Origin of the sequence: Aliiruegeria sabulilitoris (assembly GCF_001558155.1) — a bacterium.
Lineage (GTDB): Bacteria > Pseudomonadota > Alphaproteobacteria > Rhodobacterales > Rhodobacteraceae > Tropicimonas > Tropicimonas sabulilitoris.
The window spans coordinates 225,269-281,332 of sequence record NZ_LOAS01000003.1 but is presented as its reverse complement, the minus strand read 5'-3'; the positions used below and the strand labels follow the sequence as shown (position 1 = coordinate 281,332).

General features: G+C 64.3%; 53 protein-coding genes and 1 tRNA gene (2 of these 54 only partly in view). 28 read left to right on the top strand and 26 right to left on the bottom strand.

Annotated features, from left to right (window positions below; genetic code table 11):
• From AX756_RS05755 to purC, 6 genes are all read right to left on the bottom strand, one after another.
• A protein-coding gene (locus tag AX756_RS05755; RefSeq protein WP_068309491.1) for a sigma-54-dependent transcriptional regulator crosses the window boundary here: on the bottom strand, positions 1-506 show its 5' portion. It extends 826 nt beyond the left edge of the window; 506 of the gene's 1,332 nt are visible here — the first part of the coding sequence; it begins with the start codon at positions 504-506; its stop codon lies beyond the left edge, outside the window.
• Positions 507-537: 31 nt separating this feature from the next.
• On the bottom strand, positions 538-2,295 hold the full coding sequence (locus tag AX756_RS05750) for an ATP-binding protein (protein ID WP_068309490.1): 1,758 nt from the start codon (positions 2,293-2,295) through the stop codon (positions 538-540).
• Between the two features lie 231 nt (positions 2,296-2,526).
• The gene (purQ, locus tag AX756_RS05745) at positions 2,527-3,195 is read right to left on the bottom strand and encodes a phosphoribosylformylglycinamidine synthase subunit PurQ (RefSeq protein WP_068309489.1); all 669 of its coding nucleotides are present in this window, start codon (positions 3,193-3,195) and stop codon (positions 2,527-2,529) included.
• Between the two features lie 14 nt (positions 3,196-3,209).
• Positions 3,210-4,250 carry a zinc-dependent alcohol dehydrogenase family protein gene (locus tag AX756_RS05740; protein ID WP_068309488.1) on the bottom strand — a complete coding sequence of 347 codons (1,041 nt, stop codon included), beginning with the start codon at positions 4,248-4,250 and terminating at the stop codon, positions 3,210-3,212.
• Positions 4,250-4,489 carry a phosphoribosylformylglycinamidine synthase subunit PurS gene (gene purS, locus AX756_RS05735; RefSeq protein ID WP_068309487.1) on the bottom strand — a complete coding sequence of 80 codons (240 nt, stop codon included), beginning with the start codon at positions 4,487-4,489 and terminating at the stop codon, positions 4,250-4,252. The genes AX756_RS05740 and purS overlap by 1 nt, the downstream gene beginning before the upstream one ends.
• A 68-nt stretch (positions 4,490-4,557) precedes the next feature.
• Positions 4,558-5,319, bottom strand: a complete 762-nt coding sequence (gene purC / locus AX756_RS05730) for a phosphoribosylaminoimidazolesuccinocarboxamide synthase (protein ID WP_068309486.1) — start codon at positions 5,317-5,319, stop codon at positions 4,558-4,560.
• A 191-nt stretch (positions 5,320-5,510) separates the two neighbouring features.
• Here purC and AX756_RS05725 point away from each other — a divergent pair, with 191 nt between their 5' ends.
• The 3 genes from AX756_RS05725 to bmt all read left to right on the top strand — a co-directional run bounded on the left by AX756_RS05725 (position 5,511) and on the right by bmt (position 8,214).
• On the top strand, positions 5,511-6,593 hold the full coding sequence (locus AX756_RS05725; protein WP_068309485.1) for a hypothetical protein: 1,083 nt from the start codon (positions 5,511-5,513) through the stop codon (positions 6,591-6,593).
• 98 nt (positions 6,594-6,691) lie between these two features.
• Positions 6,692-7,021, top strand: coding sequence for a DUF1476 domain-containing protein (locus AX756_RS05720; protein ID WP_068309484.1), 330 nt, complete (start codon positions 6,692-6,694; stop codon positions 7,019-7,021).
• Between the two features lie 182 nt (positions 7,022-7,203).
• Positions 7,204-8,214, top strand: a complete 1,011-nt coding sequence (gene bmt / locus AX756_RS05715; RefSeq protein WP_068309483.1) for a betaine--homocysteine S-methyltransferase — start codon at positions 7,204-7,206, stop codon at positions 8,212-8,214.
• Between the two features lie 62 nt (positions 8,215-8,276).
• Here bmt and AX756_RS05710 read toward each other — a convergent pair whose 3' ends face one another.
• Positions 8,277-9,365 (bottom strand): PA0069 family radical SAM protein, encoded by a 1,089-nt coding sequence (locus AX756_RS05710; protein WP_068309575.1) that lies wholly within the window; start codon positions 9,363-9,365, stop codon positions 8,277-8,279.
• A gap of 175 nt (positions 9,366-9,540) precedes the next feature.
• On the opposite strand from AX756_RS05710, the gene AX756_RS05705 reads away from it, so the two are divergent.
• The 3 genes from AX756_RS05705 to AX756_RS05695 are packed head-to-tail and all read left to right on the top strand — an operon-like array spanning position 9,541 to position 11,127.
• Positions 9,541-10,245 (top strand): corrinoid protein, encoded by a 705-nt coding sequence (locus AX756_RS05705; RefSeq protein ID WP_068309482.1) that lies wholly within the window; start codon positions 9,541-9,543, stop codon positions 10,243-10,245.
• A 43-nt stretch (positions 10,246-10,288) separates the two neighbouring features.
• Positions 10,289-10,474 (top strand): hypothetical protein, encoded by a 186-nt coding sequence (locus AX756_RS05700; RefSeq protein ID WP_068309481.1) that lies wholly within the window; start codon positions 10,289-10,291, stop codon positions 10,472-10,474.
• Positions 10,471-11,127 (top strand): DUF1638 domain-containing protein, encoded by a 657-nt coding sequence (locus tag AX756_RS05695; RefSeq protein ID WP_068309480.1) that lies wholly within the window; start codon positions 10,471-10,473, stop codon positions 11,125-11,127. The genes AX756_RS05700 and AX756_RS05695 overlap by 4 nt, the downstream gene beginning before the upstream one ends.
• 1 nt (position 11,128) lies before the next feature.
• On the opposite strand, the gene AX756_RS05690 is transcribed toward AX756_RS05695, so the two are convergent.
• Together AX756_RS05690 and AX756_RS05685 are read right to left on the bottom strand one after the other, a co-directional pair.
• Complete coding sequence (locus AX756_RS05690; RefSeq protein WP_082738953.1) at positions 11,129-11,593, bottom strand: GNAT family N-acetyltransferase; 465 nt, start codon at positions 11,591-11,593, stop codon at positions 11,129-11,131.
• Positions 11,590-12,018, bottom strand: a complete 429-nt coding sequence (locus tag AX756_RS05685) for a SufE family protein (RefSeq protein ID WP_068309479.1) — start codon at positions 12,016-12,018, stop codon at positions 11,590-11,592. Before AX756_RS05685 ends, AX756_RS05690 begins: the two co-directional genes overlap by 4 nt.
• A 140-nt stretch (positions 12,019-12,158) precedes the next feature.
• Between AX756_RS05685 and AX756_RS05680 the strand changes: the two genes are divergently transcribed.
• Complete coding sequence (locus AX756_RS05680) at positions 12,159-12,635, top strand: hypothetical protein (RefSeq protein ID WP_068309478.1); 477 nt, start codon at positions 12,159-12,161, stop codon at positions 12,633-12,635.
• Positions 12,636-12,706: 71 nt separating this feature from the next.
• Here AX756_RS05680 and rnd read toward each other — a convergent pair whose 3' ends face one another.
• From rnd to purM, 3 genes are all read right to left on the bottom strand, one after another.
• The gene (rnd, locus tag AX756_RS05675; RefSeq protein ID WP_068309477.1) at positions 12,707-13,867 is read right to left on the bottom strand and encodes a ribonuclease D; all 1,161 of its coding nucleotides are present in this window, start codon (positions 13,865-13,867) and stop codon (positions 12,707-12,709) included.
• 85 nt (positions 13,868-13,952) lie between these two features.
• Positions 13,953-14,546, bottom strand: a complete 594-nt coding sequence (purN, locus tag AX756_RS05670; protein WP_082738952.1) for a phosphoribosylglycinamide formyltransferase — start codon at positions 14,544-14,546, stop codon at positions 13,953-13,955.
• On the bottom strand, positions 14,543-15,589 hold the full coding sequence (gene purM, locus AX756_RS05665; RefSeq protein WP_068309476.1) for a phosphoribosylformylglycinamidine cyclo-ligase: 1,047 nt from the start codon (positions 15,587-15,589) through the stop codon (positions 14,543-14,545). Before purM ends, purN begins: the two co-directional genes overlap by 4 nt.
• Positions 15,590-15,756: 167 nt before the next feature.
• On the opposite strand from purM, the gene AX756_RS05660 reads away from it, so the two are divergent.
• Positions 15,757-15,830: transfer RNA gene (locus tag AX756_RS05660), tRNA-Ile, on the top strand.
• A gap of 676 nt (positions 15,831-16,506) precedes the next feature.
• Here AX756_RS05660 and AX756_RS05655 read toward each other — a convergent pair.
• Positions 16,507-16,917, bottom strand: coding sequence for a hypothetical protein (locus AX756_RS05655; protein ID WP_231700986.1), 411 nt, complete (start codon positions 16,915-16,917; stop codon positions 16,507-16,509).
• Positions 16,918-17,073: 156 nt separating this feature from the next.
• Positions 17,074-20,007: an isoleucine--tRNA ligase gene (gene ileS, locus AX756_RS05650; RefSeq protein ID WP_068309475.1), complete on the bottom strand. Its 2,934-nt coding sequence runs from the start codon at positions 20,005-20,007 to the stop codon at positions 17,074-17,076.
• A 368-nt stretch (positions 20,008-20,375) separates the two neighbouring features.
• On the opposite strand from ileS, the gene AX756_RS05645 reads away from it, so the two are divergent.
• A complete protein-coding gene (locus AX756_RS05645; RefSeq protein WP_068309474.1) occupies positions 20,376-20,831 on the top strand; it encodes a hypothetical protein in 456 nt (151 codons plus the stop codon).
• Positions 20,832-20,941: 110 nt separating this feature from the next.
• On the opposite strand, the gene AX756_RS05640 is transcribed toward AX756_RS05645, so the two are convergent.
• From AX756_RS05640 to hisI, 3 genes are all read right to left on the bottom strand, one after another.
• Positions 20,942-21,271: a TfoX/Sxy family DNA transformation protein gene (locus AX756_RS05640; protein WP_068309473.1), complete on the bottom strand. Its 330-nt coding sequence runs from the start codon at positions 21,269-21,271 to the stop codon at positions 20,942-20,944.
• Between the two features lie 351 nt (positions 21,272-21,622).
• Entirely contained in the window at positions 21,623-22,699 is a 1,077-nt protein-coding gene (locus AX756_RS05635; protein WP_068309472.1) for an AbrB family transcriptional regulator, read from the bottom strand.
• A gap of 102 nt (positions 22,700-22,801) precedes the next feature.
• Positions 22,802-23,161 (bottom strand): phosphoribosyl-AMP cyclohydrolase, encoded by a 360-nt coding sequence (hisI, locus tag AX756_RS05630; RefSeq protein WP_068309471.1) that lies wholly within the window; start codon positions 23,159-23,161, stop codon positions 22,802-22,804.
• Between the two features lie 69 nt (positions 23,162-23,230).
• Here hisI and AX756_RS05625 point away from each other — a divergent pair, with 69 nt between their 5' ends.
• The 5 genes from AX756_RS05625 (at position 23,231) to AX756_RS05605 (ending at position 29,063) form a co-directional block, all read left to right on the top strand.
• On the top strand, positions 23,231-23,677 hold the full coding sequence (locus AX756_RS05625) for an iron-sulfur cluster assembly scaffold protein (RefSeq protein WP_068309470.1): 447 nt from the start codon (positions 23,231-23,233) through the stop codon (positions 23,675-23,677).
• A 248-nt stretch (positions 23,678-23,925) separates the two neighbouring features.
• Positions 23,926-24,462: a ubiquinone anaerobic biosynthesis accessory factor UbiT gene (gene ubiT / locus AX756_RS05620; RefSeq protein WP_082738951.1), complete on the top strand. Its 537-nt coding sequence runs from the start codon at positions 23,926-23,928 to the stop codon at positions 24,460-24,462.
• The gene (gene ubiU, locus AX756_RS05615; RefSeq protein ID WP_068309469.1) at positions 24,449-25,459 is read left to right on the top strand and encodes a ubiquinone anaerobic biosynthesis protein UbiU; all 1,011 of its coding nucleotides are present in this window, start codon (positions 24,449-24,451) and stop codon (positions 25,457-25,459) included. The genes ubiT and ubiU overlap by 14 nt, the downstream gene beginning before the upstream one ends.
• A gap of 4 nt (positions 25,460-25,463) precedes the next feature.
• Positions 25,464-26,387: a ubiquinone anaerobic biosynthesis protein UbiV gene (gene ubiV, locus AX756_RS05610; protein WP_068309468.1), complete on the top strand. Its 924-nt coding sequence runs from the start codon at positions 25,464-25,466 to the stop codon at positions 26,385-26,387.
• Positions 26,388-26,516: 129 nt separating this feature from the next.
• Positions 26,517-29,063: a cation-translocating P-type ATPase gene (locus tag AX756_RS05605; RefSeq protein ID WP_068309467.1), complete on the top strand. Its 2,547-nt coding sequence runs from the start codon at positions 26,517-26,519 to the stop codon at positions 29,061-29,063.
• 207 nt (positions 29,064-29,270) lie between these two features.
• Here the strand turns inward: AX756_RS05605 and AX756_RS05600 are convergent, their stop codons facing one another.
• The 4 genes from AX756_RS05600 to acsA are packed head-to-tail and all read right to left on the bottom strand — an operon-like array spanning position 29,271 to position 34,446.
• The gene (locus tag AX756_RS05600; RefSeq protein WP_068309466.1) at positions 29,271-29,519 is read right to left on the bottom strand and encodes an acyl carrier protein; all 249 of its coding nucleotides are present in this window, start codon (positions 29,517-29,519) and stop codon (positions 29,271-29,273) included.
• Positions 29,516-30,709, bottom strand: coding sequence for a dihydrolipoamide acetyltransferase family protein (locus AX756_RS05595; protein ID WP_068309465.1), 1,194 nt, complete (start codon positions 30,707-30,709; stop codon positions 29,516-29,518). Before AX756_RS05595 ends, AX756_RS05600 begins: the two co-directional genes overlap by 4 nt.
• Positions 30,710-30,712: 3 nt before the next feature.
• Positions 30,713-32,707 carry a pyruvate dehydrogenase (acetyl-transferring) E1 component subunit alpha gene (pdhA, locus tag AX756_RS25010; protein WP_231700985.1) on the bottom strand — a complete coding sequence of 665 codons (1,995 nt, stop codon included), beginning with the start codon at positions 32,705-32,707 and terminating at the stop codon, positions 30,713-30,715.
• Complete coding sequence (acsA, locus tag AX756_RS05585) at positions 32,704-34,446, bottom strand: acetate--CoA ligase (RefSeq protein WP_068309464.1); 1,743 nt, start codon at positions 34,444-34,446, stop codon at positions 32,704-32,706. Before acsA ends, pdhA begins: the two co-directional genes overlap by 4 nt.
• 153 nt (positions 34,447-34,599) lie before the next feature.
• On the opposite strand from acsA, the gene AX756_RS05580 reads away from it, so the two are divergent.
• From AX756_RS05580 to AX756_RS05545, 8 genes are all read left to right on the top strand, one after another.
• Complete coding sequence (locus tag AX756_RS05580) at positions 34,600-35,682, top strand: 4Fe-4S dicluster domain-containing protein (RefSeq protein WP_068309463.1); 1,083 nt, start codon at positions 34,600-34,602, stop codon at positions 35,680-35,682.
• A 3-nt stretch (positions 35,683-35,685) separates the two neighbouring features.
• Positions 35,686-36,156: a cyclic nucleotide-binding domain-containing protein gene (locus tag AX756_RS05575; RefSeq protein ID WP_068309462.1), complete on the top strand. Its 471-nt coding sequence runs from the start codon at positions 35,686-35,688 to the stop codon at positions 36,154-36,156.
• Positions 36,149-36,997 (top strand): FAD/NAD(P)-binding protein, encoded by an 849-nt coding sequence (locus AX756_RS05570; RefSeq protein ID WP_068309461.1) that lies wholly within the window; start codon positions 36,149-36,151, stop codon positions 36,995-36,997. Before AX756_RS05575 ends, AX756_RS05570 begins: the two co-directional genes overlap by 8 nt.
• Position 36,998: 1 nt before the next feature.
• A complete protein-coding gene (locus AX756_RS05565) occupies positions 36,999-37,766 on the top strand; it encodes an NADH-quinone oxidoreductase subunit B family protein (RefSeq protein ID WP_068309460.1) in 768 nt (255 codons plus the stop codon).
• Entirely contained in the window at positions 37,759-39,048 is a 1,290-nt protein-coding gene (locus AX756_RS05560; RefSeq protein WP_068309459.1) for a Ni/Fe hydrogenase subunit alpha, read from the top strand. Before AX756_RS05565 ends, AX756_RS05560 begins: the two co-directional genes overlap by 8 nt.
• Positions 39,041-39,481: a hydrogenase maturation protease gene (locus AX756_RS05555; RefSeq protein ID WP_068309458.1), complete on the top strand. Its 441-nt coding sequence runs from the start codon at positions 39,041-39,043 to the stop codon at positions 39,479-39,481. Before AX756_RS05560 ends, AX756_RS05555 begins: the two co-directional genes overlap by 8 nt.
• Before the next feature lie 118 nt (positions 39,482-39,599).
• Positions 39,600-41,984, top strand: a complete 2,385-nt coding sequence (gene ppsA / locus AX756_RS05550; RefSeq protein WP_068309457.1) for a phosphoenolpyruvate synthase — start codon at positions 39,600-39,602, stop codon at positions 41,982-41,984.
• Between the two features lie 145 nt (positions 41,985-42,129).
• The gene (locus tag AX756_RS05545) at positions 42,130-44,043 is read left to right on the top strand and encodes a heavy metal translocating P-type ATPase (protein ID WP_068309456.1); all 1,914 of its coding nucleotides are present in this window, start codon (positions 42,130-42,132) and stop codon (positions 44,041-44,043) included.
• 188 nt (positions 44,044-44,231) lie between these two features.
• On the opposite strand, the gene AX756_RS05540 is transcribed toward AX756_RS05545, so the two are convergent.
• From AX756_RS05540 to AX756_RS05530, 3 genes are read right to left on the bottom strand one after another with little or no spacing between them, the layout of a single operon-like run.
• The gene (locus tag AX756_RS05540) at positions 44,232-45,023 is read right to left on the bottom strand and encodes an SDR family oxidoreductase (RefSeq protein ID WP_068309455.1); all 792 of its coding nucleotides are present in this window, start codon (positions 45,021-45,023) and stop codon (positions 44,232-44,234) included.
• A 40-nt stretch (positions 45,024-45,063) separates the two neighbouring features.
• A complete protein-coding gene (locus tag AX756_RS05535) occupies positions 45,064-48,225 on the bottom strand; it encodes an efflux RND transporter permease subunit (protein ID WP_068309454.1) in 3,162 nt (1,053 codons plus the stop codon).
• A 4-nt stretch (positions 48,226-48,229) separates the two neighbouring features.
• A complete protein-coding gene (locus AX756_RS05530) occupies positions 48,230-49,384 on the bottom strand; it encodes an efflux RND transporter periplasmic adaptor subunit (protein ID WP_068309453.1) in 1,155 nt (384 codons plus the stop codon).
• 364 nt (positions 49,385-49,748) lie between these two features.
• On the opposite strand from AX756_RS05530, the gene AX756_RS05525 reads away from it, so the two are divergent.
• On the top strand, positions 49,749-50,009 hold the full coding sequence (locus AX756_RS05525; protein WP_156461398.1) for a hypothetical protein: 261 nt from the start codon (positions 49,749-49,751) through the stop codon (positions 50,007-50,009).
• A 96-nt stretch (positions 50,010-50,105) separates the two neighbouring features.
• On the opposite strand, the gene AX756_RS05520 is transcribed toward AX756_RS05525, so the two are convergent.
• On the bottom strand, positions 50,106-50,825 hold the full coding sequence (locus tag AX756_RS05520) for an RlmE family RNA methyltransferase (protein WP_068309451.1): 720 nt from the start codon (positions 50,823-50,825) through the stop codon (positions 50,106-50,108).
• A gap of 133 nt (positions 50,826-50,958) precedes the next feature.
• Positions 50,959-52,071: a Ppx/GppA phosphatase family protein gene (locus tag AX756_RS05515; RefSeq protein ID WP_068309450.1), complete on the bottom strand. Its 1,113-nt coding sequence runs from the start codon at positions 52,069-52,071 to the stop codon at positions 50,959-50,961.
• A 255-nt stretch (positions 52,072-52,326) separates the two neighbouring features.
• Between AX756_RS05515 and AX756_RS05510 the strand changes: the two genes are divergently transcribed.
• The 5 genes from AX756_RS05510 to serS all read left to right on the top strand — a co-directional run.
• The gene (locus tag AX756_RS05510; RefSeq protein WP_068309449.1) at positions 52,327-52,623 is read left to right on the top strand and encodes a virulence factor; all 297 of its coding nucleotides are present in this window, start codon (positions 52,327-52,329) and stop codon (positions 52,621-52,623) included.
• Positions 52,624-52,649: 26 nt separating this feature from the next.
• Positions 52,650-53,576: a methylenetetrahydrofolate reductase gene (locus AX756_RS05505; protein WP_068309448.1), complete on the top strand. Its 927-nt coding sequence runs from the start codon at positions 52,650-52,652 to the stop codon at positions 53,574-53,576.
• An 8-nt stretch (positions 53,577-53,584) separates the two neighbouring features.
• Positions 53,585-54,244 (top strand): HAD family hydrolase, encoded by a 660-nt coding sequence (locus AX756_RS05500; protein ID WP_068309447.1) that lies wholly within the window; start codon positions 53,585-53,587, stop codon positions 54,242-54,244.
• Positions 54,241-55,221 (top strand): methyltetrahydrofolate cobalamin methyltransferase, encoded by a 981-nt coding sequence (locus AX756_RS05495; protein WP_068309446.1) that lies wholly within the window; start codon positions 54,241-54,243, stop codon positions 55,219-55,221. The genes AX756_RS05500 and AX756_RS05495 overlap by 4 nt, the downstream gene beginning before the upstream one ends.
• A gap of 195 nt (positions 55,222-55,416) precedes the next feature.
• On the top strand, positions 55,417-56,064 hold the 5' portion of the coding sequence (gene serS / locus AX756_RS05490) for a serine--tRNA ligase (RefSeq protein WP_068309445.1). The gene runs 645 nt beyond the window's last position; the window shows 648 of its 1,293 coding nt (coding positions 1-648); its start codon is at positions 55,417-55,419; the stop codon falls past the right edge of the window.

Genomic DNA, 56,064 nt, shown 5'->3' with positions numbered 1-56,064 from the left:
TGCCCATCGGCCTGGCCCAGATCGAGAATGTCCTCTCGCAGCCGCTCCATCGCCGGGCTGGCACCGATCAGCTTGTCCATGATCTGCGTGCCGCCGGACAGATCGCGCCGGAGCGCCCGCGCATCGAGCGCCAACCGGCGTTTCTGCGTGGCCTTCTTGGCCAACTCCGTCATCTGATCCGGGTTGAAAGGCTTCTCTAGAAAGTCGAACGCGCCAACCCGCATCGCCTCGACAGCCATGGGAACATCGCCATGCCCGGTGATGATGATCACCGGCAGCGCCGAGTCCTGGCTCATCAGCCGCTTGAGAAAGGCCATCCCGTCCATGCCCGGCATCCGGACATCGGAAACGACGACGCCGGGATAATCCGGCCCGATCCGCTTGAGCGCCTCTTCGGCGGTGGCAAAGGTTTCCGTGTCGAAGCCGGAGAGAGCGAGCCACTGGCTGATCGACTGGCGCATGTCCTGCTCGTCATCGACAATCGCGATCTTCATTGCCTTGGCCATGGTGCCACCTCTCTGGTCACGTTTACACGCATTACTCCGCCGCTTCCTGTTTTGCCTTCAGGATCGGCAGCTGCACTTCAAAAACGGCACCGCCATCCGGCCCGTTCCAGGCGGTCAGACGACCACCGAAATCGTTGATGATCCCCGAGGAGATCGCCAGCCCCAGCCCGACTCCGTCTCCGGGCTGTTTCGTTGTGTAGAAGGGTTCGAAGAGCGATTCCAGATCCACGATACCATGACCGTTGTCATGCACGCTCAGGATCGCGTTCTCGCCCGCCGACAGGATCAGCTCGATCTGCGGCTCCTCGGCGTCCTTGGTCGCGTCGATGGCGTTGCGGAACAGGTTGATGAAGACCTGTTCCAGCCGAAGCCTGTCGCACATCACCATGACCGGCTGGGCCGGCATCGTCCGGCTGATAGCAATGCGACGGCTCTTGAGTTGCGGCTCCATCATCGCCAGCCCCTCGGACACGGCCTCGCGCATGTCCAGAGGCTCGAAAGCCTCCTCCCCCTTGCGGGCATAAGATTTGAGCTGCCGCGTGATCGCCCCCATCCGTCCGATCAGGTCGTCGATCCGCTGGAAGGAACTCAGCGCCTCCTCGGTCCGCTTGCGCTGCAACAGAAGCCGCGCCCCGGCCAGGTAGGTCTTCATCGCCGCGAGCGGCTGGTTCAATTCGTGGCTGACCGAGGCCGACATCTCGCCGAGCGCCGCCAACTTGGAGCTTTGCGCCAGCGTCTGCTCGGCCACTTCCAGGTTCTTCTCGGCCCGCTCCCGCTCGGCGATCTCGCGCTGCAGCCGCTGGTTGAGCACCCGCAACTCCGCCGATTCCCGCTGGAACAGGCGCGAGCGCGATTGCGCCTTGCGGCTCATGAAATAGAAGGCCGCCGCCAGCAGCAGGGCAAAGCCCATGATCTCCAGCGCCAGAACCCCGTTCACCCGCTCGCGCACCGAGGCATAGGTTGTGAAACCGACAATCCGCCAGCCCTGGAACGGAATCCGCGCCTCCGAACGCATCACCGCCTCGCCAAGGATATAGGCATCCGGCATGGTCAGCGACCAATCGGTGGTGGCATGCAGCGCCCGCGCAATGGCCGAGGGTGCCGACTGCGCCGTCAACGCCTCCTCCACCGTGCGCCCGCGCCAGCGCGGTTCGGTCGCCAGGATGATGGACCCCTCGCTATCGGTCACCAACACGGCATCCGCGATCCCCGCCCAGGAGCTCTCGAATTTCCGCAGGTCGACCTCGACCACGATCACACCCACCACCTCGCGTTCCGAGGTTATCCGCCGCGAATAGGTGAACTCCTTCACCCCCGTCTCCATCTCGACCAGCGAGAACACGGTGTCATTGGAGCGGATCGCATCAATGAAATAGGCCGAGGAGCGATGCTGCGACCCAAGCTTGCTACGATCCGTCGCCGCCACGACCCGACCATCGGCATCCAGCATCATCAGCGACGCGGCCCCGATCTCGTCCCGGAACGAGATCAGGCGCTGCGAGCTTTGGGTGAAATCTCCCGAATTCAGCGCCCCGATCAGCGCCGGGTCCTGCGCGAGCAGGAGCGGCACCACCGATGTCCTCTGTAACTCACTGATAACGTTGCCAGAATATAGAGCAAGCCTCAGCTCCGCTCGGTTCCGGGTTGTCTCCGTGAACCGGTCGCTCAACCAAAGGTTGGTCACATAGAGCGTCACCCCCGCTGCCACGAGGATCAGCACCACAACGACACGCAGCCGCCATGGCGTGTTTTCCTCGACCGGCTCAGGAAGGTTCGGGGTTATGGACATGCACGAAACTTAGGCGATAAGGGACCGAAACCCAAGGGAATAGCGCAGTCGGATCATGCTCCGCACCAAGGCCGCCGCGCCGAAACGAACCGGCGCGCCGCCGGCCCGTCACCCGTGTCGAACCGACACGCGAAGGAATGGCTAGCCTTTCTTCTGACCCCAAATATCCTGGGGAGAGCGCCCGCCAGAGCGCGTAGGGGGCACAGCCCCCCGGGAACAGACGAAAACACCTCAGGCGCCGACCAGCGTTTCGGTGAGCGCGGTGAACATTGCCAGCCCGTCGGTGCCGCCATGCATGGCGTCGATGGCACGCTCCGGATGCGGCATCATCCCCAGCACGCGCCGGTTGGCCGACAAGACGCCGGCAATATCGCCGGCCGAACCGTTGGGATTGTCGATATAGCGGAACGCCACCCGCCCGTCGCCATCGAGGCGGGCAATGGTCTCGGCATCGGCCTGGAAATTGCCGTCGTGATGCGCGATCGGAATGGTGATCTCGGCGCACCCGCCATAGCCCGACGTGTAGGGCGACTGATTGTTCTCCACCCGTAGCCCGACCGGCTTGCAGACGAAATGCAGATTGGCGTTGCGCATCAGCGCGCCCGGAAGCAATCCGGTCTCAAGTAGCACCTGGAAGCCGTTGCAAATGCCCAGAACATGGCCGCCACGTTCGGCAAACGCCTTCACTTCCCGACAGATCGGCGCATTGGCGGCAATCGCACCACAACGCAGGTAGTCGCCAAAGGAAAAGCCCCCCGGCAGGCCGATCACGTCCAGCCCGTCCGGCAGGTTGGTATCGCGGTGCCACACGCGGTGAACCTCGAAACCGGCAGTTTCGAAGGCAACGGCGAGGTCGCGGTCGCAATTGGATCCGGGAAAGGTAACGACAGCAGCGCGCATGTGGATCGGGCTCCTCAGCTCAGGAAATCGGTGATGACGGCAACGCCCGGCGGCGTCGGGCCGTCAAAGGCGGCAAGTTCGGCGGAGGCGTCCGACAGGCGGACGCGACGAGAGATCAGCGGCGACAGATCCAGCTGCGAGGCCTCCAGCAGGCTCAAAAGACTCGGGTAGCGCCAGGCGGGCATGCCACGGGTGCCAAAGACGGCAAGCTGTCCGGAGTATACGGCATCCATCGGGATCGGCATATTCGCATGCGCCCCGGTCGGCATGCCGACCTGCACCATACGCCCCATTTTCCCAAGCGATTTCAGAGCGCTTACGGTGGTTTCTTCAATGCCGAGCGCCTCGATGGCGACATCGGCCCCACCGCCGGTCAGATCCCGCACAGCCGCGGCCGCATCGGTCGAAGCCGCGTTTACGCCCGCCTCGGCGCCGAGACGCATGGCGTAGTCGAGCTTCTCCTGAACCACATCGACAACGATGACCTTTGCCCCGAGCGCCTTGCCGAGCATCGTCACCGAGAGCCCGACACCGCCGGCACCGAAGACGGCGAGCCACTCGCCCGGCGCGAGCGCCGCGCGGCCCGTCAGCGCGTGCCAGGCGGTCGTGACCCGGCACCCCATGGCGGCGGCCAGCGCCGGCTCCATCCAGGGCGGCAGCGCGGTCAGGTTGGTATCGGCGAAGGGCACCGCGACCAACTCGGCATAGGCGCCATCCTGCGTGAAGCCGGGAAGCACCTGGTCAGGACAGATCGTCTGCCGGCCACTGGAACAGGCCGGGCAATGGCCGCAAGCTAGGATGAAGGGCGCGATCACGCGATCGCCGGCTTTCCACTGCGAGACGCCCTGCCCCACGGCGACCACCTCGCCGCAATATTCATGGCCGGGGATCTGCGGCAACGCGACCGGGTCCGATCCGGTCCAGACATGCCAGTCCGACCGGCAGATGCCGCAGGCAAGCACCCTGAGCACCACGCCCCCCTCGGGCGGCGTGGGATCAGGGCGTGCGCCGATCTCGAGCGGCGCGCGATAGCCTGTCAGCAAGGCCGCCCGCATCAGGCGATCTCGATGGAATAGCTCTCGATCACCGTATTGGCGAGCAGCTTCTCGCACATCTCCTTGACCGAGGCCTCGGCGGCCGCCGGATCGGTCTCGGCGAGGTCCAGTTCGATCACCTTGCCCTGGCGCACGGCATCGACGCCCCCGAAGCCCAGCGAGCCGAGCGCGGATTTCACCGCCTCGCCCTGCGGGTCCAGAACGCCGGTTTTCAGCATGACGGTAACCTTGGCCTTCATTTCTGCTCGTCCTTCAGTCTTCTGCCTGTCTTGCGTGGCTGCGCCCCTCCGATGAGGAGCACAGGCTTTCAGTTGATCAGCGTGGGCTTGCCCATCGGGGTGGCGTTGTTCGGCAGAACGCCAAGACGCTTGGCCACCTCGGTATAGGCATCGGCGAGGTTGCCGAGGTCGCGCCGGAACACGTCCTTGTCGAGCTTCTGACCGGTTTCCATATCCCACAGGCGGCAGGAATCGGGGCTGATCTCGTCGGCCACGACCAGGCGCATGAAATCGCCGTCCCAGATTCGTCCGATCTCGATCTTGAAATCGACCAGCTTGATTCCGACGCCCATCATGATGCCCGAGATGAAATCGTTCACCCGGAGCGCCAGCGCGACCATGTCGTCCATGTCCTGCTGGGTGGCCCAGCCAAAGGCGATGATATGCTCCTCGGTGACCAGCGGGTCGCCGAGCGCATCGTCCTTGTAATAGAATTCCACGATCGGGCGCGGCAGCGGCGTGCCTTCCGCAATGCCCAGACGCTTGGAGATCGAGCCGGCGGCGACGTTGCGCACGACAACCTCAAGCGGAATAATCTCAACGGAACGAACGAGTTGCTCGCGCATATTGATTCGCTTGATGAAGTGCGTCGGCACCCCGATCTCGTTCAGCCCTTTCATGAAGAACTCGGACAGGCGGTTGTTGAGCACCCCCTTGCCCTCGATCACGTCCTTCTTCTCGGCATTGAAGGCGGTGGTGTCATCCTTGAAGTACTGCACGAGCGTTCCCGGCTCGGGTCCTTCGTAGAGAATCTTGGCCTTGCCCTCGTATATTTTCTTGCGACGTGCCATGGGATCCTTTCATCGGCCATTCGGGGACGTCCCGCGGCCGGTTCCGATTGGCCCTATAGTGCATGGGCTCTCATGTCGCAAGCATGGCGCCTCATGGGGCGCGATCGGTTGACACGCCCGCCGTGGTGACAGACGTTTGAAACGGCCTGCCCGGAAGAGTGACAGGCGATAACAGATGGGGGTGCGGGCAGATGACTGAAGATTTCGCGCTTATCGACTTCGCGCTCACGGCGCGCGCACCGGCCGAGGTGGCCGAAGCCATTGGGTTCCTTCAGGCGGGCGGCCCTGCCGCGCCGGCCACGGCGCCTCCCGCCCGGCGCGGGATTCTCTCCCGGCTGCTGGGGCGCGGCGACACGGCCGGGAAGTCCGCTTCCGGCGGCCCGAAGCTGCGCATCCAACCGGCGGGCACGCTCGACCCGCCGCCGCTCGCCCGGATCGTGCTGGCCGACAAGGGCTTCGCCAGCAATGGCGGGCCGGTGCGCCTCACGGGGCCGCTCGGGGCGGCCGGCCTGACCCTGATCGAGTTTCGGGAAGGTGACGGGGATGTTTCCGCCTTTTGCGAGGCACTGAGCGATGCGCTCGAAGGCGACGAGATCTTCTATTTCCGCCATTCCGGCAGCCGACACCCCGGCGCCCATTTCGCCTTCCATGTTTACCTGGACGGGCGCGTCACACGCCGCGCCATGTCCAGCAGCAAGGATGGCGCCATTCCGGAGGCGCAATGGGAGGGCACCGATAGCGGTATGCCGCATCCGCTGGAAACCGACAGCCTCCCCGCCCCCGGCACCGCCAATTCCGAGATCATGACGCCGGTTCGGCAGGCGATCATCCTCGAGGCTCTCGGACTGGACCCCGACTACTTGTTCGCACAGACGCAGGAATCGGGTCTCGTGACCCTCGAGCTGTCGGAAGATGCCGGTGGCCGACCGCTGTCGGAGGTGAACGCGGTTGTGAACGAGCAACTCAACCCTGCGCCGCCGGCAGCCCAGGCCGAGCTTGAGCTGGACCTGCCGGAACCGAAGACTGCCGCGACGGAGCAGGAACCGAACTGGGAGGAGGAGGTCACGGGCCTTCTCGTGGAAGCTGTCGAATCCGCGCTTCCAGCCGAGGAGCAGGTTGCCTGGCTCGACCAGCTCACCGAGCGCCTCGTGGACGGCGACATCGACGGAGCGCTGGCCGAGGCACACCGGATGATCCGTGCGGGAGATCGCAGCGAACTGGACAAGGCCGCCGCGGCGAGCCGCCTGGCAGAGCTTTTTGGACGCGGGGAGTGACCGGAAATCGCAGGCGCGGGCGGCGGGTCGCACTAGGCAAGCCCCCCGCGACTACATAGATTGGAATCACAACAGATTAGCGGGGGGAGACCGTATCGATGACCACCTTTGACGATCGCGAAGCTGCGTATGAAGCGAAATTCGTTCACGACGCCGAAATGGAATTTCTGGCCCAGGCGTCGCGCAACAAGCATATCGCCTTCTGGGCGGCGGCACTGTTGGGGATGACGGCCGAAGAGGCCGTGCGCTATGCCAAGGACATCATCCGCATCGACTTGGAATCGGGCGGCGAAAAGGCCGTCGTGGCCAAGCTGATGGCGGATCTGAAGGGCGAAAGGTCCGAGGAGCGCGTGCGCCAACTCATGAGCGAGTTCCTCATCGAAGCGCGCGAACGCGCGGCCAAGGGTGAAATCCGCTCGATGCTCTGAGCCTCTTCCCGATGCGGCAAGGCAGGTCTGCCCTCCGAACGCGCCCCATTTCGGGGCGCGTTTTGCATGCGCCTCATGAAGATCATGACTGCAATCAATTTGCGTCCGGCAGCCGTTCGTGAGATGAGCGCACATCCAGCCAAAAACGCCCGGCCCCTTTTTTTACCTGTGGAACAGACAGCATGACCGACGCCCTCTCCAAACTGCTTTCGACACGCGACTGGCTGATGGCCGACGGTGCCACGGGCACGACGCTGTTCAACATGGGGCTGCAATCGGGCGATGCGCCGGAGCTGTGGAATGCCGATCACCCGGACCGGATCCGGGCGCTCTATCAAGGGCCGGTCGATGCGGGGTCGGATATTTTCCTGACCAACACTTTCGGTGGCAATGCCTCGCGGCTGAAGCTGCATGATGCGCAGGGTCGCGTGCGCGAATTGAACCGGCTGGGTGCCGAGCTTGGCCGCGAGGTGGCCGACAAGGCCGGGCGGCCCGTTGTGGTGGCAGGTTCCGTCGGCCCGACCGGAGAGATCATGGCACCGATGGGACCGCTCACCCATGAGCTGGCCGTGGAGATGTTCCACGAGCAAGCCGAAGGGCTGAAAGAGGGCGGCGCGGATGTGCTCTGGGTCGAGACGATCTCGGCGCCGGAGGAATACAAGGCCGCCGCAGAGGCCGCGCGGCTTGCGGGCATGCCCTGGGCCGGCACGATGAGCTTTGACACCGCGGGGCGCACGATGATGGGCCTTACCTCCGCCGACATGGTCACGATGGTGAACAAGCTCGCGCACAAGCCGCTGGCCTTTGGCGCGAATTGCGGCGTGGGCTCCTCTGACCTGCTGCGCACAGTGCTCGGCTTTACCGCGCAGGGGCCCGAGATCCCGGTGATTGCCAAGGGCAATGCGGGCATCCCGAAATACGAGGATGGCCATATCCACTACGACGGCACGCCGGAGCTGATGGCAAAATACGCGGTGATGGCGCGGGATTCCGGCGCGAAGATCATTGGCGGATGTTGCGGTACGACGACGGAGCACCTGAAGGCGATGCGGGCGGCGCTGGAGAATACGCCGGCCGGGCCGCGCCCGACGCTGGAGCAGATCACCGAGACGCTTGGCGGGTTCTCCTCGGCCAGCGACGGCACCGGCGAAGGTGTCCCCGAGCCGCGCACGCGGCGGCGGCGTCGGGGCTGACACGATCCTGAGGATCGTGCCTTCGGCGAGAGTATTTCTTTCAGAAAGACGCCCCAAGGGGCTTAGAACAGACTGAGCTGGTCGCCCTTGGCGGGCGGCACGCGAAAGAGGTCCGTGCGCAAAGGCGGCGGGCGAATGTTCAATTGCAAGCGTTTGACGGAGAGGCGAAAGCGTTGGTGGAGAAACTCGGCATAGGTTCCCTGCCCCGTCATGCGGGTTTGCCAGCTGGAATCGTAGTCCATGCCGCCATGGGTTTCGCGGATGCGGTTCAGCACGCGCGCGGCGCGCAACGGGCGGGCCTGTTCGAGCCATTCGCGGAACAGCCCCGAGACCTCCTGCGGCAGGCGCAGAAGGATCATCATGGCCGCGCTGGCGCCGGCATCGGCGGCGGATTGCAGGATCGGCTCGATCTCGTGGTCGGTGAGCCCCGGAATGACCGGTGCGAGCGAGACCGTGGTCGGGATACCAGCTTGGACGAGCGTTTCTATAACCTTGAGTCGGCGCGCGGGAGACGGAACGCGCGGCTCCATGGAACGGGCCAGCGATGCGTCGAGCGTGGTGAGGGAGATGGCCGCGCGGAGGAGACCTGCGCGCCCCATCTCGCCCAGGATGTCGATATCACGTTCGATCAGCGTGCCCTTGGTGGTGATCGTGAGCGGGTGGCCGAAGGCCTGCAGGACCTCGAAACAGCCGCGTGCGATCCGTTCTTCGCGCTCTATCGGCTGGTAGACATCGGTATTGGTGCCGAAGGCGATCGGTGCGACCTTGTAGCCAGGTTTCGAGATCTCTTTCCGCAGAAGATCCGGCGCGGTCGGTTTCACGGTGAGACGGGTTTCGAAATCGAGCCCCGGCGACAGGCCAAGAAACGCATGCGTCGGGCGGGCAAAACAGTAGATGCAGCCATGCTCGCAGCCCCGATAGGGGTTCACCGAGCGATCGAAACCGATATCAGGCGACTGGTTGCGCGTGATGATCCGGCGTGGCGCTTCGCGCTGCACCTCGGTGCGCAGCGGAGAAGGCACGTCCTCCTCCGCCCAACCATCCGCGAACGCCTCGCGATCATGCGCCTCGAATCGTCCCGGACGGTTGGACAAGGCGGCACGTCCGCGCCTAAGCTCGGGGCGAGGATGGGTCAGGTCCGGCTGCGACATGGCCAAATGATAGAACACAACGAGAACATTCTGCAAGCCTCTCGCGCAAGGAAGCGTTCCCAAGGTCGGTGGCGGCGCGGCGCATGTCGCAATTCGTCGCGTCTGCACATGGGCTTGCATGGAAACGTGAACGAAAGCCCCGGCGCCGCGGCGCCGCTCTGCCAGGAGTCCTGACATGTCCGACGAAGAAGACGACATCATCCTTTCCGAACTCGACAACGAGGAATTGGTGCAGCAGATGCATGACGACCTCTATGACGGTCTCAGGGAAGAGATCGAGGAGGGCGTCAACATCCTGCTGGAACGCGGCTGGCAGCCCTACCAGGTGCTGACCGAGGCGCTGGTTTCCGGCATGACCATTGTCGGCAACGATTTCCGCGATGGCATCCTCTTCGTGCCCGAAGTGCTGCTTGCGGCCAACGCGATGAAGGGCGGGATGGCGATCCTGAAACCGCTTCTGGCCGAGACCGGCGCACCGCGCATGGGCAAGATGGTGATCGGCACGGTGAAGGGCGACATCCACGACATCGGCAAGAACCTTGTCTCCATGATGATGGAGGGCGCCGGGTTCGAGGTAGTCGATCTGGGCATCAACAATTCCGTCGATGCCTACCTGGAGGCGCTGGAAGCCGAAGATGCCGATATTCTCGGCATGTCCGCATTGCTGACGACCACCATGCCCTACATGAAGGTCGTGATCGACACACTGAACGAGAAGGGCAAGCGAGATGACTATATCGTGCTCGTGGGAGGCGCGCCGCTGAACGAGGAATTCGGTCGGGCCATCGGCGCAGACGCCTATTGCCGCGATGCCGCCGTTGCGGTGGAAACGGCCAAGGATTTCATCGCGCGCAAACATAACCAGATGGCCGCGGGCTGACATCGGGCCTGACAATACCTATTTCGGAGGCAAGGAGAGTGCCATGCCCCCGAAAACTTTTATAATTCTTCTCGTTGCCGTCGTGATGCTCGCCGCCGTGACCATCGGTGTGGGAGCAATCTTCTGGAACAGCATCGGGCCCTGGGTCGGGCTCGTTTTCGCGGTGCTGATCGGGTTGAAACTGCTTCAGGCGCGGCACTGGCCGGGGCCAGAAAACGAGGACAAATGACACTCTCCGACCGAGACCTGACGGAAGAGGGCCTGTCGCTCGATGCGGGCGGCGCGGCGCGTCTGCTGGTGATCGGCTGCGGGGCGATTGCCCGCGAGATCCTGGCGCTCAAGGCTGCGAATGGCTGGACGCATATGGACCTAGCCTGCCTGCCGGCAATCCTGCACAACCATCCGGACCGGATCGCGCCGGCTGTCGAGGCGATGATCAAAGAAAAATCAGCGCGTTACGAGGCGATCTTCGTCGCTTATGCCGATTGCGGTACCGGTGGGCTTCTGGAAGAAGTCTGTAAGCGCCACGGCGTGGAGATGATCGCCGGGCCGCATTGCTACAGCTTTTACGAGGGCAATACCCGCTTCGCCGAGCGGGCGGCGGATGAGATCGATAGCTTCTATCTCACCGATTTCCTCGTGCGGCAGTTCGATGCCTTTGTCTGGCGGCCGTTGGGGCTGGACCGCCATCCCGAGTTGATCCACAGCTATTTCGCCCATTATCGGCGGCTGGTCTACCAGGCGCAGGTGGACGATCCGGCGCTGGATGTGAAAGCCGAGGAATGTGCGACGCGGCTGGGGCTGGCCTATGAGCGGCGCAAGACGGGCTACGGGGATCTTGCCACCGCACTCGCGGCAGCAGCCGGGGCGACCGGGACGTAGATCAGACCAGATCGAGTTCCATGAGGATTTTCCGGTCCTCCCCGTCGACGATCTCGCGCAAGGCTCTGAACCCGGCAGCTTCATAGAACCCCAAGGCTGTCAGCGAGGATTGCAGGCGCACGGTCCGCACCGCCCGCCCACGCAAGATCCCGAGACTATGCGCGAACAGGGCCCGACCCACGCCCTTACCCTGCCAGTCGGGATGGACGAAGAAGCTCTTGATCCAATTGGCCTCCAGGCCGGCCGTGCCGATCATCGTCCCGTCTGGCGCCACGGCGACGAGCGTGTCCCGAATTGCCATATTCGCCAGGATGCGCGCCGGGGCATTCACCTCGGCGATGCGTTGCAGGACGTTCTGGGGGTAATCGGCGGCATTGGACCGAAAGAGGGTGGTGATGATCAGCCGGCTGATCTCGTCCACTTCCCCGGGATGCGCGGCGCGAACCAGCGGCCCGGCGTCACTCACGCAACCACGCTCCGCTCCGACAGGTCGCGGATACGTTGAACCATGGCGCGCAAACCATTGGAACGCTGGGAGGAAAGATGTTCGTTCAGCCCGAGCCGGGCCAGTTCGGCCGGTGCATCCACTGCGAGTGCTTCGCGCGCAGTGAGGCCCGAATAGAGCGCCAGCAGGATCGCGATCAGCCCGCGCACGATCATCGCGTCGCTGTCGCCACGAAAGGAAAAGACGGCATCGGCGCCCTGCCCCTCGATCTCCGGCACCAGCCAGACCTGGCTGGCGCAGCCATCGACCTTGGTGGCCGGCACGCGCAGCGATTCCTCCAGCGGCGGCATCGCCTTGCCAAGGTCGATCACATGCCTGTAGCGCTCTTCCCAGTCATCCAGGAACTCGAAGGTCTCGACAATGTCCTCGAATGCGTCCTGTGCCATCAAATGCTCCTTTTCTGGGAATACTACCTAAGGCCGCTGCGTCGCGGCGTCCAGTACGGCAAGGCGTTCAGGCAGGGTTTTCAATCGCGCATGATTTCGCTAAGCCGTTGGGCAGGAATGCGGGCCGACGAGGACGTGAAATGAAAGTGCAGATTGTTGCCGGCCTGGTTGCCGTGCTTGTCCTGACCGGGTGCCAGTCCCGCTACAACCCCACGAACTGGGGATGGTTCAGCGGAAGCCAGTCCGGGACGCTTGAGCCGCGCAAGGGCTACCCGACCGAGGTGGACCCGCGCAATCTGGTGAGCCAGGTGACCTCCATGAAGATCGACAAGGCACCGGGCGGGGCCATCGTTACCGCCGTCGGGCTGCCGCCAACGCAGGGCTACTGGGCGGCCGACCTGCTCTCGACCTACCGGACGGAGACCGGCGATGTCGCCGCCAAGGATGGTGTGATCCAGCTTGAGTTCGTCATCTCGCCGCCGCGCCAGCAGCGCAACGTCGTCAACACGGCGTCCCGCGAGGTTTCCGCAGGGACGTTCCTGAGCGATCAGACGCTTGGCGGCGTGCGCACGATCCGGGTCATCGGCCAGAACAACCAGCGCAGTTCGAACCGCTAGGCCAATTCGCTTCGAAATGGCCTCACCTGTCGCCGCCTTGAAACATGGGTTTCGAGGCCGCAGGTGGTGCCTCAGAGCTCGATCACGCGAACATTCGCCCCATCGGCGGCCAGCGCGATCTTTCCCTCGCAAAGCCGCAGCGCATCGGCGCCAAAGACCTCTTCTCGCCACCCTTTGAGCGCGGCCACGTCGCGCCGGCCGGACGCGATCATGTCCAGATCGGACGAGGTGGCGATCAACTTCTGCGCGACCGAGGAAGATTCCGACTTCGCCTTCAACAACACCCGCAACAGGTCGGCCAGCGCCGGATTGACCTGCAGCTTGTCCCGGCTGGTGTCGGGCTTCGGATAATCCTCGGGTTCGGTGGCCAGACCGGTCGCGATCGCAGCGAGAATGCCGTCGGAAATCGCGCCCTTGCGGGCATCGCGCAGCAGCATCCGGGATTTTCCGAGCTCCTGCACATTGCTCGGCTTGGTCGAGGCCAGTTCCAGCAGCGCGTCGTCTTTGAAGACCCGATTCCGCGGTATGTTCCGCTCTTGCGCATAGATCTCCCGGAAACGCGCCAACTCGCGGACAATGGAGAGAAACTTGCCGGAGTTCGTCCGCGTCTTGACCCGTTTCCAGGCATCCTGCGGCACAACGCAATAGGTTGCCGGATCAGTCAAAACCGATAGTTCCTCACCCAACCAATGGGTTCTGCCGTTCTTTTCAAGTTGCGCCGCAAGAAACTCGTAGATGCCGCGAAGATGCGTCACATCGGCCAGGGCATAGTTTTGCTGCGCCTCCGACAAGGGGCGGCGCGACCAGTCGGTGAAGCGCGAGGATTTGTCGACCGACCCGCGTACAATCTTGCGCACCAGCGTTTCATAGCCGACCTGCTCGCCGAAACCACAAACCATGGCCGCGACCTGCGTATCGAAGAGCGGCTCCGGGAAGACATTGCCCTCGTGAAAGAAGATCTCAAGGTCCTGACGCGCGGCGTGGAACACCTTGACCACGTTCGTGTTCCGGAACAGATCGTAGAGGGGCTCCATCGAGAGCGCGTCGCCGCCTTGGATCGGATCAATCAGCACCGCCTCGCCATCCATGCCAGGAAGCGCCATCTGGATCAGACAGAGCTTGCTGTAATAGGTGCGCTCGCGGAGAAACTCGGTGTCGAGGGTAACATAGGGACCGTCCTTGGCTTGCTCACAGAAAGTGGCAAGCTCGTCGGTCGTGGTCAAAATACGCATGCAAGGCGACTCTTATTTGGTTTGCCGGATCGGCTTCTCTGCCCGTTCCGGCTGTTTTACCGACATTGGCCGCGGTTTGGAAGTGTCACGGAAGTGTCACCAGGGTCCTGTCGCCCGCCGCGTATCGACGCAGAACGGCCGGGTAGAGCTTGTGTTCCATCGCCAGAACCCGCTCGGCGAGCGTCTCGGGCGTGTCGCCCGGCTCCACCGGCACCCGCGCCTGGCCGAGAATCGGGCCGTCATCCAGCTCCGGCGTCACCTCGTGCACCGTGCAGCCATGCTCGGCATCGCCGGCCTCCAGCGCCCGCTTGTGCGTGTGCAGCCCGCGGTATTTCGGCAGCAAGGACGGATGAATATTCAACATACGCCCGGCCCATGGCGTCACGAAACCGGCCGTAAGAACCCGCATGAAACCGGCAAGGCAGATCATGTCAGCGCCATGCGCCGCGATGATCTTCTGCAATTCCGCCTCGAAAGCCGCGCGATCCTTGCCGAAAGGCCGGTGATCGAGCGCCGCTGTCGGCACCCCGCGCGCGGCCGCCTTGGCGAGCCCGCCGGCAGCAGGGTCATTGGATGCGACAAGGCAGGGCTGCGCCGGGTGGCCGGCTTCTTCCATGCTGTCGAGGAGCGAAACCATGTTGGAGCCGCCCCCCGAGATCAGGATGGCGACGCGTTTCACTTCAGCTCTCCGCTGTAGGTGACGCCCGCGCCCGCGATGACCGAACCGATCCGGCTGACGCGCTCGCCCTGCTCTTCCAGCAGTGCGGTGAGCGCCTCGGCGCGGTCGGGATCGACGAAGAGCACCATGCCGATGCCGGAATTGAAGGTCTTGAGCAGCTCGGACATTTCCAGCCCGCCCGCTTGCGCCAGCCACTGGAACACAGGCGGCAGCGTCCAGGACGACAGGTCCACCGCGCAGCCCAGCCCCTCGGGCAGAACGCGCGGCAGGTTCTCGGTCAGCCCGCCGCCGGTGATATGTGCCAGCCCGTGTACGCCGCCCGAGCGGATCGCGGCCAGCGCCTGTTTCACATAGATCCGCGTTGGGGCCAGCAGCGCTTCGCCCAGCGGCATATCGGCAAAGGGCGCCGCGTCGTCCCAGGCAAGCCCCTGAACTTCCACGATCTTGCGCACCAGCGAGTAGCCGTTGGAATGCACACCTGCCGAGGCCAGCCCAAGCAGCACGTCATCCTCGGCCACGCCCGCCGGAAGCGCCGCGCCGCGTTCCATCGCTCCGACCGAGAAACCGGCGAGGTCGAAATCTTCAGATGCATACATGCCCGGCATCTCTGCCGTCTCGCCGCCGATCAGCGCGGAGCCCGATTGCCGGCAGCCATCGGCGATACCTTCGACCACCTGCGCGGCACGCTCCACGTCGAGCGCCCCGCAGGCGAAGTAATCAAGGAAGAAAAGCGGCTCGGCGCCCTGGCAGACGAGATCGTTGACGCACATCGCAACGAGATCGATGCCCACCCCCGATACGTAACCGGTATCGATGGCGATCTTGAGCTTGGTGCCGACACCATCGGTCGCCGCGACCAGAACCGGGTCGTCATACCCGGCGGCCTTCAAATCGAACAACCCGCCGAAACCGCCGAGACCGGCCATGACGCCTGCCCGGTCAGTCGATTTCGCCGCCGGCTTGATTCGCTCGACCAGCGCGTTGCCCGCATCGATATCCACGCCCGCCTGGGCATAGGTCAGCCCGTTTTTTTGTTCCGCCATGTCGATCCCCAGATTCGTCTGCCGCCCGAATAGACCAAGCACGCCGCAAGGTCCACGTGCGGCAAGCGCCCTATAATGCGCCGCAAGCCCACTGAAACTGCTTTTTTGCCCCGAGTACGGCTTCCCCTTGACCCTTCCAGCGACAGGCCCTACCCATGCCGCTGCGCGGGCCTGTAGCTCAATTGGTTAGAGCAGAGCGCTCATAACGCTTTGGTTGCGGGTTCAAGTCCTGCCGGGCCTACGCGAATTACATTTTTTCAATACGTTATGGGTGGTGTCGGAACGAGATAGCAGGTTGAAAAACCGTGAGCATTCTCGGACTCTTTCACACGTATCAAGATGATCTCCCTTCGCTCTTGTCTACCAACTACGTCCGATTCCGTTCCCGATCGCGGGCCACGGGCTGAACATCGCTTTCAGCGACGCGATCCAAACACTGGAACGCCAATGTTTGGAACAGGTTGCGAGCGGAATTGGAGACTTCGGGTCAAGACCTGCAAACCTTGCTCCATGACAGTGGCCGGCAATCTGCGCATTCCGACCATTCCCCGAGCCTTGTGTTTCGCTGGCGCAAATTCTGTTCTGACCTTGGGGAAAGCCCAGAGCGGCTACTGAAAAGCAGTCAGCTTGCTACAACGCGGAGTTCAGCTTGAATGAAGGCAGGGTGACGCTCAATCTCCGCCACTCCCGCCATATCCGCGTGCAAACCATCAGCCTGGTGGTTTTCGGCGTGCTGATTACTGGCAGCTGATAATCACGGTGAGGAGCCTTTGCGCCGTGCTGTGGCTCCTGGTTCAGCACAAGCCCTTCGACACCGACAAGCTGCCCCAACCCGGATGAACCTTTTCCGGGCCAGAGTGCGCGCGGGCAATGCCCCTCCACCGCCGGACACCAATATTGCCTAACCTCGGTCGCCTCTATTGAATCGACAGATCGAGATTATACCCCACCGTCTTGCCCGTATCGCGGTCATTGCCCATCAGATAGACCCGGATCGTGTATTCCCCGTCGTCGGGCAAGGTGACGCGCGCCACATTGCCATCGATCGATCCGTTATAGATCGCCACCCCATCGCTGCCGGGCGGCAGGATGTTGAAATAGATTGTGCCATTTCCGTTGGTGTCGCTCATCATGAGCTCGGCAAAAAGCTCCTGCCCCCCGGACGCGCCGAGGCGATAATCGAAATAGGCGTCACCGGTGATCGTGCCGCTCACCATCGCGCCGAAATCGCCTCTCAGGAAATGCACATCGGCAACCGTCTGGGCACAGGCGGTGCCGGCAAAAGGCAGGCTCACCGCAAGGGCAAGCAGAGCAGCTTTCATTTTCATGGAATTCTCCTCCCAGTTCGAGACCCTCTCAGATGGGAGTATCAGGCGAGACTGCCAATTGCACAAATGCAAATTCCGCCTCAGCCGGTTTCAAAGCCTCGCGAGCCATGAAACCTGCGGGCGCCGTTTTGACGCGACGCCCGCAGTTCGCAGCTATCAGCCCAGGGCGTCCGAACAGCGCTTGCAGGTGCCTTCATGCGCATGGGTGCCGACATCGGGCAGGATCTTCCAGCAGCGCTGGCATTTCTCGCCCTCGGCGCGGGCAAATACGACGCCGACGCCCGGCACCTCGTCCAGCGTGAAAGCGCCCTGCGGGGCAACGCCTTCGGTCAGGGTCAATTGGGAAGCGATGCAGACATCGGCGAAATTCACCGTGCGCAACAGCGTCACCAGCATGGCATCCTCGACGAAAACCTCCGGCGCCGCCTCCAGACTGGAGCCGATCACCTTCTCCCGGCGCTGCACCTCCAGCGCGGCGGTGACAACCCGGCGCACATTGCGCACCCGCTCGACCAGCTCGGCCAGTTCGGGCTTGTGCCAATCGGCCGGCGTCTCGGGAATGTCCTCCAGATGCACCGAGCTGGTCTCGCCCGGGTACCGCTCCAGCCACACCTCTTCCATGGTGAAGACCAGCACCGGCGCAAGCCATGTGGTCAGACGTTGGAAGAGGATATCCAGCACGGTCAGCGCCGCGTGGCGGAACTGGCTGTCATCGGCATCGCAATAGAGCGAGTCCTTGCGGATGTCGAAATAGAAGGCCGACAGGTCCACCGTGGCGAAGTTGAAGACCTTCTGGAAAACGCCTTGGAAATCATAGGCATCGTAGCCCTTGCGAACCTCTTGGTCCAATTCGTACAGACGGTGCAGCACCCAGCGTTCCAGCGGCGGCATATCCTCCGGCTTGACCGGCTCGATCTCGTCGAAATCGCCGAGCGAGCCGAGCAGGAAGCGCATCGTGTTGCGCAAGCGGCGGTAGCTGTCGGCGACGTTTTTCAAGATCTCCGGACCGATCCGCAGGTCGGCGGTATAATCCGACTGCGCCACCCAGAGCCGCAGGATATCGGCGCCGTATTGCTTGATGACCTGCTCGGGCGCGACGGTGTTGCCGAGCGACTTGGACATCTTGTTGCCCTTCTCGTCCAGCGTGAAGCCGTGAGTCAGCACGCCGCGATAGGGGGCGCGACCATTGGTGCCGCAGCTTTGCAGGAGCGAGGAGTGGAACCAACCGCGATGCTGGTCCGTGCCTTCCAGGTAAAGGTCGGCAATGCCGTCCTCGGAGCCGTCCGCGCGGTCCCGCAGCACGAAGGCGTGGGTGGAGCCGGAATCGAACCAAACGTCGAGCACGTCGAAGATCTGCTCGTACTCATCCGGGTTGTATTCATTGCCGAGGAAACGCTCCTTGGCGCCTTCCATGTACCAGACATCGGCGCCATCGGCCTCGAAAGCCTCGACGATGCGGGCATTCACCGCCGGGTCGCGCAGCAGGAAATCCGCATCGTCGGGCAGCGCGCCCTTCTTGACGAAGCAGGTCAGCGGCACGCCCCAGGCACGCTGGCGCGAGAGCACCCAGTCCGGGCGGTTCTCGATCATCGAGTAGAGGCGGTTACGCCCCGTCTCGGGCGTCCATTTCACCGTATCGATGGCGTTGAGCGCGCGTTGGCGGATCGTCTTGCCGAGTGCGTCCTGCCCGTCGCCCACCTCGCGGTCGATGGAGGCGAACCATTGCGGCGTGTTGCGGAAGATCAGCGGTGCCTTGGAGCGCCAGGAATGCGGGTAAGAGTGCTTGATCCGGCCACGCGCGATCAGCGCGCCGACACCGGCCATGGCGTCGATCACCCGCTTGTTGGCGTCCTTTTCCTTGCCCTTGTGATCAAAGATCACCGCGCCGCCGAAAAGCGGCAGATCAGGGCGGAACGTGCCGTCTTCCAGCACGTTATGGGTCATCTTCAGCCCATGCTTGACGCCAAGGATGAAGTCGTCGGCACCGTGGCTGGGCGCGGTATGGACAAAGCCCGTGCCGGCCTCGTCGGTGACGTGGTCCCCGGGCAGCATCGGCACGTCGTAATCCCACGCGCCTTCGCCGCCCTCGATGCCGCGGAACGGATGCGCGCAGACCATCAGGTCGAGTTGCTTGGCGGTGATATCCTCGGTGCGCTCATAGGCATCGACACGGGCGGCTTTCATCACCTCTTCCGCCAGATTGTCGGCCAGCAGGTATTCGTCGCCCACCTTGGCCCAGTTCTCCTCCGAGGCCTCGGTGACCTTGTAGAGGCCGTAGGACAGCTCGGGGTTGAAGGCCACAGCACGGTTGGACGGGATCGTCCAGGGCGTGGTGGTCCAGATGACGACATTCACCCCGCGCTGCGACTGGCGCGCGCCATTGGCGTCGAGCGCACGGATGACCGGGAACTTCACCCAGATCGTGTGGCTCTGGTGGTCGTGATATTCCACCTCCGCCTCGGCCAGCGCGGTCTTCTCGACCACGGACCACATGACGGGCTTCGAGCCCTGGTAGAGCGTGCCGTTCATCAGGAACTTCATGAACTCGCCGGCGATCACCGCCTCGGCGTGGTAATTCATGGTCAGGTAGGGATCGTCCCAGTTGCCAGTCACGCCGAGGCGCTTGAATTCCTCGCGCTGGATATCGACCCATTCCGAGGCAAAGGCGCGGCATTCGCGGCGCAGCTCGACAACCGGCACCTCGTCCTTGTTCTTGCCCTTCTGGCGGTACTGCTCTTCGATCTTCCACTCGATCGGCAGGCCGTGGCAGTCCCAGCCGGGGATGTAGCGGGCGTCCTTGCCCATCATCTGCTGGGAGCGGACAACCATGTCCTTGAGGATCTTGTTGAGCGCGTGGCCGATATGGAGATTGCCATTGGCATAGGGAGGGCCGTCATGCAGCGTGAAGGGCGTGCGCGGGGTCGCGGCGGCCTTCTCGCGCAGCTTTTCATAGATGCCGATCTCGGCCCAGCGGTCCAGCCAGCCGGGCTCGCGCTTGGGCAGGCCCGCGCGCATCGGGAAATCGGTCTGCGGCAGGTTGAGGGTGGACTTGTAGTCGGGGGCGTTGGTTTCAGGCGTGTCGGCGCACATGGCTCGCGTCCTCTGGGTATTCGTCATGTTCGAAGGTTCGGTCGGCGCGGGGGGCCCATACGCCTTGTCCCGGCGGCTCGTCTCTCAGAGCGCCGGGCCGGTAATTCGAATGATGATCGACCATATCAACATCTTGATCGCGGCCTTAGCGCAATCATGCGGGAGGGTCCAGAGGGGCGATATGTCCTTTCGGATGCGTACCGACACGAGGGATGCGGTGGGGCTGTTGCCCCGAGAGGTCGGATGTGGCCCCGGGGCGGTTTCCGAGCCTCCTGTCCCAGTCACAGCGGGTCGGGAGGGCGGGTTGACGTGCATCATAGCGCAGGTTGCAGGATCGCATTACAATTGGGGCTGTCTGGGAGGGTGTCATGAAACCGTTGCTCCTGTTCTCCTGCACGATCATCACAGCGCTTGTCCTGGGGTCCGGTTGCTCGGCTCTGGATGCGCGCGTTGCGTATCACGAGAAGGCCGAGAGAGCCTCCTTCACTGTCCCGATAAAGGGCGAGAAGGGTGCCCCCGGAATTGTCCTGCATTTTGTCATCGGCAATCTCGGTGGCAATCTTGCGATCTGCGGAGCCTATGTGCCCCTTGGCAAGGCCTTGCCCGGCTATGCGTTCGAGGACGCGCTCGGGTCGATGTCGATCAATGTCCGGGGTATTACGGCCGTATCGGCGCTGGACTATTTCCCGAGATACAGCAGCGAAGCAGAGCTGAAGGCGTCGAGCCTCGGCTGCGAGCGCACCGATCGCCCGTGGAAACCAAACTACGCCAGCGCGACGCCAAGTCTGGCCTTGAAGTCGTGGGTGGTACTGGGGAAGAAATAGCGCCGCTTCAATGTCGCGGGCACGGGCATACCGGGTTCCCGTCGCCGGGTGAGGCTGAATTTTGATCCGGCTTTCATGCGCGCCTGCGCTATTTGTTGTTCAGGAAAAGCTCAGCGCCTCAACCCGGTACCGATCTGGTCGAGAACCCGTTCCATCTCCGGCAGACCGCTCTCTCGACTGCTGGCGACGATGGCGTCGAAGCGGCGGCGGAGCGCGTCCTTCTCCTTGCTCTTGCAGTCGTTCCACGGGCGCCCCTGAAGGCCCATCTCGATCACGTAATAGCCGATGAAATGCGGCCGCGTGCCCACCTCCAGCAGGCGGCGATAGGTTTCGTCCGTGCCGAGCGCGCGCAGTTCTTCGGCCGAGCCGATACCGGCACGGGAACAGGCCTCTTCCATCGCGGGGCCGAGGTTGCGGATAGACGATACAGGGGTCGGCATGCGCGGCAGGGTAATCGTCCTGCCTGCCAGGGCAAGTGCCCGGAAATCAGATGCTGGCGAAATCTTTGAATTTGAAACGCGGTTTGCGCCCCAGTTCCGGCGTGGGCTTTGGTTGCTCATGTGCCGGATCGCGGTTTGTGCGCATCTCGGGCAGGCGCTCGGGCTGCGGTTTCGGCGGGGGGCTCTGGAAATCACTCATTGTTCGATACTCTTTGTTGGCGTCCTTCGTCGCAGGTCGTTGGTTCAGCAATGAAAGCAGAAAAAGTTAACGAAAAACAGGAAAACCTCCCCGATAGACAGAATATTTCGGAAACAGGGGGTAATATTGCAATAATGTGATCCCGTCGCGGGCTATTTATCGGGCTTTGAGGCCAATATCAGGCGTTCCCCAATCACGCGAAACAGCAGCGGCATGGTGAAGAGGATGATCACGATGCGGGCAACGTGCATCGTCGAGACATAGGCCACGTCCTGTCCCATCGCGAGCGAGAGCAGCGACATCTCGGTCAACCCGCCGGGCGAATAGGCCAGCACGCCCTGCGGCAGGGTCGTGCCGGTCAGCGGGCCGAGAAGTGCTGCAAACCCGGTCGTGACGCACAGAAGCAAGAGCGTCGCACCGAGCCCGAGCAGCATGTCCCGCCCCATCGTGGCCGGTGTGACACCGGCAAAACGGCCGCCCAGGATCGTGCCGATGGTGATCTGGGCGGCCACGACGAAGATCGACGGCGGAGCGATCGTCACAAGCTCGAGCATATGCGCGGCGGCGGAGACGATCATCGGTCCGAAAAGCTGGGGCGCTGGCAGGCGCATGAGCCTCCCTGCGACCACCCCGATCAATCCGCAGCCAATCAGGATAGCTGCATCCAGAAGCGACAGATCGCCAAGCGCCACCCAGCTTCCCGGCCCGCGCACGGCGCGGATATCGAGCAGCAGGGCAAAGACGAGCGCGATTGTCGAAATGGTGAGGAAGACCCGCAACGCGTGGGCGAGGGCGATACGAGCTTCGTCGCCCCCGGCCTGCCCGCCGAGGATGATCATCTCGTTCAACCCGCCCGGCGCCGCACAGAAAAAGGCGTCGACCGGGCTGTACCCACCGACCCGGCGATAGAAGGCATAGCTGACGCCGATTGCCGCGAGCAAAAAGACCGGCAACAGCAGCAAGGTTCCCATCCAGGATCCGACCTGGCTGAACATGCCGGGATGGAAACTGGAGCCGAGCATCACCCCGATGACGGGAATGACGACAACGCGCAATTCCCCCGGTCCGCGCACCGGCGCGCCGGCCAGCGCCGCCAGGCCGCAGCCGATCATGGGGCCGAGCATCCAGGGCAAGGGCATTCCGATCCGCCGGGCAAGAAGCCCCGACAGGATTCCGATCGCGGCTGCCAACAGGATCTTGGGCCAGAGAGAAGAAGGCGGTAATGTCATGAGCGATATCCGTACCGACCAATTGCCATGGCCGCGACGGGTACTGCAAGCGCCAGTTGCGACCGCCCGCCAAACCAAACCCGTGCCTCCACTGCCGGCGGGTCACGGCATCGGTTCGCTCAGGATGACCTCCTCGCCATCGCGCAGCGCGGTAAAAAAGCAACTGCGCCGGTTGGTGTGACAGGCCGGACCCTCTTGTTCGATCAACACAAGCAGGCAGTCGCGGTCGCAATCCAGCCGCATCTCGATCAGCTTCTGCGTATGTCCCGACGTCTCGCCCTTGACCCAGAAAGACTGCCGCGAGCGGGACCAGTAGGTCACCCTGCCCGTCTCCAGCGTCCGCGAAACGGCCTCGGCATTCATCCAGGCCATCATCAGCACCTCGCCGGTTTCGCCATCCTGGGCGATGGCCGGGATCAGCCCCTGTGCGTCAAAGCGCAGGCTCTTCGGATCAAATCCCATCGTCTTTCCTTTGCAATTCGCTACTGCAGGGTTAAATAGAGGTTTCCCTGCCGGTTTCAGGACACGCACATGGCCAGCGATCTCGACCTCGTCAAGCTCTATTCCGGGCGCATCCTGGCGCTTGCCGCCGACATCCCGCATCTGGGCCGGCTGGACAAGCCATGCGGCACCATGCGCAAGCGCTCGCCGCTTTGCGGCTCGACCGTGACCGTCGACCTGCGCACCGAAAACGGCCGCATTGTCGACTTCGCGCAGGATGTGAAAGCCTGCGCCCTTGGCCAGGCCGCCGCTGCCGTGCTCGGCGCCAATGTGATCGGCCGGACCCGCGACGAGATCGAACATGCCCGCGACCAGCTCTCGGCCATGTTGCGGGAAAACGGCCCCGTGCCGGACGCCCCCTTCGATGACCTTGAAGTGCTGCTGCCGGCGCGCGAATTCACAAATCGCCACGCTTCGATACTGCTCTCCTTCCAGGCAACCGCCGAGGCCATGGCCGAAGCCGAAAAAGCCGCCTGAACGCCTGATCCCCGAACGCCCGGACCGTCTTCCTGAAAACAAAACACCGGGGGGAACGCTCGACAATGCGCGCCGGGCGGTGCCCCCAAGCCCTGCACCACGGTTCAAGCTGGGTTGCAGTCCCGGCTTGCCGGTTGTTCCAACACCGCGACAGGCGTAGAGCCAAGGCATGCCATGCACATGCTGGACGGCAGATCTTGACTTCGGTCAATGAGGCCGCCCGGCTCCCACGATTAGAAGTGCGACCCATGACCAACGCGCTCCCCGATCCGATTGCCCGCCGCCTGCCGCCACTTGCGGAGCTGCCCGTGCCGCTTCTGCCCCTGCAACCGATCCTCTACCGGATCGTGCGCCGCGTGGCCGAAAAGCATCCCGAGCTGTTCGAACGCCTGGGCAAGCACCAGCGCACCAATTTCGTCATCGAGCTGACGGACCTGCCGCTGGCACTGCACCTGCGCCCCTTCCCGCCCTCGCTCATCCTGCGTGCCGTCCGCAAGGACCGCCTGCCAAGACACGAGGCGCATATCGCGGGCGATTTCCGAACCCTGCTCGGGCTGCTCGACGCCGAGGTGGATGGCGACGCGATCTTCTTCTCCCGCGACCTCGTGATCTCGGGCGACACCGAGGCCGTCGTCACCTTGCGCAACGCGCTCGACGATGTCGAGGGCTCGATCGCCGAGGATGTGGCGGAGATGTTCGGAGCCCCGGGCCGCATCGCGCTCGACCGGCTCAATGCGATGGCCGAAAGGGCCGAAACTCAGGAAAATTCCCATGATAACTGGTGACATCGTCGGCGAACTCGTCTGTCCCGCCGGCACGCCGGCCTCGCTGCGCACCGCGGTCGATGCTGGCGCCGATTCCATCTATTGCGGGTTCCAGAACGCCACCAACGCGCGCAATTTCCCGGGGCTGAACTTCACCCCCAAGGAATTGGCCGGCGCGGTGGACTACGCCCATGAGCGCGGCGCCAACGTGCTTCTGGCGCTGAACTCCTACCCGCCCGCGGGCAAGTTCGACCTCTGGCGCGAGGCCGCCGACCTCGGCAACGAACTGGACGTGGACGCCTTCATCGTTGCCGACATGGCCGTGGCCCGTTACATCTCCGAAAAGCACCCCGAGCGCCGGATCCACCTGTCGGTTCAGGCCGCCGCCGCTAGCCCGGACGCGATCAACTACTATGTGCGCGAGTTCGGCGTGAAGCGGGTCGTGCTGCCGCGCATCCTGACCATCCCCGAGATCCACGACATCAAGAGCGAGATCTCGGCCGAGATCGAGACCTTCATCTTCGGCAACCACGGGCTGATGGTCGAGGGGCGCTGCTCGCTCACCAACTACGCCACGGGGCTTTCGACTAACATGGACGGCGTCTGCTCGCCTGCCCACCTCGTCGAATACGTCAAAGACGCGGACGAGAACATGTCGACCCGGCTGGGCGGCTACACGATCGACCGCTTCGGGCCGCAGGAGAACGCGGGCTACCCGACGATCTGCAAGGGGCGTTACTGCAACGAGGTGCAGCCCGACGGCTACTACGCCTTCGAGGAACCGATCTCGCTCAACCTCTCCAAGCTGCTGCCCGACCTGATGGAGGCCGGCGTGACCGCCTTCAAGATCGAGGGCCGCCAGCGCTCCCGCGCCTATGTGCGCAAGGTGGTCTCCGCCTTCCGCGCGGCGGTGGACGATATCCGCGCCGGGCGCGAGCCCCAACTGGCCGATCTGGTCGCCCTGACCGAGGGGCAGAAACAGACCGAAGGCGCCTACAAGACCAAGAAATGGCGGTGAACGCATGAAACCCAGACTGACCCTCGGCCCGATCCAGTACTTCTGGGACGAAGACCGCAAGCGCGATTTCTACGCCCGCATCGCCGACGAAGCCCCGGTGGATACCGTCTATCTCGGCGAGAATGTCTGCTCCAAGCGCCAGCCCTTCTTCGATCAGCATATCGAGGAAATGGCAGAACGGCTGCAGCGGGGCGGCAAGCGTGTCGTCCATTCCGGGCTGGCCGAGGTCATGCTCAAGCGGGAGCGGAAATCTTGCCGCGATATGGCCGAAGCTGACGAGATGGAGATCGAGGTCAACAATGCCGCCGGCCTCTTCCACCTCGCTCCCGGCCAGACGCACCGCGTCGGCCCCTACATGAACGTCTACAGCGAAGAGACCATGGCCTGGATGGCCACCAAGGGCGCAACCCATGTGACGGTGCCCACGGAGCTGCCGGGCAGCTCGGTCAAGGTGATGGCCGCGAAAGCCGCAGAGCTGGGGATCGGGCTGGAGGTGCAGGTCTTCGGCCGCGCCTGTCTGGCGACCTCCGCGCGCTGCTACCACGCCCGCGCCTATGGGCGCACCAAGGATAACTGCCAGTTCGTCTGCGAGGAGCATCTTGACGGAATGGAGCTGAACACGCGCGACGGGCAGGCTTTCCTGCGCGTGAACGGCATCCAGACTCTGTCGCATTCCTATGTGAACCTGTTTGCGGAAGCCCCCGCAATGGCCGCCATGGGCGTCACCGATCTGCGCCTGATGCCGCAGGAGACCGACATGGTCGAAGTCGCCCGCATCTTCGAGGCGATCCTCGATGGCAAGACCGACATGGAAGCTGCCCAGGCCCGGTTCGACGCGCTGAACATGCAGGCTCCCTTGTCGAACGGTTTCTGGCATGGCGAGGCCGGGCATCGCCGCATCACCGCCAAGGCGGCCAGCTTGGCCTGACCGGCCGACGGTCGCGCTCCGCAATCCGGTATGAAACAGCGCGCATCCCGCCGGGTTTGATCCCGGTCAACGCGGGATAATGCGCATCCGCTAGGCTGGTTTCGTTCATCAGAGCGAAGAGGGGCACATATGCCTCACGGCCTCAGCGAACGAGACATCGCCGCGCTTCGCCGCAAGCATGGCTGGAACGAACTGCCGGAGACGCCCCCGCCCTCTCCGCTGGTGATGTTCGCGCGCCAGTTCACCGATCTTCTGGTCCTGCTCCTGATCGGGGCCGCCGCCATATCGCTGCTGGTCGGGGAACTGGCCGACTTCATCGCCATCATCGCGGTCGTGCTGCTGAACGCGATCCTCGGTTTCGTGCAGGAATGGCGGGCGGAAACCACGATGCAGTCGCTGCGGAAGATGCTGTCTCCCACTGCGGTGGTCCTGCGCGACGGCATGCGGCAGTCGATCCCGGCGCGCGAGCTTCTGCCGGGGGACCTGATCGTGCTGGCCGAAGGCGACCGGGTGCCCGCCGATGGCGACCTGTTTCAAGAAGCCGGGCTCATGCTGGATGAAAGCGTGCTGACCGGCGAGTCGGTTCCGGTTTCCCGCAGCGCTGGGGAAGAGGTTGCCTCCGGGACAACCGTGCTGGGTGGGCACGGAGAGGCGACGGTCACCGCTATCGGCCAGCAGACGCGCTTCGGGCGCATCGCCATGCTGGCCTCGAATGTGCGCGATGTGCAGACGCAATTGCAGCGCGAGTTGCACGGGCTGGCCCGCCAACTCGGGCTGATGGCGATTGCCGTGGCGGCCATGGTCATGCTCGCGGCCTACCTGACGGCCCGCCCGCTCATCGAGGTATTCATGCTCGGGCTGTCGCTCGCCGTGGCGATGGTGCCCGAGGGGCTGCCGGCCGTTGTCACGGTAACGCTGGCGCTCGGAGCGGGCGCAATGGCCCGGCAAAAGGCGCTGGTCCGCAACCTGCAGGCGGTCGAGACGCTCGGGGCGGCGAGCGTCATCTGCACCGACAAGACCGGGACGCTCACCGAGAACAAGATGACGGTGCGCAGCATTCGCATGCTTGGCGCCGCCTATGAAGTGACCGGGAACGGCTATGATCCCGCAGGCCATATCGCACGGGATGGCGACAAGATCCGCGCCGAGACCGACTCGATCCTGGCCCGTCTCTGCCATACCGCGCTGATCTGCTCGCACGCGCGACTGCTGCCCGGCGAGGATGGCTGGGAGATGATCGGTGAGCCAACCGAGGGCGCGCTTGTGACAATGGCGGCCAAGGCCTGGGCCGAAGCTGTCGATCCGTCCAGCGTCGCCGCCGAGTTGCCTTTCAGCAGCGAGCGCAAGCGCATGAGCGTGCTGGAGCGTATGACGGACGGGCTGGAACTGCACTGCAAGGGGGCGCCGGAACAGATCCTGTCGATCTGCGACCGCCTCCTGCTGCCCGACGGTCCCAAGCCCATGGGGCAGGACGAACGAAAAGAGATCGCGAAATTGGCGGACAAGATGGCCCGCGACGGCCTGCGCCTGATCGCGCTGGCCTACTGGCCCGATGCGACCGAGCCAATCGAGGAGTCCGGGCTCATCTTCCTCGGACTGGTCGGCATGGAAGATCCGCCGCGCGCAGAGGTACGCGATGCCGTGGCGCTTGCCGCGCGGGCCGGCATTCGCACGCTGATGATAACCGGTGACCACCCGGCAACGGCACAGAGCATCGCGGGCCAACTCGGTATCCCCGCCGACAGGGTTCTGACCAGTGACGACCTCGAAGGCATGGACGAAACGGCGCTTCGCAGCGCGCTGGCGGGACCCGTCGCCTTTGCCCGCGTACGCCCCGCCGACAAGCTGCGCATCGTCGCGGCCCTTCAGGCCGATGGCGCAGTCGTGGCCATGACCGGCGACGGGGTGAACGACGCCCCTGCCCTCAAGAAGGCCGATATCGGCCTGTCCATGGGCATCCGCGGCACCGAGGTTGCCAAGGATGCCTCCGACCTCGTGCTGCTCGACGACAATTACGCCAGCATCGTCCGCGCCGTCCGCGAAGGGCGCCGGCAATTCGAGAATATCCGGAAATTCGTCCGCTACCTGCTCTCGTCGAATACCGGCGAGGTCGTCGCGCTGATGGCCAACCTCGCCATCGGCGGGCCCCTCATTTTCCTGCCGACACAGATCCTGTGGATGAACCTGGTGACGGATGGCGTGACCGCGGTCGCGCTTGGGGTAGAGAAATCGGAACCTGGCCAGATGGAGATGCCGCCGCGCGATCCCCACAAACGGCTGCTTGGCCTGTCAGCGCTTCCCATCATTCTTGCCTTCGGTCTCTATACCGGGGGGAGCAGCCTCTGGATCTTTTATACGTTGTTGGATTTCGGCCCCGAGCTGGCCCGCACCGCCGCCTTTACCGGTATGGTCATCTTTGAGAAAGCAAGCGTCTTTGCCTTCCGCAGCCTGCGCGACCCATGCTGGAAGCTCGGCTGGGGTTCGAACCCAATGCTATGGCTCGCCTTTTCCGCAATGGTCCTGGCACAATTGGCCGCGGTCTATTGGGCGCCTCTGCAGGCGATGTTGCACACCGTTCCCTTGGGCCTCCAGCACTGGGGGATAATCCTGACACTTGCCCTGCCCCTGATCGTTGTGCCGGAAATCGTGAAATCGTTTGGACGGAAGATCGCCTGACAAGGGTGTGGTTGCCGTTCGAGGGCGCGCGCTTCGCGCGCGGGTACGATCCTGGAGATCGTGCCTCCGGCGGGGATATTTCCAAACAGATGATGTCCGGAAAAGATCCAGCTACTCTTTCCTCGAATTTCCATGGTGAGCGCGCGCAAGGGCGCGGGGGCGAAGCCCCCACTTCCATTTCCACGATTGGCTGATTGTGGCTCCCTCTCAGGCCGCCATTCTCCTGCTCAGATAAGAAGCGGCCAGCGCAGGCGTGGCGATCTCCACATACTCCTTCTCGGGAATATCCACTCCGAGGCGCGCATGAATCGCGGCCACGAGGTTCAGAACATCCATCGAATCCAATTCGAGATCGTCCTGGATGTGGTCGTCTTCACCGATCTCGTCGAACTCCAGGTCCGGAGCGACCCTGAGGAGTTCCTCCAGAAAGACGGTTCTTGCTTCATCCTGTGTCATAGGGCCTCCGGGTTTTGCAAAGCCGCTTCGATCTCGGCGAGGAAACGATTGGCCTGACGGCCATCGCTGACGCGGTGATCGGCGGAAAGGGTGAAAGTGGCGAGAAGCCGCGGGACAACCGTGTCCTCCACCACCCATGGCCGGATCTTCGGCGCACCGATGGCCAGAAGCGCCACCTGCGGCGGGAAAATAATGCCTGCCATCGCGTCAGCTCCCTTTTCGCCCAATGCAGAGACGGTCAGCGTTCCGCTGGTCATCTCCGAGGAGCGCAGGCGCATGGCACGGGCACGGGCAACGAGGTCCTTCATCGCCGCCATCAGGTCGGGCAGCGCGAGCGTGTCGGCCTCCGGGATGGCCGGTGCGATCAACCCGCCACCGCGCAGGGCGACGGCAACGCCGAGATTGACCTGTGGCGCGGGCGTGAAGCCCTCCGCGCCGTAATGCCCGTTCATCTCCTTCACCTTGGCCGCCGCAAGCGCCGCGGCCTTCATGAAGAGGGTACCAAGCAGGATACGCTGCGCAGGCGGAACATCGCTATTTCGAGCCGCCAGCCAGTCGGAAGCGGCCTGGATATCGACGCTCTGGGACAGTTGGAAATGCGGGATCTCGCGCTTGGAGCGCTGCATCGCCGCCGCAATGGCCTTGCGCATCTCGGCCATGGCATCGGCCGGCTTCGCGGGTTTGGGCGTTTCACGGCTCGCGGGCGCGGTAGCTTCGACATCAGCGAGAACCACGGCCCCGCCCGGGCCGCTGCCCTTGAGCGCGCCAAGGTCCACGCCACGTTCGGACGCCCGTTGCCGGGCCGCCGGGGAGGCGGCGATGCCGAGCGTGGCGGGCCTTGGTTGCAGGCATTCAGAGGCAGCGGGTGGCACCGTCGCCAATTCGGGCGCAGGCGCGACCGCCTCCGGAACCGTTCCGGTTGTCGGCGCCGCCGGAGCAGACGACGGCGCCTCCCCCTTGGCCAGGATCGTCGCGAGCGGGGCGCCGACGGGCAGCTTGGCGCCTATCTCCGCATCCAGCGACTGAATGATCCCGTCCTCGAAGATCTCGATCTCGATAGCCCCTTTCTGGGTTTCCACGACGGCGACGATGTCCCCGCGCTTCACCACGTCCCCCGGCGCGACAAGCCATTCAACCAGCGTTCCGGCTTCCATGTCGGCGCCAAGGCTTGGCATCTGGAACACGCCCATGGCTCACCTCCCCAGCGTGGCTTTGGCCGCGGCAACGATCTGCGGCACCTGCGGGATGGCGGCCTGCTCCAGATGGGCCGGATAGGGGATCGGCACCTCGGCCGAACAGACCCGGCCAACCGGCGCGTCCATGTACCAGAAGACCTGCTCATGGATGCGCGCCGCGATCTCGGCCGAGAGCGAACCGCTCTTCCAGCCTTCATCGACAATCACCGCCCGCCGCGTGCGGCCCACCGATTCCATGATAGTCGCATCGTCCAGCGGACGCAGCACCCGCAGGTCGATCACCTCGGCTTCGATGCCGTCTGCGGCCAGCGCCTCGGCGGCCTCCATCGCCTTGTGGAGCGAACCGCCATAGGTGATGAGCGTCACGTCATTGCCCTGCCGTCGGATCGCGGCCTTCGAGATATCCACCGGGCCGGCATTCCGGTCCAACTGGCCGGTGCGGTTGTAGAGCATCACGTTTTCGAAGATCAGCACCGGGTCGGGGTCTTCCAGTGCCGTCCAGAGCATGCCGCGGGCATCCTCCAGCGTGGCGGGTGCCAGCACCTTCAGCCCCGGAATATGGGCGAACCATCCTTCCAGCGAATGCGAGTGCTGCGCGGCCAATTGCTTGCCCGCGCCGGTCGCCATGCGGATCACCACCGGCACGCCAAAGGCCCCACCCGACATGTGGCGGATCGTGGCGGCGGTGTTGAGGATCTGGTCGAGTGCGAGCAACGAGAAGTTCACCGTCATCACCTCGACGATGGGCCGCATGCCATTGGCGGCAGCCCCGATCCCTGCGCCTGTGAAGCCGGATTCCGAGAGCGGCGTGTCGCGGATTCGCTCTTCGCCGAACTCCTCCAGCAGGCCCTTGGAGACCGCGTAGCAGCCACCATAGGCGCCCACATCCTCGCCCATCAGGAAGACACGCTTGTCGCGCTTGAGCGCGTCGCGGATGCCCTGCTTGACGGCTTCGCGATAGGTCACCTCCTCGGTCTGGCCAGAGGGCGCTACCGGAAGCGGGTCCGGGCGCGGCTCGGCCATGGTGTGTTTGGCCAGGTCCTCCACCGGCTCCCATGTCCCGTTCTCCGCAAAATCGACGGCGAGCTTGATCTCGGCATCGACCATCTCCTCGATCCGGGTGATATCCTCCGGGTGCAGCAATGCGTTCTCCAGCAACCAGTCCTGGAAGCGGTGGATCGGGCCGCGCTTGCGCCAGCTCTCGATCTCTTCCTTGCTGCGATAGAGCTGCGCATCGAACATCGAATGCGGCCGGAAGCGATAGGTCTTGCACTCCAGGAAGACCGGCTTGCCGTTCTCCCGGATGTGCCGGATGGCAGAGCGCGCCGCGACTTCCACCGCGACCACGTCCATGCCGTCGACCTGCCGGCTTTCGATGCCGTAGGCCGTGGCCTTGTCGTGGATATCGGTGTCGGAATCGTAGCGCTCGATGGCGGTACCCATGGCGTAGCCGTTGTTTTCGCACACGAACAGCACCGGCAGGTTCCAAAGCGCGGCGAGGTTCATCGTCTCGTGAAACTCGCCCTCCGCTGCCGCGCCATCGCCGAAGAAGCAGGCAGTGACGTGGTTGTCGCCCCTGAGCCGGTCGGCCAGCGCGATGCCGGCTGCCAGCGGCAGCCCGCCTCCGACAATGGCATTGCCACCGTAGAAATTGGTCGCGGCGTCGAAGACATGCATCGAGCCGCCACGGCCACCCGAGCTGCCCTCGGCCTTGCCGTACATCTCGGCCATGACCTCGGTCATGGGCACCCCGCGCGCCAAGGCCTGGCCGTGCTCGCGATAGGTGGCGACGATCTTGTCATCGGGGCCTAGCACCGGGATCACCCCGGCGGCAATCGCCTCCTCGCCGTCATAGAGATGCAGGAAGCCGCGGATCTTTTCCTGCTGATAGAGCTCAGCGCATTTATCCTCGAACTTCCGGATCCGGATCATTCCCGTCAGCAGCGACAGGACGTGGTCTCGCGTCAGGCGCGGTTTGTCCATCACGGTCATGTCTCGTCAGTCTCCAGGGTTGAAATATCCCCCTCGGGCAGGCCCAGTTCGCGCGCCTTCAGCAGGCGGCGCATGATCTTGCCCGAACGGGTCTTGGGCAGCGTGTTGCGGAAGACGATCTCGCGCGGTGCGACGGCCGGTCCGAGCTTCTTGCGAGCATGGCCGCGGATCGAGCGTTCAAGCTCCTCGTTTGGGGTGAAGCCCGGTACCAGCGTGACATAGGCCTTGATGACCTCGCCCGCCGTCTCGTCCGGCACGCCGATGACGCCCGCCTCGGCCACCGCCTCGTGCTCGATCAGCGCACTTTCGACCTCGAACGGGCCGACAAGGTGACCGGAGGATTTGATCAGGTCATCAGCACGGCCAACGAACCAGTAATAGCCCTCTGCATCCCGCATCGCGAGATCGCCCGAAAGGTACCAGCCATCGACGAAGCACTTGTCATAGCGCGCCTGCTCGTCGAGATAGGTCCGCATCATCGAGGGCCAGCCGGGCCGCAGCGCCAGCTCGCCGATATCGCCGTCGCCAAGCTCCTTCACGCCGGTGCTTGTGCGCTCGACGATCCCGGCCTTGATGCCCGGCATGGGCTTGCCCATGGAGCCGGGCCGCACGTCCTGTGCGGCAAGGTTGGCGATCATGATGCCGCCGGTCTCGGTCTGCCACCAGTTGTCGTGGAAGGGCTTGCCGAAGACCCGGTTCGACCAGACCACCGCCTCGGGGTTCAGCGGTTCCCCGACAGAGGCCAGGAAACGCAGGCCGGAGAAGTCATAGGGCTTCGTCGCCTCGTCCCCTGCCCGCATCATCATGCGGATCGCGGTCGGCGCCGAATACCAGACCTCGACCTTCTCCTGCTCGACGGTTCCGTACCAGCGGTCGAGATCGAACTCCGCCTCGTCGACGATCATCGTCACCCGGTTCACCAACGGCGAAATGATGCCGTAGGAGGTGCCGGTCACCCAGCCGGGATCGGCGGTGCACCAGTAGATCGTGCCAGGCGTCAGCTCCAGCGCGTAGTGCCCGGACATCGCGTGATACATCACCGCCTTGTGCACATGCACCGCGCCCTTGGGCTTTCCGGTGGTGCCGGAGGTGAAATGGATCAGCGCCCGGTCCTCGGGCATGGTCCGCGCGGTCTCGAATTCCGGGCTGGCTTCTGCCATCGCCGGAGCAAGGGCGACGCAACCCTCGGGCGCCTCGTCGCCGACGATCAGCACCAATTTCAGCGTCGGGATCTCGGCGCACCATTTCGCAATCTTGCGGCGGTAGAGCGACTCGGTCGTCACCAGCGCCTTCGCCGAACCGATTTCCATGCGGGTACGGATCGGCTCCGGCCCGAAGGCCGAGAAGAGTGGCGTGAAGATCAGCCCCGCCTTCAACGTGCCAAGCGCGGTCACGTAAAGCTCGGGCACCCGCCCCATCAGGCCGAAAACGCTGTCGCCGCGCTCCAGCCCATGCGCCATCAGCACATTGGCAAAGCGCGATGTGCGTTCGGCAAGATCGGCATAAGTGATCTCCTCGCGGGCATCACCCTTGCCGAGCCAGCGGATCGCGACCTGCGCGCCGTGGCCGGCGGCGACATGGCGGTCCACCGCCTCGTGGGCGATGTTGAGCGCGCCGTCCGGCAGGCCGTCCAGCATGGCCTCCGCAATGTCCCAGGTGAACGTTTCACGCGTCTCGTCCGGATGGGGAAGAGACGCACCTCGAGTCCCTCCGGACTCCTTCCGGATCGTCCCAAGCATGTTGGATTCCTCCCGCCGCAATTGTCGCACTCCGCGCGGCGCCCCGCCATGACCCACGTCAACGCCAGACCGATCAAAATCAAGAATTATAGGGCATCGGCCGCGGCTCACGGCCGCGCGGGCGCCGAAGCGGGAGGATTGCCGGAGGCAGCGATGGCGGAGAGCTATTTTCTGACCGATCCACGCCGATTGCTGGAGGACTGGCTTTCGGCAGGGTGGCGCGTTATCGCGCCGCTCCTGCGCGATGATGCGCTTGTTCCGGACATCCTGCACGACCCCGACGCGCTGCCGCGAGGATATACCGACCAACAGGCGCCGGGCCGATACCGGCTGGTGCCCGGCGATAGCGAGCGCTGGTTCGATGCCGTTGTCGGTCCGCAAGGCTGGAAGCGCTGGCTGCACCCGCCCGAGCGCAAGCTCTGGTCGGCACGGCGCGGCGAGACCGGTTTCGAGGTAACCCCTGACACGGAGGACTGGCCAGCAACGATCTTTTTCGGTGTCCGCCCCTGCGATCTGGCCGCCATTGCACGGCAGGCGGAGGTTTTCCGCCGCGCGGGCGATCCCGCCTATACCACGCGCCTCGCGGCCACGCGGATCGTGGCGGTCAATTGCGGGCGCAGCGCGGAGACCTGTTTCTGCGCCTCCATGCAGACCGGGCCGGGGGCGCGGTCGGCTCATGACCTGGCGCTGACGGAAATCGAAGGCGGTCTTCTGGTAGAGATCGGCAGCAAAGATGGGACGGCGATGCTCGAAGGGCGCGCCCTGCCCACCGCGACGCCTGCGCAGGTTCAGCAAGCCGCCCTGCGGATCGAAGCTGCAGCCACCTCCCAGCCCCGTGCCATGCCGGCGAAGATCGCTAAGCGGCTGCAAGAAGTTCCAGACGACCCGCATTGGGAGGAAATCGCCAGTCGCTGCCTGCATTGCGCCAATTGCACCGCCGTCTGCCCGACCTGTTTTTGCACCGATGTGACAGACCGTACATCGCTCGACGGCAAGACGGCCGAGCGGTGGCAACGCTGGGATAGCTGTTTCTCGCTCGATTTCAGCTTCTTGAATGGCGGCCCGGTCCGCAGCAGCACCGCCGCGCGCTATCGCCAGTGGATGACGCACAAGCTGTCCAGCTGGCACGAACAGTTCGGAAGCTCCGGCTGCACCGGTTGCGGGCGATGCATCACGTGGTGTCCGGCGGGGATAGATCTGGTTGCCGAGGCGGGGGCCTTGGCCAAGGGGGAGTAGGTCATGAAAACACAAAGCATCGCAGAGCTTCTGTCCGAACATTCGATCCTGGGCCGCTTTGACACGGACTCGATCGAAATGCTGGCCGGATGCGCCCGCAATCTCCATTTCGGCGCGGGAGAGATGATCCAGCGCGAGGGGGAGCCGGCGGCGCTGGTCCATGTGTTGCGCACGGGCGATGTCGCCATCGAGATTTCCGCCGCCCATATCGCGCCCACCGTGGTCGAGACGGTCCATGGCGGCGACATTCTCGGCTGGGGATGGCTGATCCCGCCTTACCGGACGATGTTCGACGCCCGCGCCATGACAGAGGTCTCCTGCGTCGCGCTCGACGCCGCCTGCCTGCGGGGCAAATGCGACGCGGACCCGATGCTGGGCTACCAGTTGTTCAAATACTGGCTGCCGCATCTGGCCGCGCGGTTCCGCGCGCAACGACTTCAGGTGGCCGATCTTTACGGGCGCGACGATGATTGACCCGGTCCGGATACCGTCGGCCCTGTTGCCCCGGCTGTTCCGGGTTGTCGAGAATTGCCCCGAATTGTCCGATGTCAGCACGCTGGCGATCCTCCCCGTCGACGGCACGCTGGATGCCGGCAGACCGGGGCAGTTCAACATGCTCTACGCCTTTGGCGTGGGCGAGATCGCGATCTCCATCTCCGGCAACCCCTCCGATAACAGCGCTCTGCTCCATACGATCCGCAATGTCGGGGCGGTCTCGGGCGCGCTCTGCGCTCTGCGCGAAGGCGCCACTCTGGGCCTGCGCGGACCGTTCGGCACGCCCTGGCCCCTGACCGACCAGACGGGGCGCGACCTGCTCTTCATTGCCGGCGGGCTCGGCCTTGCCCCCCTCCGGTCCGCGATCCTTCAGGCGCTCGCCATGCGGTCCGCCTTCCGCTCCATTTCCCTCCTGGTCGGGGCGCGTAGCCCGTCGCAGATCCTTTACCCCGCGCAACTGGCCGATTGGGCGGGCGGCGGCGCTCTGCGCCTGTCGCTGACGGTGGACCGGGCCATTCCGGGCTGGACCGGCATGGTGGGCGTGGTCACGACGCGGCTCGAGCGGGCGCTGGAAGGGTGCGATCCGGCAAATGTCAGCGCGCTGGTCTGCGGGCCGGAGGTGATGATGCGTCATTGCTGCCTTGCGCTCGAAGACATGGGTGTGCCGTCCTCGGCGCAATGGATCAGCATGGAGCGCAACATGAAATGCGCCACAGGAAGCTGCGGGCACTGCCAGTTCGGGCCCGATTTCGTCTGCCGGGACGGCCCGGTTTTCCGCTGGGACAGGATCGCCGAGCGGCTCCGGATACGGGAGATCTGAGATGGACAAGCCGCGCATCGCCGTCTGGAAATTCGCCTCCTGCGATGGCTGCCAGTTGAGCCTGCTCGATTGCGAGGAGGAATTGCTGGATATCGTGGGCGCCGTCCATATCGCGCATTTCCTCGAAGCCAGCAGCCGGGTCGAAACCGGCCCCTACGATATTTCCTTCGTCGAAGGCTCGATCACCACCGCGGCCGATGCCGAGCGCATCCATGCCATCCGCGCCGCCTCCAAGCTGCTCGTCACGATCGGTGCCTGCGCCACGGCGGGCGGGATACAGGCGCTGCGCAACACGCGCGCGCTCGGGGATCTGGTGCAGGCAGTCTACCCGGTGCCGGAGCTGATCGAGGTTCTGGACCGCTCGACGCCAATTGCAGCCCATGTCACGGTCGACGCGGAGCTACGTGGCTGCCCTGTCTCGCGGCAACAATTGCTGGAATTCGTCGCCGCCGCACTCGCAGGGCGCAAACCGGATCTGCCCGAAGTGTCGCAATGCGTCGAGTGCAAGCGCGCCGGCACGGCCTGCGTGATGGTAGCCAATGGCACCCCCTGCCTTGGGCCGGTCACACGTGCGGGCTGCGGCAATCTCTGCCCGCGCGTCGGGCGCGGTTGCTACGGCTGTTTCGGCCCGGTCGAAGGGGCGAATTGCGTGGCACTCTCGGAGCAACTCGACGCGCTTGGACTGAACGGCCATGCGATTGCGGCGCTCTACCGAAACTTCAATTCGGGCGCGGCGGCATTTTCCGAGGAGGCGGCACGGCATGACTGAGCGGAAAATCACGGTGAATGCCCTTGCCCGCGTCGAAGGCGAAGGGGCGCTCAATGTCCGGATCAGAGGCGGGGAAGTGGAGATCGTCGAGTTTCGCATCTTCGAACCGCCGCGCTTTTTCGAAGGGTTGCTTCAGGGGCGTGATGCCACCGAGGCGCCAGACATCACCAGCCGCATCTGCGGCATCTGCCCGGTGGCCTACATCACCTCGGCCAGCCAGGCGGTGGAGCAAGCCTGGGGCGTGGAGATCACGCCGGAGATCGCCGCGCTGCGCCGGCTGATGTATTGCGGCGAGTGGATCCAGAGCCACGTGCTACACGCCGCCATGCTGCACGCGCCGGATTTCCTTGGGCTACACGATGTGATCGCGATCTCCGAGGTCGATCCGGAGCTTGTGACCACGGCACTGCGGCTCAAGAAGCTCGGCAATGACCTGATGGAGGTGATCGGCGGGCGGGCCGTCCACCCGATCAACACCCGGGTCGGCGGCTTCTTCAAGGCGCCCGACAGCGCCGAGATCGTCGCGCTCCTTCCAGAGTTGGAATGGGGCATCGCCGCCGCGCGCGAGATGGCGCTGCGCTTTGCCCGCTTCGATTTCCCCGAGGACGCGTGCGACTACATCTTCGTGGCGCTGGTGCACCCGGAGCATTACCCGATCGAAACCGGCCGGATCGCCACCAGCACCGGGCTCGATATCGCCGTCGATGCCTTCCACGCGCATTTCATGGAAGAACAAGTGGCCCGCTCCATGGCCTTGCATGGCCGGATGCGGAACGGATCGGCCTATCTCGTCGGCCCGCTCGCGCGCTACGCGCTGAACCGGGCACGGCTCTCCGACACGGCCAAACAGACGGCCAAGGATTGCGGGCTGAACGAGGTTGAATGCAACCCGTTCAAGTCGATCCTCGTGCGCATGGTCGAGGTGCAATATGCCTGCGAGGAAGCGCTGCGGCTGGCGCGCGCCTATGTGCCGCCCGATCCGCCCTCGGTACCGCTGACGCCACGGGCGGGAACCGGCCAGGGCTGCTCGGAGGCGCCGCGCGGCATCTGCCATCACCGCTACGAGATCGACGAGGCCGGGCAGATCGTGACGGCCACCATCGTGCCACCGACCTCGCAGAACCAACCGCAGATCGAGGCCGACCTCGAACGGGTGATCCGCGCATCGCTCGCGCTTGACGACGCTGCGCTGCAATGGCGCTGCGAGCAGGTGATCCGCAACTACGATCCCTGCATTTCCTGCGCGACGCATTTCCTCAAGCTCTCGGTCGAACGTGGCTGAGGGGCGCCTGCATGTCGGGATCGGCAACCCGCTGCGGCGCGATGACGGCGTCGGGCCGTGGATCGCGCAACAGCTGAACGAGACCGGCCAGCGGGCGCGTATCTGGCAAACCGATGGCGCCGGGTTGATCGACCTCTTCGACACCGAAGCAGCGTTGGTGCTGATCGACGCGACCCGCAGCGGCGCGCCCGCGGGCACCCTCACCCGCTTCGATGCCATAGCCACGCCCCTGCCCCGCCCGCTCTTTCACAACTCCACGCACGAATTCGGCCTGGCAGAAGCGGTGGAGCTTGCCCGGCGGCTGGGACGGCTTCCCGCAAGGCTGGAGGTGATCGGGATCGAGGGGGTGGATTTCACGCCCGGCAAGGGGCTGTCCGAAGCCGTGCGGGAAACGGCAGCACGTCTCGTAACCGCGCTCGGCGAAGTTGGCTGAAATTCCGCAAATTTCCGCTGCGAATCCCGGCATTCCATGACCCCGATCAACGCGCGCGGGGTGCAAAAACGCTACACTCCAAACGGGATACGTGTGTCGATCTTTGGGAGGAGCTTCCATGTACGATACAGCAAAAAATCTTGTCTGGTTTGAAGAGTTGGGACGCGAGGACGTGCCGCAAGTGGGCGGCAAGAATGCCTCGCTGGGAGAAATGGTGCGCATGCTTGGCGAAAGGGGAATCGCCGTTCCGCCGGGCTTCGCGACCACCTCGGACGTTTATCGGCGCTACATCCGGGAGAACAACCTGCAGGCGCTTGTCAAAAGCACGCTTGAGGATCTCGCCCGCGAACGTGTCACGTTGCAGGAGGCCGGCAAGCTGATCCGCGCCGAAATCCGCGCCGGGCGCTGGCCTGACGAGATCGAGGCCGATATCCGCGCCGCCTATCGCGCCCTGGGTGAGCGTGTCGGGATTGCCGAACCTTCCGTGGCCGTGCGCTCCAGCGCGACGGCAGAGGACCTGCCGGACGCCTCGTTTGCCGGTCAGCAGGAGACATTCCTCAACGTGCGCGGCGAGGAAGAACTGCTGCGTGCCTGCCGGCATTGCTTCGCCTCGCTCTTCACCGACCGGGCGATTTCCTATCGCACGATGAAGGGGTTCGACCATCTGGCGGTGGCGCTCTCCATCGGCGTCCAGCTCATGGTGCGCTCCGACATCGGCGGCTCCGGCGTGATGTTCAGCCTCGATACCGAATCCGGCTTCGACAAGGTTGTTCTGATCAACGCCGCCTGGGGCTTGGGCGAAAACGTGGTTCAGGGCGCGGTCGATCCGGACGAGTACCAGGTCTACAAGCCCTTCCTCGGCCGCCCCGGCACCACGCCGATCATGCACAAGGCGCTCGGGGCCAAGGAGATCAAGATGATCTATGGCGGGGCCACCGGCGCCAAGACGCGCAACGTGGCCTGCTCGCGCAAAGAACAGGCGCAGTTCGTGCTTTCGGATGAAGAGATCCTCGAACTTTCTCGCATGGCCTGCACGATCGAGGACCATTACGGCCAGCCGATGGACATGGAATGGGCCCGCGACGGCGAGACCGGCAAGCTCTACATTGTTCAGGCCCGGCCGGAGACGGTACAGTCCCGCGTCGGTGGCGAGGTACTCAGATCCTACAGCATGAAGAATGCCGGCGAGAAGCTTCTCGAAGGGCTGAGCGTTGGCCTCTCCGTGGCTGCTGGCGAGGTCTGCCTGATTGAAAGCGCCGCCGATATCGCGCGCTTCGTGGACGGGGCGATCCTCGTCACCTCGATCACGGACCCGGACTGGGTGCCGATCATGAAACGCGCCTCCGCGATCATCACCGATCATGGCGGGCGCACCAGCCACGCCGCCATCGTCAGCCGCGAACTTGGCCTGCCGGCCATCGTCGGCACCGGCGAGGCGACCCATGTGCTGCATGACGGCCAGATGGTGACGGTGAACTGCGCCGAGGGCGACCGTGGGATGGTCTATGCCGGCAAGGCGGAGATCGAGGTGCAGGAAACCCAGCTCGGCGAGATGGCCGAGACCCGCACCAAGGTGATGCTGAACCTCGCCAACCCGGGCGCGGCCATGCGCTGGTGGCGGCTGCCGGCAGATGGTGTCGGGCTGGCACGGATGGAATTCGTGATCAGCAACGAGATCAAGGTCCACCCGCTGGCGCTGACCCGTTACGACCAGCTGAAATCCGACGAGGACAAGGCGGCCATCGACGCGCTGACGCTCGGCTACGAGGACCGCAAGGACTTCTTCGTCGAGCGGCTCGCCATGGGGCTCTCCTGCATCGCGGCTCCCTGGTATCCGAACCCCTGCATCGTGCGGATGAGCGATTTCAAGACGAATGAATACGCCGCGCTGCTGGGCGGGGCACAGTTCGAGCCGGGCGAGGAAAACCCGATGATCGGCTTCCGCGGCGCGTCTCGCTACTACTCGGACGATTACAAGGACGGCTTCGCCCTCGAATGCCTGGCCATCAAGCGGCTGCGGGAGGAAATGGGCTTCGACAACGTGCTCGTCATGATCCCCTTCTGCCGCTCGCCCGAGGAGGCCGACAAGGTGCTCGCGGTGATGGCCGAACATGGGCTTGTGCGGGGCGAAAACGGGCTTGAGGTTTACGTGATGTGCGAGATCCCCTCGAACGTGATCGTTGCCGAAGAGTTCGCCAAGCGCTTCGACGGCTTCTCCATCGGTTCCAACGACCTCACGCAGCTCACGCTGGGCATCGACCGCGACAGCGCGGGGCTGGCCTACCTGTTCCGCGAGCGTGATCCTGCGGTGCTGTGGATGATCGAGACGGTCATTGCCAAGGCCAACGCGGCAGGGGCCAAGATCGGGCTATGCGGACAGGCACCGAGCAACGATCCGGGCTTTGCCCGCCTGCTGGTGGCCGCCGGGATCGGCTCGATCTCGGTCACGCCGGACAGTTTTGTCGCCGTGAAGACCAATGTGATGGAGGCCGAGGCAGGCTGAGCATTTCGGCGCACAGCACAACCAAGCAAAGCCCGTGAAACGGCACGCGCCCCCCAAGACCGGACCTCGACAATATGTCCGATGGAGGGCGCGTGGCCATCAGGGTAGGACGGCTGCGTTTCCATGACAAATCGGGGCCGTCAGCATGTTCAGGATCAAGGATGAAGACAAGCCGCTGATCCTGACCGGGCTGACGCTGGCGGGCATGCTGTTGGCTGCCATTGCGCATTGGCTCCTGCCTTCCGAGCTCGCATGGGGGCCTGTGGCCGGAAGCCTCGCGCTGCTTCTCGTCTACGCCGCCGGTGGCGTTCCGGCCGGGCTGCGGGCGCTGGAAGCGCTCTGGCTCGAGCATGAGTTGGATATCGACCTGCTGATGGTGGTCGCCGCCTTGGCCGCCGCGCTGGTTGGCGCCGCTTTCGAGGGTGGCGTGCTGCTGGCGCTTTTCAGCCTGTCGACCACGCTGGAGGAACGCGCCATGGGCCGCGCCCGGCGCGCCATCGAGTCGCTTATGGAGTTGCGGCCCGACACAGCGCTGCGCCGCACCGATGCCGGCACCGAGGAGGTCCCGCTCGAGGCGCTTGTTCCCGGCGACGTGGTCATCCTGCGCCCTGGCGCGCGCGTGCCGGTGGATGGCGAGGTGCTCGAAGGCGAAGGCGAGATCGATGAATCCAGCATTACCGGGGAATCGGTTCCGGTCCTGAAAACCCCCGGCGCGCAGGTTTTCGAAGCCACCGTGAACCAGAACGGAATCCTCGCGGTGCGCGTCGACCGACCGCTCGCGGAAAGCACCGTGGCGCGCATGATCGCGCTCGTCACGGAAGCACAGGCAGCCCGTGCCCCCTCCGAGCAATTCTCCGACTGGTTCGGCCAACGCTACACGATTGCCGTGCTGGTTGGTTCGGCGCTGGCGTTTTTGGCTTTCCTGCTGCTTGGCAATGGTTGGAACCAGGCGCTCTACCGTGCCGCCACGTTGCTGGTGGCGGCCAGCCCCTGCGCCATCGTGATCTCGGTTCCCGCGGCGATCCTGTCCGCGCTCTCGGCCTCGGCGCGCGGCGGCGTGCTCTTCAAGGGCGGCGCGGCGCTCGAAACCCTCGCCTCGGTCACCACCTTCGCCTTCGACAAGACCGGCACCCTGACCACCGGCCGGCAAGAGCTGAGCGGCATCCACTGCACCGGCGACGAAACCGCGTTCCTCGCGCGCCTGGCCGGCTTGGAGGCCCAGTCCGAACATCCGATCGCCGAAGCGATCCGCCGCGCCGCCAAGGAACGGCAGGTCGTCCCCACCGAGATACGCGAGGCGCGCGCAGTGCCGGGCGAAGGCATCGTCGGCCTCGATGACATAGGCGTCGTCTGGGCGGGCAATGAACGGCTGGCCAACCGCATGGCCAAACACAGCGCGCCCATGGATTGCCCGGCCTTCCTCGCCGCGCTGCACGACACGCCGATGACGCTGATCATGATGGGGCGCGGGGCGCGTATCGACGGCGTGGCGATGGTTGCGGACGAGCCGCGCACAACCGCCCGCGCCGGGCTGGATGCGCTGCGCCGGCGCGGGGTCGGCCACCTCGCCATGGTAACCGGGGACCGCCGCGCCGTGGCCGACCGGGTGGGTGCCGAACTGGGCTTCGCGCCCGACGCCATCCATGCCGACCTGCGCCCGGAGGACAAGGTGGAGATCGTGGCCGGATTGGCCGAAAAGACCCGCGTGGCCTTTGTCGGAGACGGCGTGAACGACGCCGCCGCCCTGGCCCGGGCCGATGTCGGCATCGCGATGGGCGTGGCCGGCTCCGAGGTCGCCCTTCAGGCCGCCGACGTGGCCCTGCTGTCGGATGACCTGCGCCGGCTGGCGGCAGCGCACAAGCTCGCACAGCGCGCCGCGCGCATCATCCGCCAGAACCTCATCTTCGCCTCAGGCGCCATGGTAACACTGGTTACGGCCGGACTGTTTTTTCACCTGCCCCTGCCCTTGGCCGTGATCGGTCATGAAGGCGGCACCGTGCTGGTGGTTCTCAACGGGCTGCGCCTGCTGGCCGATCCGATCCGCCAGGCGCAGGACTAGGCCGCAAGGAAGGCCGCGTAGCGCGTGCAGACGATCCTTCGGTTCGCAACTCCGGCGGGCGTATTTTCGGGAAGGATGAAACCGTTGCCGCTTTCTTCCTCTTTCCTCAGGTATCCGGGGGAGGGCGCTCGCAAGAGCGCCGGGGCAAAGCCCCCGGTGCAAACGGCACCAGTCTGTAGACCGCGTTGCTATTCGTCGCGCGACGGCGTTGCCGCGGACCCGGCCAAAAGGCCGCCATCTATATTGAGCTCGGCACCCGTCATATAGGCCGCGCCGTCACTGGCCAGCATCAGCGCAAGCGCCGCCACCTCTTGCACCGTTCCAAACCGCCGCAGGGGCGTGTCGGCCACGAGCGCGGCCATGCGGCTATCACGGTCAGGCCCATCGCCCAGCATCGGCTCCCACATCGGCGTCAGGATCGCGGCCGGGTGGATCGAGTTGCAGCGAATGGCCAACCCCTGCTCCGCGCAATAGAGCGCCACCGTTTTCGTATGGTTGCGAATGGCCGCCTTGGAGGAGGCATAGGCCGCAGCGCCAGGAATGCCGACCATTCCCGACCGCGAAGAGATATTGATGATCGAGCCGGATCCGGCAGCTCGCATCGCGCCGATCGCGTAGCGGCAGCCCAGAAACGTGCCGTCCAGGTTGACCCTGTGCACGGCGCGCCAATCCTCAAGACTGGCATGTTCCGGATCTTGCGGCGCGGCGCTCTCCTCGAACCCCGTGACACCCGCATTGTTCACCAGCACATCGATCCTGGGCCAGGCGGCTTTCAGCGCGTCCCAATCGGCCTCGTTGGAGACATCCAGACGCCGAGAACTCCCGCCGATATTAAGGGCGGCTTTCTCGGCCGCCTTTTCATCCTTGTCGGTCACGACGACCTGCCCGCCAGCCTCGGCAAAGGCGCGGGCGATTCCGGCACCGATCCCCCGCCCTGCCCCGGTCACGACGCAGATCTTGCCGGACAGATCCGAACTCATGCAATGCTCCACACTGTTACGCTCGGAATTAGGCCCGCGCTCACTCCGGCGCGGTCTCCACCGCAATCGCTTCCGGTTCGGCTTTGGGCTTGCCGCCAAGCAGGCGCTTTACCGTCTCGCGCGTGTTTTGCAGCACCACATACAGCACCGGCACAAGGATCACGCCGAGCACCGTGGCCGCCAGCATGCCGCCGAACACGGCGGTGCCGATGGCCTTCTGGCTGGCAGCGCCCGCGCCGGAGGCCGTCAGCAGCGGCACCACGCCGAGCAGGAAGGACAAGGCCGTCATCATGACCGCCCGGAAACGCTGATGCGCGGCCTCCACCGCAGCCTCGCGCACTGTCAGCCCCGCAGCCCTTCGCTCCATGGCAAATTCGACGATCAGGATCGCGTTCTTCGCCCCGAGCCCTACCAACATGATCATCCCGATCTGGGTGTAAAGGTTGATGTCTGAGCCCGCCACAACCACGGCCAGCACCGCGCCGAACAGCGCCACCGTGACCGAGAGCAGGATCGCCACCGGCATTGTCCAACTCTCGTATTGCGCCACGAGGAAGAGATAGCCAAACAGGATCGCCATCATCAGGATCACCTGCACCATGCCGGCCGAGTCGAGCTGCTGCTGCGCGGTGCCGGTCCATTCAAAGGCATAGCCGGGCGGCAGGCTCTCGGCGGCAACTTCCTCCAGCACCGTGATCGCATCGCCCGTCGACAGCCCTGCGGCCGGCACGGCGGTGATCGTGGCCGAGCGGAACATGTTGTAGCGGTTGAGCAGCACCGGACCGAGCACGTTCTCGACATCGATCAGCGTGCCGAGCGGCACCATGGCGCCCGTGGTCGAGCGTACATGCAGCTCGGAGATATCCTCGACCTGACGGCGGTAGTCGCCATCGGCCTGGATCATCACCCGGTAAACCCGCCCGAACAGGTTGAAGTCGTTCACATAATAGGAGCCGAGATAGGCCTGCAAGGTCTGGAAGATCTCGGACACCGTCACGTCGAGCGTCTTGGCCTTCTCCCGGTCGAGATCGACGAAAACCTGCGGAACATTGGCCCGGAAGGTCGTATAGGCCTGTGCCAGTTCCTCGCGCTGGTTGGCGGCATAGACCATGCCACCGAGCGCGGCGGACAGATCCTGTGCCGAGCCGCCACCGGTCTGCTGCACCTTCATCTCGACGCCGGCCGACAGGCCGAGGCCGGAAATCGGCGGCGGGTTGAAGGCGAGCACTGAGGCCGCGATCTCCTGGTTCGAGATTCCATAGATCTGTGCCAGGATCCCGTTCGCGCTCAGCTCAGGCGTCTGGCGCTCTTCCCATGGGTGAAGATTGACGATGACCATCGCGCCGTTGGACCCGGAGCCGTTGAGCAGGCTGAACCCGTTCACCAGCACCGTTCCCGAGACCCCGGGGATCTCCCGGATCAAACCGTCGATACGCTCGGTCACCCCCTGCGTGCGCTCCAGCGAGGCCGCATCGGGCAGTTGCACATCGACAAAGAGCGAACCGTTATCCTCGATCGGGATGAAGCCCTTTGGCGTGGTTGCAAAGATCGAGCCCATGACCATGACCACCGCCACAATCGCCACGATGCTGAGCAGCGCCACCCGCACGAAGCGCTTGACGATGGCGGTATAGCCGTTGCGCAGCCCGCCGATCGACCGTTCGAACACCGCCAGCAGCCCCTTGGCTTCGCCCGAGCGCGGCTTGAGCACGATGGCGCAAAGCGCGGGCGACAGGGTCAGCGCGTTGATCGAGGAGATGACCACCGCGGTCGAGATGGTGACCGCGAATTGCGAATAGAGCCGTCCGGTGATGCCCGGCATGAAGGTCACCGGCACGAAGACCGCCAGCAGAACCAGCGTCGTGGCAATGACAGGGCCGGTGATCTGTCCCATGGCCTTGGCCGTGGCCTCGGGGGCGGAAAGCCCCTCCTCCGCGATCAGGCGTTCCACGTTCTCGACCACGACGATGGCGTCATCCACCACGATACCGATGGCCAGCACCAGCGCGAAGAGCGACACGGTGTTGAGCGACATGTCGAAGGCAAGCAGGAAGGCGAATGTACCGATCAGCGAGACAGGGATCGCCACCATCGGGATGATCGTCGCTCGCCAGCTTCCGAGGAAGATGAACACGACCGACATCACCAGCGCGAAGGTCAGGATCAGGGTCGAGACCACGTCGTTGAGCGAGGCTTCGACGAAATCGGTCGAGTTGTACGGCACTTCGTATTCGACATCGTCGGGGAAGACGCGGCTCAGCCGCTCCAGCTCGCTCAGCACCTTTTGCGAGACGGCCAGCGCGTTCTCGCCCGGTGCCTGGTATACCGCCAGAACCGTTGCCGGCTGGCCGCTATAGCGCCCCGAGGCGTTGTAGTAGTTGGCGCCCAGCTCGACCCGCGCGATGTCCTTCACGCGGACGATGGCGCCCGAGCCGCCGGTACGTACGACGATATTCTCGAACTCCTCGACCGATGCCAGCCGGCCCTTGGAGGTGATGGTATATTGGAATTGCTGCCCATCCGGCACCGGCGGAGACCCGACCTGGCCGGCCGAGACCTCGAGGTTCTGCTCGCGGATCGCGCTGATCAGGTCGCCCGGCGTCACGCCGAGGCTGGCCATCCGGTCCGGGTTCATCCACATCCGCATGGCATAGGCGAAATCGGTCAGCACATTGGCCTCGCCAACACCCTGGATCCGCGACAGCGCGTCCTTCAGGTTGATCGAGGCATAGTTGGACAGGAATACCTCGTCATAGGTGCCATTGGGCGACACGAGCGTCGCCACCAGCAGCATGTTGGTCGAACTTTTTCGCGTCACGACGCCGCGCGAGGTCACCTCGGTGGGAAGCTGCGCGGTGGCCTGCGCCACCCGGTTCTGCACGTTGACCGAGGCGATGTCCGGATCCGTCCCGACCTCGAAGGTCACCGCCAACGAATAGGATCCGGTGGCCGAGCTGTCCGACGACATGTAAAGCATGTCGTCCACCCCGTTCACCTGCGCCTCGATGGGGGCAGCCACGGTGTTTTCGACCGTCTCGGCCGTCGCGCCGGTATAGTTTGCCGAGACCCGCACCACGGGGGGCGTGATATCGGGGAATTGCTCGACCGGCAGCACCGCATAGGCGATCAAGCCCATGATGGTCAGAACGGTCGAAATCACGATGGCCATCTTGGGACGGCGAATGAATACCGTGGAGATCATCGGCTCAGTTTCCCGATTGCCCGGAGGTTTGCTCCGACGGCACGCCCGCGGCGACCGCCTCGACCTTTGCGCCGGCGCGGACCCGCTGCAGCCCCTCGACGATCACCATCTCGCCCTCTCGGGCGCCATCCTGAACCACCATTGCAGTGCCGACCTGACGTCCGAGCGTCACGTAGCGCTGTTCGACCCGTTGATCGGGGGTAACGATCAGCACGAAATCGCCGCGCTGATCGCGCTGCAGGGCGGCCTGCGGCACGAGGATCTTCGTTTCCGCCTTCAGCGCCTGGATCGAGACATCGACAAAGGAGCCATCGACAATCAGGCCGCGCTCGTTTGGGAATTCGGCCCGAAGCGCGATGGTGCCCGTGGCCGGGTCGATCCGGTTGTCAACGAGCACGATCTTGCCCGGCTCCTCCAGCCGCGTGCCGTTGGGAAGGGTCACGAAAACCTCCGGCGTCTTGCTGGAGTCCTTCAGTTCGTGCACCTCGGCCTCAATCTGTTCCAGCACGTCCAGTAGCTGCTTCTCGGTCAGCGAAAAGGACACCTGCATCGGCCGCTCGCGCACGAGCGTCACCAAGGGCTGTGTCGTCGGCCCGACAAGATCGCCGATGGAAGTGTTGACCACGCCGATCCGGCCGGCGAAAGGTGCGCTGATCTTGGTGTAGCTCAGATCCAGTTCGGCGGAACGGATCGCGGCATCGGCGGCCTGCACCGCGGCTTCCGCGACCTTCTCATTGGCCCGCGCGATATCTTCCTCGCTTTGCGGCGAGGCATCGCGCCTGACCAGTTCGCTCTTGCGTTCAAGCTCGATACCGGCGAGTTCGAGATTGGCCTGCGCGCGCGCCAGATCGGCTTGCCGCGCCTGCAGGGTCGCTTCATAGGCATCCGGCTCGATCTGGAACAGGTCTTCGCCCTGCTCCACCGGCGCGCCATCGGCCACCAGTACATCCTTGAGATAGCCGCTGACCCGGGCCACGATATCGACCTTGTCCATGGCCTGGCCAAGCCCGATGAACTTCGCCTCGTCGATCAGTTCCTCGGTATAGACCGCGGAGACCGCAACCTTCACGGCAGTCTCTTCCGTTTGCGCCCAGGCAACACCGCTCAGCATGAAAGCGGTCAGGATTCCGGTCATAAGGCGATGTTTTTTCAGCAGCATCGAGACAATTTCCCTGCAGGTACAATAGAGGTTCTTTTCAGACCCTTGCTTCTTTCATAGCCATTTCCACAGTCGGAACAACGTAAGATGTCCGCGTTTCCGAAGGGTTCGGCCGGATGGATGATCCATCGCGGCTCGAAATGCGCAAACGCGACAGGTCAAACAGGCTCGCGGTTGCCGCGCGCCGCTCAAGGACGGGCACCCGACAACACTTCCCCTTTGCCGAACACTTTCGCGCTTATTGGCGGGAGCGCTTCCCGCGTGGCGGTCCATCTCGCAAAGCTCCTCAGGCGTTAACCTGAACGAAACAAGAACGGCCACAAACTTGGTTGCAATGCCCCTGATACACGCCCGAGTCGCAGTTATGGTTACACGTCTTTTCTCCCCGCTTCTTCAACTTGGCCTGCTGTTGCGCCACATCTGGCTGTGCATGCTCACCGGCCTCGTCGTCGGTCACCCCCCTGAACAGGTCCGATCAAGGATCTGCGCGCGCTCCGCTCTGGAGCAGAGCGCACTTGTCGGGGCAAGCATGCTCGGGCTGGCGCTCGCCAGCGCGCTCTTTGCCGAAGCGGGACCGGGCGGTCCCGTGGCGCTGTGGGTCGCGCTCTACCTGGTCAGTCGATAGGCGGGTACGAAGAGGATCAGGGATCTCGTTCAAGGCCCATTGCGCCCTTGCAAGGCCGAGAACGTGTCAATGGCGATTGGGCTTGCCAGAAACGCGTCAGGCCTCTTGCTCTGTTTCGCCACGAAAACCGGTGGCGACCACGAATTTCTCCGACGAATCCGCCCGGCTTGCCGGCGGCTTCACATTTGCCACCTTCGCGAAACGTTGCTTCAGAAGCTTCTGAAGATCGCCCTCCGCCCCTCCCGCCAGGACCTTGGCAACGAAGGTTCCCCCGGGCGCAAGTACATCGAATGCCAGATCGGCCGCGGCCTCGCACAGCGCCATGATCCGCAAGTGGTCCGTCTGCTTGTGCCCCGAGGACGACGCGGCCATGTCGGACATGACAACATCGGCCTGCCCGCCGAGCCAGGCCTTCACCTTGTCATCGGCACCGTCTTCCAGGAAATCGAGCACGTGCAATTCGGCTCCGGCAATCGCCTCCACCTCCTGCAAGTCGACCCCGAGCACGGTGCCAACCGCCTTGCCCGACTTCTCGCCAAGCGCATTGACGCGCTTCACCGCAACCTGACACCAGCCGCCCGGCGCACAGCCGAGATCCACCACCCGCGCCCCGGGAACCAGGAACCGATACTTGTCGTCCAGTTCCAGAATCTTGAAGGCCGCACGCCCGCGATACCCCTCACGCCTGGCCTGCACCACGTAGGGATCGTTCAACTGCCGCTCCAGCCATAGGGTGGAACTGAGCTTTCGCCCGCGCGCCGTCTTCACCTTCACGCGCAAATCACGTTGGCCGCGCCCGCTTGTCTTTTTCGTCATGCCTCGCCTCTTGCGTCTCCGGCATCAGGTTTCATGCCTCCGCCGGGGATATTTTCGGAGAGAGGAAGGATGCAAGCCCTCCTTTTCTTCTGACCACAAATATCCTCGCCGAAGGCGGCCGCCATCGGCGGCTTCAGAAAGGTCCGTCTTCCAGCACCCCGTCCGAGGACATCTGCGCGTAGAGCAGCCCCTCGCGCAGGCCACGGTCGGCCACGGACAGCCTGTCCGTCGGCCAGACGCGCATGAGCGCCTGCAGGATCGCGGAACCGGACATGATCAATGACTGACGGTCCTTGCCAATCCGCGGATCGGCCCGCCGTCCTGCTTCGCCCAGATCCAGGTAGCCACGGATGACCGCGTCGATCTGGTCGGAACTCATGCGCAAGCCGTCTACCTTGGTCCGGTCATAGCGCCTGAGCCCCAGATGGCTCGCCGCGACGGTCGTGACCGTTCCCGAGGTGCCGATGATCTGGAACCCTTCCCGCGCCTGTTCATGGGCATAGGGAGAAAATTCCGCCAGTTGCTCCTCGAAATACCAGCTCATCAGCGCGAAGCGGCCGGAATCGTCCTCGACATCCGAGAACTGGTCCTTGAGCGTCGCCACGCCGAGCGGCACCGAGATCCAGTCCACGACGCGGGCGCGCGGGAACAAGTCCTCGCTATAATCGAACCCCTTGTGCAGCCGCATGATCGAGCGCGGACGCTCTGCCGCCGGCACCCGGCTCAGATCGATCCAGACCAGCTCGGTCGAGCCGCCACCGATATCGACGACCAGAAGCTGCTCCGTTCGAACGGAGACCAGCGGCGCACAGGACACCACCGCCAGACGGGCCTCTTCCTCAGGTTCGATGATATCGAGCCGCAGCCCGGTTTCCCGACGCACGAAACGGATGAAATCTCGCGCGTTGCGCGCCCGGCGGCAGGCCTCGGTCGCCACGAGCTTCATGCGCTGTACGCGGTGCTTCTGGAATTTCGATTTGCAGATCTTCAGCGCCTGAACCGTGCGGGCCATCGACGAACGCGACAGCCGCCCGCTTGCCTCAAGCCCGGCGCCGAGTTGCACCGATTTGGAAAAAGAGTCCACGACGTGGAACTGGGACCCTTTCGGTTGTGCCACGAGCATGCGGCACGAGTTTGTGCCCAGATCCAGCGCCGCGTATGTGGCGACCGGATCGAGCGTTGTCGGCGCGGGGGTTGCAACCGGTTTCGGGAACGCGCCCGCGCCTGCGGGACGCTTGGGCGCCATCTTACGCCCTCCATTTCAAGTTGATTTCACCGTAGCCCTGACATCCCGGTCACGCAAGCGAACAGATTCACGCCCTCATATTGAACATGAAAATTTCGACAGAATCGCGCTCTGGATCATTGCGCCCGACAACCGTTACCTTGCCCGCCAGCAGGTCCAGAGGTCGCAGCCGCGCCCTCCCATGTCGATATTCACCCCTTTTGCGCGCGGCCTGCAGCGTAAACGGGAAGTAACAGGTCCGAGGAAACAGGTTTCATGCCCGACGTCACGATTGTTTATTGGCGCGATATCCCGGCACAGGTCATCGTCGGCAAGGGCCGGCGTGGCTCTAAAGCGCCGCTGCCGGAGCGGTTCGAACAGGCCATCGACCGCTGCGCCATGGCAACGGATGCCAAGGATACCGACGCCTATCTCGCCGAGTGGCGCAAGGCGGAGCCTTATCAGGTGGAGGGCGATCCCGCCGAGATCGCCGTCGCCGAGGCCGCGCGCCTCGACGCTGAATACGACCAGACCCGCATAAAGAAATTGATCGACAACGCCGGATGGAATTGAGGCCGGCACAGATATGGGAGGCCGCCATGGCTCTGCTACCGTTTCGCAAGCGCAACGCCACGCCTGACAGCAAAGCCGCGATGGAGACCTTCCTGCAAGGGTTCTCCATCGAGGTGATGCCGCGCACGGCGGCCAAGATCGAGAATTTCCGGGAACTGCTGCCCGCTGGGACACGGGTCTATATTGCCCATATCGATGGCACGCCCTTCGAGGACATGGTGGCAACGGCCAAACGGCTTGCGACCGAGGGTTTTCCGGTCATGCCGCATTTCCCGGCCCGGATCATCAAGGACAAGGCGACGCTGGCCGACTGGATCGCGCGCTACCAGGGCGAGGCGGATGTCAAACAGGGCTTGGTTCTGGCGGGTGGTGTCGATGCTCCGAGGGGCGATTTCGACTCCTCCATGGCGCTGCTGGAAACAGGGCTGTTCGACGAGGCCGGCTTTACCCATCTGCATGTTGCCGGCCACCCCGAGGGCAACCGCGATATCGACCCCGCCGGCAGCACGAAGCGCGTCATGGAGGCGCTGCACTGGAAACAGGCCTTCTCGCGCAACACCGATGCGAAGATGGCGATCGCAACGCAATTCGCCTTTGAATCCAGGCCGGTCATTGCCTGGGCCAACGGGCTTATGGAGGCTGGGATCGACTTGCCGGTCCATATCGGCATCGCCGGGCCAGCGAAGTTGCAGACGATGATCAAGTTCGCCGTCTCCTGCGGCGTGGGCGCCAGCGTGCGCGTGTTGCAGCGACGGGCAAAGGACGTGACCAAGCTGGTCATGCCGTTCGAGCCGAACGAGATTCTGGCCGAGCTGGCCGTCCACAAGGCTGCAAACCCGGAATTCAACATCGCGCAGGTGCACTTCTTCCCGCTAGGCGGTATCAAGGCCACGGCCGGCTGGACGGCCGAACATGGCGGACCAGCGGGACACGCGGCCGCCGCAACAGGCTGAGAGACTTCATGACCACAGCATTGCTGTTCGACCTGGACGGAACCCTGATCGATTCCGACTCGCTGCACGCGCAGGTATTTGCCGAGCTTTTTGAACCCCGCGGGGTGAAGATCGATTTCGCGTATTACCGGGACAAGCTGCACGGCCGGCTGAATTTCGACATTTTTTCTGACCTTTGTCCCGGCGAGGATGCAAGATCGTGGTCCGATCACAAGGAAGCGGAGTATCGCAAGTTGCTGGGCACGGGCCATCCAAATATGCCGGGGACGCTGGAATTGCTGGACCTGGCCGACGAGATGGGCTGGGCCAAGGGCGTGGTGACGAATGCGCCGCGCGACAACGGCGAGGCGGTGCTGGCCGCGCTCGGCATTGCCGACCGCTTTGACACGCTGGTGATCGGAGATGAGTGCTCGCGCGGCAAGCCGGACCCGGAGCCCTACCTGGAAGGTCTGCGGCGGCTGAACGCCGATGCCGCCGTCTCGCTTGCTTTCGAGGACAGCCCGACGGGCATTCGTTCAGCCGTGGGAGCCGGCCTAAAGACCATCGGAATTCGAACCATGCTGTCCGACGCCGCATTGCGCGAAGCGGGCGCGTCTGCCTCGGTCGAGGATTACGCCGATCCGGCGTTGAAACATCATATAGATCAATTGAAGGGACTGGCTGCATGACGCGGACCGTTATCGAGAGCAAGACCAAGACCGTCACCATCGGCTTCGACGAGCCGTTCTGCGTGATCGGCGAGCGGATCAACCCGACGGGGCGCAAGAAGCTGGCTGCCGAGTTGGAAGCGGGCGATTTCTCGACCGTGGAGAAGGATGCGCTGGAGCAGGTCGCCTGCGGGGCGATGGTGCTCGATGTGAATTCCGGCGCGGTGTTCACCAACAAGATGGCCGAAGATCCGCGCTACGCGGATAATAACTTCGTCGAACCGATGCTGATGAAGGAGCTCATCACGCGCATTCAGGCGATCGTGGACGTGCCGCTGTGTATCGACAGCTCGGTGCCCGGCGCGCTCGAAAACGGGCTGGAAATGGCGGAGGGGCGGCCGCTGCTGAACTCGGTTACGGGCGAGGAGGAGCGGCTTGAGGCGATCCTGCCGCTGGTGAAGAAATACAACGTGCCGGTCGTGGCGATCTCCAATGACGACACAGGCATTTCCGAAGATCCCGATGTGCGTTTCGCCGTGGCCAAGAAGATCGTCGAGCGGGCGGCCGATTTCGGCATTCCTGCGCATGACATCGTGGTCGACCCGCTGGTGATGCCGGTGGGCGCGATGGCGTCGGCCGGCCAGCAGGTCTTCACGTTGGTGCGCCGGTTGCGCGACGAGTTGGGCGTGAACACGACCTGTGGCGCGTCCAACATCTCCTTCGGCCTGCCGAACCGGCATGGTGTGAACGCGGCCTTTCTGCCGATGGCGATCGGCGCGGGCATGACCTCCGCCATCATGAACCCGGTGCGCTCGGTCGAGATGGAGGCCATTCGTGCCGCCAACATGCTGATGAACCATGACCCCAATGGCGCGGCCTGGATCGGGCTGGCAAAGGTGCTGGACGCGGTCAAGGAGGGCGCGACATTCGCAGAGGCCTCCAAGGCTGCGGCGGCTGCGGGTTCCGGTCGAGGCGGGCGGCGTCGGCGTCGGGGCTGAGGTCTGGTTCGGTTGAAAGGTTGGACGGGGGGCTGTCTGCCCCCCGCGCGCCAAGGGCGCTCCCCCCGAGGATATTTTTTGAACAGATGATGCTGGAAAGGCGCTCGGCTCGGGCGCCTTTTTGCTTTTCTCCCGGGACGCTTTGCGGCATGACGCGGCACGTGAGTTCAACCCAGTGCTTCAAGGAGAGACCCGATGCACGACATTCGCTTCATTCGCGAAAACCCGGACGCGTTCGACGCCGCCATGGCGCGGCTTGGGGTGTCGGTGTCTTCTTCCGATATCCTTGCCATCGACGCCGGTCGCCGTGAGAAGATCACCGCCGCCGAGGCCGCGCAGGCCGAGCGCAACGCCGCCTCCAAGCAGGTGGGCGCGGCCAAGGCAAAGGGCGACGAGGCCGAGTTCGAACGGCTGCGCGCGCTGGTGGGCGAGAAGAAGGCCGAGATTGCGCGGCTGGAGGAAGAGGCCAAGGCAGAAGATGCCCGGCTGACCGAGTTGCTCGCAACGCTGCCCAACATGCCGCATGAGGATGTGCCGGACGGGGCCGACGAGAATGACAACGTGGAGATCCGCCGTTGGGGGGAGCCGCGCGTCTTCGATTTCGCGCCGAAGGAGCATTACGAGCTGGCTGCCGTTCAGGACGGCATGGATTTCGAGACGGCGGCGAAGCTGGCTGGTTCGCGTTTCGTGCTGATGTCGGGCGCGGTGGCGCGGGTTCATCGCGCGCTGGCGCAGTTCATGCTGGACACGCACACCACCGAGCACGGGCTGACCGAAGTCAACGGTCCGGTCATGGTGCGCGAGGAGATGATGTACGGCACCGGGCAGTTGCCCAAGTTCGGC

What these genes read in the sequence shown, in the direction of transcription:
- AX756_RS05740 (WP_068309488.1), bottom strand. Translation starts at nt 4,250, where the DNA reads ATGCGGGCGGCCTTGCTGACAGGCTATCGCGCGCCGCTCGAGATCGGC.
- purS (WP_068309487.1), bottom strand. Translation starts at nt 4,489, where the DNA reads ATGAAGGCCAAGGTTACCGTCATGCTGAAAACCGGCGTTCTGGACCCG.
- AX756_RS05535 (WP_068309454.1), bottom strand. Translation starts at nt 48,225, where the DNA reads ATGATCTCCACGGTATTCATTCGCCGTCCCAAGATGGCCATCGTGATT.
- AX756_RS05580 (WP_068309463.1), top strand. Translation starts at nt 34,600, where the DNA reads ATGGCGGAGAGCTATTTTCTGACCGATCCACGCCGATTGCTGGAGGAC.
- AX756_RS05540 (WP_068309455.1), bottom strand. Translation starts at nt 45,023, where the DNA reads ATGAGTTCGGATCTGTCCGGCAAGATCTGCGTCGTGACCGGGGCAGGG.
- AX756_RS05520 (WP_068309451.1), bottom strand. Translation starts at nt 50,825, where the DNA reads ATGACGAAAAAGACAAGCGGGCGCGGCCAACGTGATTTGCGCGTGAAG.
- AX756_RS05700 (WP_068309481.1), top strand. Translation starts at nt 10,289, where the DNA reads ATGCCCCCGAAAACTTTTATAATTCTTCTCGTTGCCGTCGTGATGCTC.
- hisI (WP_068309471.1), bottom strand. Translation starts at nt 23,161, where the DNA reads ATGGGATTTGATCCGAAGAGCCTGCGCTTTGACGCACAGGGGCTGATC.
- AX756_RS05605 (WP_068309467.1), top strand. Translation starts at nt 26,517, where the DNA reads ATGCCTCACGGCCTCAGCGAACGAGACATCGCCGCGCTTCGCCGCAAG.
- AX756_RS05530 (WP_068309453.1), bottom strand. Translation starts at nt 49,384, where the DNA reads ATGCTGCTGAAAAAACATCGCCTTATGACCGGAATCCTGACCGCTTTC.
- AX756_RS05500 (WP_068309447.1), top strand. Translation starts at nt 53,585, where the DNA reads ATGACCACAGCATTGCTGTTCGACCTGGACGGAACCCTGATCGATTCC.
- AX756_RS05685 (WP_068309479.1), bottom strand. Translation starts at nt 12,018, where the DNA reads ATGGCACAGGACGCATTCGAGGACATTGTCGAGACCTTCGAGTTCCTG.
- AX756_RS05570 (WP_068309461.1), top strand. Translation starts at nt 36,149, where the DNA reads ATGATTGACCCGGTCCGGATACCGTCGGCCCTGTTGCCCCGGCTGTTC.
- AX756_RS05515 (WP_068309450.1), bottom strand. Translation starts at nt 52,071, where the DNA reads ATGGCGCCCAAGCGTCCCGCAGGCGCGGGCGCGTTCCCGAAACCGGTT.
- AX756_RS05625 (WP_068309470.1), top strand. Translation starts at nt 23,231, where the DNA reads ATGGCCAGCGATCTCGACCTCGTCAAGCTCTATTCCGGGCGCATCCTG.
- AX756_RS05705 (WP_068309482.1), top strand. Translation starts at nt 9,541, where the DNA reads ATGTCCGACGAAGAAGACGACATCATCCTTTCCGAACTCGACAACGAG.
- ubiU (WP_068309469.1), top strand. Translation starts at nt 24,449, where the DNA reads ATGATAACTGGTGACATCGTCGGCGAACTCGTCTGTCCCGCCGGCACG.
- AX756_RS05635 (WP_068309472.1), bottom strand. Translation starts at nt 22,699, where the DNA reads ATGACATTACCGCCTTCTTCTCTCTGGCCCAAGATCCTGTTGGCAGCC.
- purM (WP_068309476.1), bottom strand. Translation starts at nt 15,589, where the DNA reads ATGGCGGAACAAAAAAACGGGCTGACCTATGCCCAGGCGGGCGTGGAT.
- AX756_RS05510 (WP_068309449.1), top strand. Translation starts at nt 52,327, where the DNA reads ATGCCCGACGTCACGATTGTTTATTGGCGCGATATCCCGGCACAGGTC.
- rnd (WP_068309477.1), bottom strand. Translation starts at nt 13,867, where the DNA reads ATGCGTATTTTGACCACGACCGACGAGCTTGCCACTTTCTGTGAGCAA.
- pdhA (WP_231700985.1), bottom strand. Translation starts at nt 32,707, where the DNA reads ATGACCGTGATGGACAAACCGCGCCTGACGCGAGACCACGTCCTGTCG.
- AX756_RS05655 (WP_231700986.1), bottom strand. Translation starts at nt 16,917, where the DNA reads ATGAAAATGAAAGCTGCTCTGCTTGCCCTTGCGGTGAGCCTGCCTTTT.
- AX756_RS05595 (WP_068309465.1), bottom strand. Translation starts at nt 30,709, where the DNA reads ATGGGCGTGTTCCAGATGCCAAGCCTTGGCGCCGACATGGAAGCCGGA.
- bmt (WP_068309483.1), top strand. Translation starts at nt 7,204, where the DNA reads ATGACCGACGCCCTCTCCAAACTGCTTTCGACACGCGACTGGCTGATG.
- AX756_RS05720 (WP_068309484.1), top strand. Translation starts at nt 6,692, where the DNA reads ATGACCACCTTTGACGATCGCGAAGCTGCGTATGAAGCGAAATTCGTT.
- AX756_RS05505 (WP_068309448.1), top strand. Translation starts at nt 52,650, where the DNA reads ATGGCTCTGCTACCGTTTCGCAAGCGCAACGCCACGCCTGACAGCAAA.
- AX756_RS05560 (WP_068309459.1), top strand. Translation starts at nt 37,759, where the DNA reads ATGACTGAGCGGAAAATCACGGTGAATGCCCTTGCCCGCGTCGAAGGC.
- AX756_RS05710 (WP_068309575.1), bottom strand. Translation starts at nt 9,365, where the DNA reads ATGTCGCAGCCGGACCTGACCCATCCTCGCCCCGAGCTTAGGCGCGGA.
- AX756_RS05600 (WP_068309466.1), bottom strand. Translation starts at nt 29,519, where the DNA reads ATGACACAGGATGAAGCAAGAACCGTCTTTCTGGAGGAACTCCTCAGG.
- AX756_RS05545 (WP_068309456.1), top strand. Translation starts at nt 42,130, where the DNA reads ATGTTCAGGATCAAGGATGAAGACAAGCCGCTGATCCTGACCGGGCTG.
- AX756_RS05565 (WP_068309460.1), top strand. Translation starts at nt 36,999, where the DNA reads ATGGACAAGCCGCGCATCGCCGTCTGGAAATTCGCCTCCTGCGATGGC.
- AX756_RS05640 (WP_068309473.1), bottom strand. Translation starts at nt 21,271, where the DNA reads ATGCCGACCCCTGTATCGTCTATCCGCAACCTCGGCCCCGCGATGGAA.
- AX756_RS05725 (WP_068309485.1), top strand. Translation starts at nt 5,511, where the DNA reads ATGACTGAAGATTTCGCGCTTATCGACTTCGCGCTCACGGCGCGCGCA.
- AX756_RS05525 (WP_156461398.1), top strand. Translation starts at nt 49,749, where the DNA reads ATGGTTACACGTCTTTTCTCCCCGCTTCTTCAACTTGGCCTGCTGTTG.
- purQ (WP_068309489.1), bottom strand. Translation starts at nt 3,195, where the DNA reads ATGCGCGCTGCTGTCGTTACCTTTCCCGGATCCAATTGCGACCGCGAC.
- ppsA (WP_068309457.1), top strand. Translation starts at nt 39,600, where the DNA reads ATGTACGATACAGCAAAAAATCTTGTCTGGTTTGAAGAGTTGGGACGC.
- AX756_RS05495 (WP_068309446.1), top strand. Translation starts at nt 54,241, where the DNA reads ATGACGCGGACCGTTATCGAGAGCAAGACCAAGACCGTCACCATCGGC.
- AX756_RS05680 (WP_068309478.1), top strand. Translation starts at nt 12,159, where the DNA reads ATGAAAGTGCAGATTGTTGCCGGCCTGGTTGCCGTGCTTGTCCTGACC.
- acsA (WP_068309464.1), bottom strand. Translation starts at nt 34,446, where the DNA reads ATGCTTGGGACGATCCGGAAGGAGTCCGGAGGGACTCGAGGTGCGTCT.
- AX756_RS05645 (WP_068309474.1), top strand. Translation starts at nt 20,376, where the DNA reads ATGAAACCGTTGCTCCTGTTCTCCTGCACGATCATCACAGCGCTTGTC.
- AX756_RS05750 (WP_068309490.1), bottom strand. Translation starts at nt 2,295, where the DNA reads ATGTCCATAACCCCGAACCTTCCTGAGCCGGTCGAGGAAAACACGCCA.
- ubiV (WP_068309468.1), top strand. Translation starts at nt 25,464, where the DNA reads ATGAAACCCAGACTGACCCTCGGCCCGATCCAGTACTTCTGGGACGAA.
- purC (WP_068309486.1), bottom strand. Translation starts at nt 5,319, where the DNA reads ATGGCACGTCGCAAGAAAATATACGAGGGCAAGGCCAAGATTCTCTAC.
- ileS (WP_068309475.1), bottom strand. Translation starts at nt 20,007, where the DNA reads ATGTGCGCCGACACGCCTGAAACCAACGCCCCCGACTACAAGTCCACC.
- AX756_RS05695 (WP_068309480.1), top strand. Translation starts at nt 10,471, where the DNA reads ATGACACTCTCCGACCGAGACCTGACGGAAGAGGGCCTGTCGCTCGAT.
- ubiT (WP_082738951.1), top strand. Translation starts at nt 23,926, where the DNA reads ATGACCAACGCGCTCCCCGATCCGATTGCCCGCCGCCTGCCGCCACTT.
- AX756_RS05575 (WP_068309462.1), top strand. Translation starts at nt 35,686, where the DNA reads ATGAAAACACAAAGCATCGCAGAGCTTCTGTCCGAACATTCGATCCTG.